The sequence below is a fragment of the Streptomyces sp. NPDC094032 genome, from assembly GCF_040303965.1.
GTDB lineage: Bacteria > Actinomycetota > Actinomycetes > Streptomycetales > Streptomycetaceae > Streptomyces.
In genome coordinates this window covers 169,136-224,561 of record NZ_JBEOUE010000013.1, presented here as the reverse complement: position 1 = coordinate 224,561, position 55,426 = coordinate 169,136, and the positions used below count along the sequence as shown (strand labels likewise).

Here is a 55,426-nt window from a genome sequence, read left to right as displayed (position 1 = left end):
GAGTTCTCAAGGTGCGGACGCTTCCTTTGTACTTACCCTCTCGGGCTTTCCTCCGGGCGCTTCCTTCGTTCTTGCGTTTCCGACTCTATCAGATCTTTCCGATCCGATTTCCTCGGTGCTTTCCGGTCCCGAATTTGTTTCTTTCGGGGCCTTCCGGCGTGTCCACTACGTTAGCCGATTTCCCTGGAGACTCATAATCGAGCCTTTCGAAACGAATTCCGGCATGCCGAAATAGGTCCCGTTGGGATTCGTCGTAAGGAGTGGGTGACCGCTCTGGGGAGGCTTGAGTAAGCACTGCCCGTCTCAAGCGGCTCGGGCCACATTACGCACCTGTTGCGCCCGAGTCAAGGCGACGCTTCCGCGGCGTGTGGGCCCGGTACGGGCTCACCGTCGGGTCGCCGTCGATCCAGAAGCGCCAGGGGTGCGGGGCGCCGTCGCCGCCCACCCCGGTGCGGGGACCGGTGCGTACCTGGTCGGGCGGGGCCGGGGTGCCGGTGAGCAGGGAGAGCGGGGCGTCCGGGCCCGCGCAGGTGTCGGTGCCGTTCAGGGAGAGGGCGACGTCGAGGGCGGTGGCGAGGCGGGCCGGGCCCTTGGCCAGCTCGCGGTCGTACCGGGCCGAGAGACGTCGCTTCCTGGCCTGTTCCGTACCGCTGAGAATTTCGCCCGCTCGGAGCAGGACTCCGCCGGCGTGTCCCTCCGGGCCGCACACCAGGTTCAGGCAGTGCCACATGCCGTAGGTGAAGTAGACGTACGCGTGTCCGGGCGGGCCGAACATGACGGCGTTGCGGGCGGTGCGGCCGCGGAAGGCGTGGGAGCCGGGGTCGATCGCGCCGGCGTACGCCTCCACCTCGGTGAGGCGGAGCTCGATACGCCCGTCCGGGGAGTTCCGTACCAAGGTGCGGCCCAGGAGATCGGGGGCGACCTCCAGTACCGGGCGGTCATAGAAGGCCCGCGGGAGCGGCGTACGGTCGGGGCTCTCGCTCATGGCGTCCGAGGGTAGTGGGGAACCGGCTACGGTCGTCACGCGTATGTAGGGGTCAGACAGCGCAGGACACATAAGGAGTCGTTGATGGGGTTCAAGAAGCTGCTCGCGAGCCTGGGTGCGGGCGGGGCGTCGGTGGAGACCGTGCTCACCGAGGAGAACGTCGTCCCCGGTGGTGTGGTCCAGGGCGAGGTGCGGATCCAGGGCGGTTCCGTGGCCCAGCAGATCGAGGGGCTGTCCGTCGGTCTGCAGGCGCGGGTCGAGGTCGAGGGCGGCGACCAGGAGCACAAGCAGGACATCGAGTTCGTGAAGGTGCGGCTCGGCGGGGCCTTCGAAGTGCAGGCGGGCGCGGTGCACGTGGTGCCGTTCGGTCTGGAGATCCCGTGGGAGACGCCGGTCACCGCCATCGCGGGGCAGCAGCTGCGTGGCATGAACATCGGGGTGACGACGGAGCTGGAGATCGCCCGCGCGGTGGACTCCGGGGATCTGGACCCGATCAACGTGCACCCGCTGCCGGCGCAGCAGGCGATCCTGGACGCGTTCCTCCAGCTGGGCTTCCGGTTCAAGAGCGCGGACATGGAGCGGGGGCACATCCGCGGGACGCGGCAGCGGCTGCCGTTCTACCAGGAGATCGAGTTCTTCGCGCCGCAGCAGTACCGGGGGCTGAACCAGGTCGAGGTCAGCTTCGTCGCGGACGACCGGGAGATGGACGTCGTCCTGGAGATGGACAAGAAGCCGGGTCTGTTCACCGAGGGCAGCGACTCGTTCCGGTCGTTCACGGTGGGGCTGCACGACTTCCACACCACCGACTGGGCGGCCTACCTGAACCAGTGGCTCGCCGAGGTCGGCGGTCGCCGCAACTGGCTCTAGGCTCGGCGCGCAGGACGTGTTCGGAGTGGCCAGCGATACGGAGGTTCCAGACGTGGCCGAGGGCAAGAGGGCACCGCTCCCCCATGACTTCCACCCGCCGGTGCCGGCGTTCACCGTGGTGAGCGACGACATCGTGCCGGGCGGGGTGCTGAAGGACGCTCAGGTGTACGCGGCGGGGAACACCTCGCCGCAGCTGAGCTGGGACGGCTTTCCGGCGGGGACGAAGAGCTTCGCGGTGACGTGCTTCGATCCGGACGCGCCGACGGGCAGCGGGTTCTGGCACTGGGTGCTGTTCGATCTGCCGGTGTCGGTGACGGAGCTGCCGGCGGGTGCCGGTTCGGGGTCGTTCGTGGGGCTGCCGGCGGGTGCCGTGCAGGTCCGTAACGACTACGGGTCGAGGGACTTCGGCGGGGCGGCGCCGCCGGCCGGGGAGAACCACCGTTATGTGTTCACCGTGTACGCGGTGGACACGGAGAAGCTGGGGCCCGACGCGGACGCCTCGCCGGCCGCGGTCGGCTTCCATCTGCGCTTCCACACGCTGGGGCGCGCGCAGTTGGTGGGCGAGTACACGGGTCCCGCGCACAGCTGAGCGTTCGTTGGTTGTTTGCCCGCTTCTGGTCTTGGAGAGATCAGAAGCGGGCATCTTTGTTTTCGCGGATATTGCGTTGTCCTACCCGGCGTGCCCGGCCAGAGTTGATCCAAGCCCGGAGCCCACATGGGGGTCTTGGCCGGCACACGGGAGGTGGGCACAATGCGGGACACGCTGGTACTGAACGCGAGCTTCGAGCCGCTTTCTACGGTCACACTCAACCGTGCGGTGGTGCTTGTCCTGCAGGACAAGGCCGTCGTGGAGCAGGAACACCCCGGTCTGCGCGTGCGCGCGGCGGCCGTGGACATGCCGGTGCCCCGGGTGATCAGGCTGTGCCGCTATGTCCGGGTGCCCTTCCGAAGACAGGCTCCGTGGTCGAGGCGGGGTGTGCTGGTGCGGGATCAGCACCGGTGCGCGTACTGCGGGCGGCGGGCGACGACGGTGGACCATGTCGTGCCCCGGGCGCAGGGGGGTGGCGACCACTGGCTGAACACGGTGGCCTCGTGCGCGGAGGACAACCACCGCAAGGCGGACCGTACGCCGGAGCAGGCGGGGATGCCGTTGCTGCGCCAGCCGTTCGTACCGACTCCGGCGGACGCGATGCTGCTGGCGATGCGGGCCGGTGAGCGGTCGGAGCTGCCGGACTGGCTGACTGATCAGGCCGCGTAGGCCGCGTAGGCGGCTGTCGACGTGTGTGTGGGCCCGCCCCGGTCGGGGGCGGGCCCTTTCGTCATCTCAAGGTGAGCTGGAGGATGGCGACGATGCCGACGGCGATGATCACTCCGCGCAGGACGGTGGGCGAGAGGCGTCTGCCGACCTTGGCGCCGATCTGGCCGCCGATGGTGGAGCCGACGGCGATGAGCAGGACGGCCGTCCAGTCGAAGTCGGCGACGAAGAGGAAGAAGACGGCGGCGACGCCGTTGACGACGGCGCCGAGGATGTTCTTGACGGCGTTGACACGCTGCAGGGTGTCGTGGATCAGCAGGCCCATGAGCGAGAGGTAGAGGACGCCCTGGGCGGCGCCGAAGTAGCCGCCGTAGACGCTGGCGAGGAAGAGGCCGACGAGGAGGACGGGGCCGCCGTCGGGGTGGGCCTCGGTGCCGTTGGCCTCGCGGCGGCGCTGGACGGCGGCGGCGATGCGGGGCTGGAGGAGGACAAGGAGCAGCGCGATGCCGATGAGGACGGGGACGATCGCGTCGAAGGCGTCGGAGGGCAGGGAGAGGAGGAGGATCGCGCCGACGAGTCCGCCGACGAGGGCGGTGCCGCCGAGTCGGAGGACGCGGTTCTTCTGTCCCTTGAGTTCGCCGCGGTAGCCGATGGCGCCGCTGACGGAGCCGGAGACGAGGCCGAGGGTGTTGGAGACGTTCGCGGTGATCGGCGGCAGGCCGGTGGCGAGGAGGACGGGGAACGTGATGAGGGTTCCCGATCCGACGACGGTGTTGATGGCGCCGGCGGCTGTGCCGGCGCCGAAGACTGCCAGTGCTTCCCAGATGGACAACGCCATCTCCTTACATGGTCAGTGAGTCGCCTCCCCGCCCTGGTGCCATCGGTCCCGGGTCGAGGGGCTCGCACAGATCATGCACGAGGATTACGTGTACGTGTCAGTCAACCGGGGGTTCTTCGCGGCGCTGCGAACCGTCCTTGGGCGGGGCGGCCTTGGTGTCGAAGCCGGGGACGCCGGGGGCGACGTTGCCGAAGGCGCCGGAGAGGCCCTTGAGGGCGTCGCCGATCTCGCTGGGCACGATCCAGAGCTTGTTGGCGTCGCCCTCGGCGATCTTCGGGAGCATCTGGAGGTACTGGTAGGAGAGCAGCTTCTGGTCGGGGTCGCCGGCGTGGATGGCCTCGAAGACCGTGCGGACGGCCTGGGCCTCGCCCTCGGCGCGGAGCGCGGCGGCCTTGGACTCGCCCTCGGCGCGCAGGATCGCCGACTGCTTCTCGCCCTCGGCGGTGAGGATCTGGGACTGGCGGATGCCCTCGGCGGTGAGGATCGCGGCGCGCTTGTCGCGGTCGGCGCGCATCTGCTTCTCCATCGAGTCCTGGATGGAGGTGGGCGGCTCGATGGCCTTGAGCTCGACGCGGTTGACGCGGATGCCCCACTTGCCGGTGGCCTCGTCGAGGACGCCGCGCAGGGCGGCGTTGATCTCCTCGCGGGAGGTGAGGGTGCGCTCCAGGTCCATGCCGCCGATGATGTTGCGGAGCGTGGTGACGGTGAGCTGCTCGATGGCCTGGATGTAGCTGGCGACTTCGTAGGTCGCGGCGCGGGCGTCGGTGACCTGGTAGTAGATGACGGTGTCGATGTTGACGACCAGGTTGTCCTGGGTGATCACCGGCTGCGGCGGGAAGGGCACGACCTGCTCGCGGAGGTCGATGCGGTTGCGGATGCGGTCGATGAACGGGACCACGATGTTGAGTCCGGCGTTGAGCGTGCGGGTGTAGCGGCCGAAGCGCTCCACGATCGCGGCGCTCGCCTGGGGGATGACCTGGATGGTCTTGATCAGGGCGATGAAGACAAGCACCACCAGAATGATCAGGACGATGATGACTGCTGACATCGTGTTCCCTGTGCCCTTCGCTGCGGGTTGCCGGTTGACTACGAGATGATGATCGAGTTTCCCAGACCGCGGGGCGTCATGGGCGAGGTTCGGTCACATGACGACGGCGGTGGCCCCGTCGATGTCGACGACGTCGACCTGTTCGCCCGGTTCGAAGCTCTGGCCCGTGTCGAGCGTGCGGGCGGACCAGACCTCGCCGTTGAGCTTGATACGGCCGCCGTCGGCGTCCACCCGTTCCAGGACCAGGGCCTGACGGCCCTTCAGGGCGTCGATGCCGGTGACCAGTCGGGGGCGGTCGTCGCGGTGGCGGGCCGCTATGGGGCGGACCACCGCGATGAGGGCCACGGAGACCACGGCGAAGGCGATCACCTGGGGGACGACGCCGAAGCCGAGGGCGGCGGTGACCGCTCCGGCGACCGCGCCGACGGACAGCATGCCGAACTCGGGCATCGCGGTGAGGACCAGGGGAATGCCGAGCCCCACCGCGCCGATCAGCCACCAGATCCATGCGTCGATGTCCACAAGGTCATGGTAGGGCGGGTGGGGCTTCCGGGACAGGGTGCGGTGGGGGCGTGGCTCTGTGCGGTGGCTACGCCCTTCCCTCCGCCTACTTGAGGGGCAGGCCCTGGGCGGTGTAGCGGTCGCCGACGTGCTCGACGACGAGCGGGAGGCCGAAGCAGCGGGAGAGGTTGCGGGAGGTCAGCTCGGTCTCCATGGGGCCCGCGGCGAGGACCTTGCCCTGGCGGATCATCAGGACGTGGGTGAAGCCGGGGGCGATCTCCTCGACGTGGTGGGTCACCATGATCATCGAGGGGGCGTACGGGTCGCGGGCGAGCCGGCCGAGGCGGCGGACCAGGTCCTCGCGGCCGCCGAGGTCGAGGCCGGCGGCGGGCTCGTCGAGGAGGAGGAGCTCGGGGTCGGTCATCATCGCGCGGGCGATGAGGGTGCGCTTGCGCTCGCCCTCGGAGAGGGTGCCGAACTTGCGGTCCAGGTAGTCGGTCATGCCGAGGCGGTCGAGGAAGGCCTTGGCGCGCTCCTCGTCGACCGGGTCGTAGTCCTCGTGCCAGGTCGCCGTCATGCCGTACGCGGCGGTGAGGACGGTCTGGAGGACGGTCTGGCGCTTGGGCAGCTTCTCCGCCATCGCGATGCCGGCCATGCCGATGCGGGGGCGCAGGTCGAACACGTCGACGGCGCCGAGGCGCTCGCCGAGGATGGTGGCGGTGCCCTTGGTGGGGTAGAGGTAGCTGGAGGCGAGGTTGAGCAGGGTGGTCTTGCCGGCGCCGTTGGGGCCGAGGATGACCCAGCGCTCGCCTTCCTTGACCGACCAGGAGACGTCGTCCACCAGAGCGCGTCCGTCGCGGACCACGGATACGTCCACCAGCTCCAGTACATCGCTCATGAGCGCGTTGTCTCCCCTTGCGGTCGAATCTTTGTCGTCGCCTTGCGCCTGTGGGCGCGGCGTCCAGAGGAAAACCTACGCCACCGACGGGGTGGGCCGGTCCTTAGGGCTTGCTTTCCGCCGTGGGGCCGCCCGGGAGTCCCTACGCTGGGGGGCATGCTTTCGGAACCACGCTCAGGACGTCTGGCCGCTTGGGGCAATGCCCTGCTGGCCGGGGCGGTGTCGCCGGACGACGCCGCGCTCGCGATTGTCGGGGAGGACGCGGTGCACCGCGTGGAGGGGCTGCCGGGCGAGGCGGGGCCGGTCGGCCTGACGCTGGCGCTGGGGCGGCTGCGGCGGCTCGGGGTGACCGGGTGGCGGGTGGCGCTGCCCGCGCCGGGGCATCCGCTGGGGCTGAGCGGCCCGCCGGAGTTCAACGCGCGGGCGCTGGAGGCGGAGGAGGCGGTGGTCGGCTTCGGCGCCCCGTACGGCCTGGTGCCGGAGGTCTCGGAGGCGGGGCCCGCGGGTGATCTGCACGTGGAGGTCGTCTGGCGCTGCCTCGCGGTACGGGAGGCTCCGCCGGCGGACGTGCCGTCCCTGGGCGAGGCGGAGCGGGAGCTCGCGGAGGCCCTGCGGGAGGCGACGACGGTCCTGACCCGCCTCGACGTGGCCGCCTCGGGCCCGACGGCGGACGCGGCCCGCGACGCGTACCGCGCCCGCGCGGAGGCCGGCCGCGAGGTCCTGGCCCCCGGCTACCCGCCCCGCGCGGTCCGCGTCCTGGAACTGGCCCAGCGCATCGGCCTGCTCGTGGACCTGGCGTACGACCACGGTCACGGGGGCGCGGTGAGCGCGGCGGAGATGGCGGCGCGGGGTGCGGCGCTGCGGCCGGTGGAGCGGGTGGCTCGGCGGGCGCAGGTGGCGGCGTACAACGCGTACGTGGAGGAGCGGGAGCGGGAGCGGGGGTTCTAGGGCCGGCGCTCCCGGGCATGGGTCCGGCCCCCGGGGGATCTGCCGGGGGCCGGGGTTTCGGGGTGGGCGTCAGTGGTTGATGGCGCCGTTGCCGAAGGCCGGGTTGAGCAGGCCGATCACGTTGACCGTGTTGCCGGAGACGTTCACCGGGACGTGGACCGGGACCTGCACCAGGTTGCCCGAGGCGACGCCCGGGGAGTGGACGGCCTGGCCGTGGGCGTCCGCGTTCGCGGAGGCGACGCCCGCACCGGCGGCGACGATGCCACCGGCGACCATGGTCAGGGCAGCGGCCTTCTTGAGGTTGTTCACTTCAGGATCCTCCTGGTCATCGCTGCGGCCGGTCCGCCGCAGCACGCCATGGAGAACGCCGCCGGCCCCGCTCGGTTGCGCCGAACGGGGGACATACACACGACGGTATGACTGGGGGAACGGGCGTGCCCCCGCCGCGCCGGACCGGCCCTAGGTCGTCAGGCCGTGCCGTACGGCCCAGAGGGCGGCCTGGGTGCGATCCGCCAGGTCCAGTTTCATGAGGATGTTCGAGACGTGGGTCTTGACCGTCTTCTCGGAGAGGACGAGCGCCCGGGCGATCTCCCGGTTGGAGCGCCCGTCGGCGATCAGGCCGAGCACCTCCCGCTCCCGCTCGGTCAGCGTGGAGCCGCGCCCCGTGCCGCCGCCCTGGCCGTGGTCCTCCTGACTGAGCAGGGCGCCGGCGACCTCGGGCTGGAGCAGGACGTGTCCGGCGTGGACCGAGCGGATGGCGCCGGCGAGCGCGTCGGGGTCGATGTCCTTGTAGACGTATCCGCTCGCGCCGGCGCGCAGCGCGGGGACGACCGTGCGCTGTTCGGTGAAGCTGGTGACGACCAGGACGCGCGCCGGGTTGGCCAGCTCGCGCAGGCGGCGCAGCGCCTCGATGCCGTCGGTGCCGGGCATCTTGACGTCCATGAGGACGACGTCGGGCCGCAGCTGCTCGGCGGCGGCCACGCCCTCCGCGCCGTCGGACGCCTCCCCCACCACCTCTATGTCGTCCTGCACCTCAAGGAAGGTGCGCAGGCCGCGGCGGACCACCTGGTGGTCGTCGACCAGCAGGACACGGATCGCCTTCCTCTTCTCCTCAGCCACCGGGGACCTCCATCTCGATCGTGGTGCCCCGCCCCGGGGCCGATGTCACGGTCAGTGTGCCGCCCACCCCGGCGGACCGGTCGCGCATGGAGACCAGGCCCAGGTGGCGGCCCGCGCTGCGGACGGTGCGCGGCTCGAAGCCCTGGCCGTCGTCGGTGACGGCGAGCCGCGCTCCCTGGCCGCTGCGGGTCAGGGAGACGGTGACCAGGGCCGCGCCCGAGTGGCGCAGCGCGTTGTGCAGGGCCTCCTGGGCGACCCGCAGCACGGCCTCCTCCTGGGCGGCGGGCAGCGCGCGGACGCCGGAGCTGTCGAAGGTGACGCGGGCGGTGTGGGCGCGGTCGAGGACCTGGATCTGGGTGCGCAGGGTGTGCACCAGGCCGTCCTCGTCCAGGGCGGCGGGCCGCAGCTCGACGACGGCGGCGCGCAGCTCGTCGGCGGCCTCGGCGGCCAGCAGGGCGACCTGGTGGAGCTCGTCCTTGGCGCGGCCCGGGTCGCGGTCGACGAGCGCGGCGGCGGCCTGGGCGGTGAGGCGCAGGGAGAACAGCTTCTGGCTGACGGCGTCGTGCAGCTCGTGGGCCAGCCGGGAGCGCTCCTCCGCGATGGTGAGCTCGCGGCTGCGCTCGTACAGCCGGGCGTTGGTCAGGGCGATGGCCGCGTGCTGGGCGAGGAGGGTGAGGAGCTCCTCGTCCTCGGCGGTGAAGCCGCAGCCTCCGTCCGGCTTGGGGCAGCGCTTGTTGGCGAGGAAGAGGGCCGCGAGGATCTCGTCGCCGTCGCGGACCGGGAGGCCGAGGAAGTCGGACATGTCCGGGTGGGCCTCGGGCCAGCCCTCGAAGCGGGGGTCCTCGCGGACGTCGGCGAGGCGCTCGGGCTCGGCCTTGTGGAGCATCGCGGCGAGGATGCCGTGCTGGCGGGGCAGGGGGCCGATGGCCCGCCACTGCTCGTCGCTGACGCCGTCGACGACGAACTGGGCGAAGCCGCCGTGGTCGTCGGGGACGCCGAGCGCCGCGTACTCGGCGTCGAGCAGCTCGCGCGCGGACGCGACGATCGTCTTGAGGACGTCGCGGACCTCCATCTGGCGGTTCATCGCCAGCAGGGCGCTGCTCACGGCGGCCAGGCCGGAGCTCGGTCGGTGACTCATGTGTTCACCGTACCGGCGGGGTGTGACAGTCCGTATCCGTCCGGGGACGGCGGTGGGGCGGGACCCGGGGCCTAGGTCGAAGTGCCCTGGGCGGTCGGGGCCGGGGGACGAGGCGGCGGGCGGGGCGGGTCACGAGGCTGGATCCCATCGGTTCGTACGCGGAAGTCTCGTACGTGGGAGAAGAGGGGTGCGGTCATGGGTGCCGCGATCGTCACGGGGGCGTCGAAGGGTCTTGGCCGGGCGCTGGCGGCGGGGCTCGCCGCGCGGGGCTGGGACCTGGTGCTCGACGCCCGTACGGCGCCGGTCCTGGAGGAGAGCGCGGCGGCGGCCCGGGCGCACGGCACGCGGGTGGTGGCGGTGCCCGGGGACGTCACGGACCCGGCGCACCGCGCGGAGCTGGTGACCGCGGCGCGGCGGCTCGGCGGGCTCGACCTGCTGGTGAGCAACGCGAGCGTGCTGGGCGCGGAGCCGCTGGTGCGGCTGGACGCGCTGCCGCTGGACGGGCTGCGGGCGGCGTTCGAGACGAACGCGGTGGCCGCGCTCGGGCTCGTACAGGAGGGGCTGCCGCTGCTGCGGGAGAGCGCGGCGGGAGCCGTGATCGCGGTGAGCTCGGACGCGGCGGCGGAGCCGTACGGCACCTGGGGCGGGTACGGGGCGTCGAAGGCGGCGCTCGACCAGCTGGCGGCGGTGCTGGCGGTGGAGGAGCCGGGGCTGCGGGTGTGGGCGGTGGACCCGGGCGACATGGCGACGGACCTGTACGCGGCGGCGGTCCCGGACGACACGGACCCGCATCCGGCGCCGGAGTCGGTGGTGCCGGGCTTCCTGTCCCTGGTCGAGCGCCGTCCGGCGAGCGGGCGGTACACGGCTGCGGAGCTGGTGGGGGTGGAGGGGTGAGTGTGGGCCTGGGGGGCGGGCGGAGCGGGTCGGCCTGCGGCTTGTGGGAGGTCCCGGAGGCGCGGGTGCGGGGCTGTGGAGCGGCCCTGCCCGTCCGTGACTTCCCTGAGGTCCCCGGAGAGCTGGCCGCGCGTCTGCCCGCCGAGCAGCGGGGGCCGGGGCTCGGGCGGGACGATGTGCGGCTGCTCGTGTCCCGGGGGACGGAGGTGGCGCATCGGGGGTTTCGGGAGTTGCCCTTGTTGCTGCGGGGTGGGGACGTGCTGGTGGTGAACACCTCCGTGACGCTGGCGGCCGCGGTGGACGGGCGGGTCGGGGCCGAGCCGGGTGGGGAGGTGGTGGTCGTCCACTTCTCCACGCGGGGTGACGACCGGCGGTGGGCGGTGGAGCTGCGTACCCCGGACCGGGCGGGTGCGACCCGGCCGCGGGCGGGCGGTCCGCCGGGGGTGGTCGTGCGGCTGCCGGGCGGGGCGCGGCTGGTCCTGGAGGAGCCGCTGGCGCGGGGGTCGGCGCGGCTGTGGTGGGCGCGGCCGAATGTCGAGGTGGCGGGGCTGCTCGCGCGGTACGGGCGGCCGATCCGTTACGGGTACACGGAGCGGGACCAGCCGGTGGCGGCGTACCGGACGGTGTTCGCCCGGCCCTCGCCCGACGGCGGGGGCTCGGCGGAGATGCCGAGCGCGGGGCGTCCGTTCACGGCGCGGCTGGTCGCGGAGCTGGAGGGCCGGGGCGTGCGGATCGCCCCGCTCGTCCTGCACACGGGCGTGGCGTCGTCGGAGGCGCACGAGCCGCCGTATCCGGAGCGCTTCGAGGTGCCGCCGGAGACGGCACGGCTGGTGAACGAGGCGCGGGCCGCCGGGGGCCGGGTGATCGCGGTGGGGACCACCGCCGTCAGGGCGCTGGAGTCGGCGGCGGTCGGGGGCGTCGTGCGGGCCGCGGCCGGGTGGACCGGGCTCGTCGTGACGCCCGAGCGGGGGGTGCGGGTGGTGGACGGGCTGCTGACGGTGCTGCACGAGCCTGCGGCCTCGCATCTGCTGATGCTGGAGGCGGTGGCGGGGCGGCCCGCGCTGCGCAGCGCGTACGCCGAGGCGGTGCGCGAGCGCTACCTCTGGCACGAGTTCGGGGACGTCCACCTCATCCTCCCGGAGGACAACCCTCACTGTGCGCATTGCTGACGCAACGCCTGGTGAGCCTGTTACGTCCCCGATGTGAGCCCGCGCATAGGACGCACATCACTTACGACTCCCCCTAGTGGATCCGTAGGGGGTGGATCGACGCTGCCTGGACTGGCCTCGGGGGTGTTCGGGGGCGCCCCCGGACACCCCCTGATCCACTATCCCGGATCGTACGTCACACCTTTGCCACGGGATTTTGCGGCCGCTAAGAATTGCGTCCGTCGCCGCCGAAGCAGGCGCAGTGCCGCCCGGCCTGAGCGACCCCCTGCGATTCGAAGAGGTACTGCCGCATGTCTGCGAAGACCCCTGGCCACAGTCGTGGTCTGAAGAAGACCCACAAGGCCACGATCGCCGGCGTCGCCGCGCTCAGCGCCGTAGCGGTCGGCATCTCCCTCGTCCCGGGCAACGGCGGCGCCACCGAGACCGAGCCCCAGGCCCTGGCGAACACGCAGCAGGTCGCCTGGTCGTACGACGCGAACAGCCCGCAGGCCAAGGCTCTGGCCGCCAGCCTCGACTCGCAGCAGTCCACGATCGAGCTGAAGGCCAAGCAGGACGCCGCCGCCAAGGCCGCCGCGAAGGCCAAGGCGGACGCCAAGGCGAAGGCCGACGCGAAGGCCAAGGCCGCGGCCAAGGCGAAGGCCGACGCCAAGAAGCGCGCCGAGGCGAAGGCGGCCGCGAGCCGCGCCGCCGTCCGCGCGCCGGTCTTCGCGAACAACCTCGACGGCTGGATCCGCGAGGCGCTCTACATCATGGACAAGCACGACATCCCGGGTACCTACAACGGCATCCACAAGAACGTGATGCGCGAGTCCAGCGGCAACCCGTTCGCCATCAACAACTGGGACATCAACGCCATCAACGGCGTCCCGTCCAAGGGTCTGCTCCAGGTCATCTACCCGACCTTCAAGGCGTACCACATCCCCGGCACCAAGTTCGACCAGTACGACCCGGTCGCCAACATCGTCGCCGCCTGCAACTACGCGGCCGACCGCTACGGCTCGATCGACAACGTCAACAGCGCGTACTGAGCCTCCCGCTCCGCGCCCCCGCACATGCCGAAGGGCGGCACCCCGCACGGGGTGCCGCCCTTCGGGCGTGGCCTCGCGGCCGTGGCCGTGGCCGTTACTTGCGCATGACCTCGGGCTCGTGGCGGCGCAGCAGCCGCGCGACGAGCACGCAGCAGATCGTGGCCATGAGCAGCTGGATGCCGAGGTCGATGCCCCACTGTCCGGCCGAGTGCTCCCACAGGGCGTCGAGGTTGTCCGGGTTCTTGTGGTCCCACGGCGGCATCAGGTGCGCCAGGTCGAGCGTGGTGCCGGCGCCGGCGATGCCCCAGCGGGACGGCATCAGCCAGGCGAACTGCTCCAGGCCGGGCGAGCCGTACACCTGGAAGAGGATGCCGGTGAACACGACCTGGATGATCGCGAACATGACGAGCAGCGGCATGGTCTTCTCGGCGGTCTTCACCAGGGCCGAGATGACGAGGCCGACCATCATCGAGGTCAGGCCGAGGGCGATGACCTGGATGCAGAGCTCGATCGCCGGCGGCATGAACAGGCCCTCCTCCGGCAGCTCGCGGGTGGAGAAGCCGATGCCGCAGATGATCACGCCCTGGAAGGCGGTGATCACGCCGAGGACGATGACCTTGGACATCAGGTACGCGGAGCGGGACAGGCCGGTGGCGCGCTCCCGCTCGTAGATGACCCGTTCCTTGATCAGTTCTCGTACGGAGTTGGCGGCGCCCGAGAAGCACATGCCGACCGCGAGGATCAGCATGATCGTGCCGGCGTCGCCGTTGAAGCGGGACGGCGCGACGGGCTTGCCGAGGCCGAAGTCGGCCGGGATGACCACGGAGACCGCGCCGAGCACGGCCGGCAGGATCACCATCAGGGCCAGGAAGCCCCGGTCGGAGGCGATCACCGACACATAGCGGCGGATCAGGGTCCACAGCTGGGAGCCCCAGCCCTGCGGCTTGGGCGGGCGGGCCAGCGCCTGCTGGGCCTGCTGCGGCAGCTGGACCGGCTGGGCGGCGACGGCGTCGATCTCGGCCGCGTACATCTGGTAGTGCTGCGAGCCCTTCCAGCGGCCCGCCCAGTCGTAGTCGCGGTAGTTCTCGAAGGCGGAGAAGACGTCGGCCCAGGTGGAGTAGCCGAAGAAGTTCAGCGCCTCCTCCGGCGGGCCGAAGTACGCCACCGAGCCGCCGGGCGCCATCACGAGCAGCTTGTCGCACAGGCCGAGCTCGGCCACCGAGTGCGTGACGACGAGGACGGTGCGGCCGTCGTCGGCGAGGCCGCGCAGCAGCTGCATGACATCGCGGTCCATGCCCGGGTCGAGGCCGGAGGTCGGCTCGTCCAGGAAGATCAGCGAGGGCTTGGTCAGCAGCTCCAGGGCGACGGAGACGCGCTTGCGCTGGCCGCCGGAGAGGGAGGTGACCTTCTTCTCCTTGTGGATGTCCAGCTTGAGCTCGCGCAGCACCTCGTCGATGCGGGCCTCGCGCTCGGCCTCGGCGGTGTCGCCGGGGAAGCGCAGCTTGGCCGCGTAGCGCAACGCCTTCTGGACGGTCAGCTCCTTGTGCAGGATGTCGTCCTGCGGGACCAGACCGATGCGCTGGCGCAGCTCGGCGAACTGCTTGTAGAGGCTGCGGTTGTCGTAGAGGACGTCGCCCTCGTTGGCCGGGCGGTAGCCGGTCAGCGCCTTGAGGAGGGTGGACTTTCCGGAGCCGGACGGGCCGATGACGCCGATCAGCGACTTCTCCGGGACGCCGAAGGTGACGTCCTTGAGGATCTGCTTGCCGCCGTCGACCGTCACCGTGAGGTGGCGGGCGGAGAAGGAGACGTCGCCGGTGTCGACGAACTCCTCCAGCTGGTTGCCGACGATCCGGAAGGTCGAGTGGCCGACGCCGACGATGTCGTTGGGGCCGATGAGGGCGGTGCCGCCCTTGGCGATCGGCTGACCGTTGACATACGTGCCGTTGTGCGAGCCGAGGTCGGTGATCTCGAACCGGCCGTCGGGCGTCGCCTGGAACTTGGCGTGCTGGCGCGAGACCTGGAGGTCGGAGACGACCAGCTCGTTCTCCAGGCCACGGCCGATGCGCATGACATGGCCGAGGTCGAGCTGGTGGAAGGTGGTGGGGCTGCGGTCGCCGTGCACCGGGTACGCGCCCTGCGGGCCGGCCTGCTGGTGCGGGACCTGCGGCTGCGGCGGCTGGGCGTGCGGAGCCTGCTGGTGCGGGACGCCCTGCGGGGCCTGCTGCGGGGCCTGCTGCTGCGGCTGCTGCCAGCCCTGCGGCGGGGCCTGGTGCTGGGCCTGCTGCTGTGCTTGCTGCGGCGGGGCCTGGTGCGTGGCCCACTCCGCCTGGGCGGCGGCCTGCGCCTGGTGCGCGGGCTGCGCGGGGGCCTGCTGGGCCGGTGCGGCGGCCTGCTGCGGGGCCGGTGCGCCGGTGGCGGCGAGATTCAGCCGCGGGCCGTCGGTGGCGTTGCCGAGGTGGACGGCCGAGCCCGGGCCGATCTCCACCTGGTGGACCCGCTGGCCCCGCACGAACGTGCCGTTGGTGGAGCCGTGGTCCTCGATGACCCAACTCCGGCCGCCCCAGCTGATGGTGGCGTGCCGCCACGAGACCCTGGCGTCGTCGATGACCAGGTCGCCCTGGGGATCGCGGCCGAGGGTGTACGACCTGGACGGATCGAGGGTCCAGGTCCTTCCATTCAATTCCAGTACGAGTTCTGGCACTCCACGCCCCACTACTTGTCCCCCGCGGTACCCCCGTCTTCGGGAGCCCAGGGATGATGAACATCCGGGGGAACTATTTCAGGCCCTGGGCCGTATCCGAAAGTCGGGCCGCGTGAAGAGCTTGCGCAACCCGCACGGGGCACACCCCGGTACCCGCACGGCGGACTCCCCCGTGACAAGCCTGCGGCCACGCGGGTGTCCGGCAGGCGGGACGGGGGGCCGGGTGGCACGGGGTGCCCGATACGGTGGACGCACCATGAGCGCATCGCAGACCTCAGACGTTCCCACCTCGGACGATCCCGCCGCGCACCTCGCCGCCGCGGACGTTCCCACGCTTCTCGTCAAGATCTTCGGGAAGGACCGTCCCGGGATCACCGCCGGACTCTTCGACACCCTCGCCGCCTACTCCGTCGACGTCGTGGACATCGAGCAGGTCGTCTCCCGCGGCCGGCTCGTCCTGTGCGCGCTCGTCACCGAGCCGACCGTCGCCTCGCAGGGCGAACTCCGCGCGACCGTGCACAGCTGGGCCGAGTCCATGAAGCTCCAGGCCGAGATCATCTCGGGCACGGGCGACAACCGGCCACGCGGTGAGGGGCGCTCGCACGTCACCGTGCTCGGGCACCCGCTGACCGCGGAGCAGACGGCCGCCATAGCGGCCAGGATCACGGAGGCCGGCGGCAACATCGACCGGATCTTCCGGCTCGCCAAGTATCCGGTGACGGCGGTGGAGTTCGCCGTCTCGGGCTGTGAGGCCGAGCCGCTGCGCACCGCGCTGGCCCCCGAGGCCCACTCGGTCGGCGTGGACGTGGCCGTGGTCTCGGCCGGACTGCACCGGCGGGCCCAGCGGCTCGTCGTCATGGACGTCGACTCGACCCTGATCCAGGACGAGGTCATCGAGCTCTTCGCGGCGCACGCGGGCTGCGAGGACAAGGTCGCCGAGGTGACGGAGGCGGCGATGCGCGGCGAGCTGGACTTCGAGCAGTCGCTGCACGCCCGGGTGGAGCTGCTCGCCGGTCTGGACGCCTCGGTGGTGGACAAGGTCCGCTCCGAGGTCCGGCTGACCCCGGGGGCGCGCACCCTGATCCGTACCCTCAAGCGGCTCGGCTACCAGGTGGGGGTCGTCTCCGGCGGCTTCACCCAGGTCACCGACGACCTCAAGGAGAAGCTGGGGCTCGACTTCGCCCAGGCCAACACCCTGGAGATCGTGGACGGGCGGCTGACCGGCCGGGTGACCGGAGAGATCGTGGACCGGGCGGGCAAGGCGCGGCTGCTGCGCCGGTTCGCCGAGGAGGCCGGGGTGCCGCTGGCGCAGACCGTCGCGATCGGCGACGGCGCCAACGACCTGGACATGCTGAACGCGGCCGGTCTCGGGGTGGCGTTCAACGCCAAGCCGGTGGTGCGCCGGGCGGCGGACACCGCGGTCAACGTGCCGTTCCTGGACACCGTGCTCTACCTCCTCGGGATCACCCGCGAGGAGGTCGAGGCCGCGGACGGCGGCACGGGGGACCTGCTCCACTGAGCGGTACGCGTACGGGAAGGGGCCCGGTCGTCGGTCGACGGCCGGGCCCCTTCGCGTACCGGCGCCGGGGGCTCAGTCGTGCGGGGTCCAGAAGTCGGTCAGGGTGCCCACGCCGTGCTCGACGGACTTCCAGGAGCCGTTGAAGGTCACGACGGCGAAGGCGGAGGTGGGGAAGCCGCTGCGGCTCATGCGGGCGAGGGCGTCCCCCTCGACCTCGCCGGACAGGGCGTCGGCGAGGGCGTGCATCCCGGGGTTGTGGCCGATGAGCAGGAGGCCGTTCACCGTGTCGGGGGTCTCGTTGACCACGGCGATGAGCTCGCCGAGGGAGGCCTCGTACAGCCGCTCCTCGTACACCGTCTTCGGGCGCTCGGGGAGCTCCTGGACGGCCAGCTTCCAGGTCTCGCGGGTCCTGGCCGCGGTCGAGCACAGGGCCAGGTCGAGGGAGACACCGGATGCGGCGAGGCGGCGGCCCGCGACGGGGGCGTCCGTGCGGCCGCGGTCGGCGAGCGGCCGCTCGTGGTCGGAGGTCTGCGGCCAGTCGGCCTTGGCGTGTCGGAACAGCACGATCCTGCGGGGTGTGTCGACGCTCATCTCCACAGCTTCGCACGAATCAGGCCGTGTTGACTCGGAGAGCGTCCCGGGGCACACCTCAGAGGGACAGCGTCTGCTGGAGCTGTTCCAGGACGCGTCCGACGACGGCTTCGCCGCTCGCCGCCTGCGCCTGCTCGGGACCGGCTATGAGGAGGAAGAGGGCGACGAACGCGAGCACGGGCAGGGCGAGGGCCCACCAGGGCAGCCGGGTGTCGACACCGGCCGACGCGCGAACGAGGTCCCTCCGGCTGCTGGTGTGGGTCTGCGCCGACATGGCCGCCTCCGTGGGTCAGAGTCACTGTGCGGAGCCGTTCTCCGCGATGTCTCCAACGTACGGAGCGCGCGGCCTTCGGCCCATCAGGTGAGCCACCCACTTCACCCTGACACCTACCCCCTAGGGGACAGGGGGGCTAGCACCACCCCACCCGGTGTCCCACCCCTGTCCGCCCGACGACGACGGCCCGGGTCAGGGGGAGGCGATGGAGGCGATCACGGCGATGACGGCGGTGATGCCCAGCATCGCGCCGAGCACGATGAGGAACTTCTTCTGGCCGTTCTGGGGGTTCGGTTCGAGTACAGGCATGGGATCAGTCTCGCATCTCAGCATTCGTCCTCGACCGTCCGGTCCCGGCCGGCGAGGCTGCCCACGATCATCTGCGGGATCATCAGGCCGGCCATCAGCGCGATGGGCAGCCCCCAGCCGCCGCTGTGCTGGTAGAGGATGCCGACGAGGAGCGGTCCGGGGATGGAGATGAGGTAGCCGACGCTCTGCGCGAAGGCGGACAGCTTCACGACGCCGGCGCCGGTCCGCGAGCGCATCCCGATCATGGTGAGGGCGAGCGGGAAGGCGCAGTTGGAGACGCCCAGGAGCAGGGCCCACAGCCAGGCGCCGGCGGCGGGGGCGAAGGCGAGTCCGGTGTAGCCGGTGAGGCCGCACAGGCCGAGGGCGACGACGATCGGGCCCTGGTTCTTCATCCGGGTCGCGAGCCGGGGTATGACGAAGGCGAGCGGAACGCCCATGACCATCGTGACGGCGAGCAGCACGCCCGCCGTCGAGGCGGGGACACCGGCGTCGCGGAAGATCTGCGGCATCCAGCCCATGGTGATGTACGCGCCGGTGGCCTGGAGTCCGAAGAAGACGCCGAGGGCCCAGGCGGTGCGGCTCCGGGTGACCCGGGGCGCGGCGGCGGGTTCGGCGGCGGCCGGTGCGAGGGCGGGCCCGCCGGGCGCGGTCATGGAGCGGTCGCGCAGCAGCGGGAGCCAGGGCAGCACGGCGAGGGCCGCGAGGCCCGCCCAGACGCCGAGCCCGAGGCGCCAATCGCCGCCCATCGCCTCGGTCATGGGCACGGTCGCGGCGGCGGCCAGGGAGGTGCCGAGGGCGAGGGCCATGGAGTAGAGGCCGGTCATGCTGCCGACGCGGTCGGGGAAGTACTTCTTGACGATGACCGGCATCAGGACGTTGCTGAGCGCGATGCCCATGAGGGCGAGGGCGCTGGCGGCGAGGAAGGCCGGGGTGGAGCCGGCGAAGGGGCGCAGCAGCAGGCCGGTGAAGATGGCGCCCATGCCGGCGCAGACCACGGCCGCGGGGCCGAAGCGGCGGGCGAGGCGTGGGGCGGCGATGCCGAAGACGGCGAAGCAGAGCGGCGGTACGGAGGTGAGGACGCCGGCGACGCTGCCGCTCATGTGGAGCCCGTCGCGGACCTCTTCGAGGAGGGCGCCGAGGCTGGTGATGGCGGGGCGCAGGTTGACCGCCGCGAGGACGAGTCCGACGGCGACGAGTCCGGTGAGCCAGCGGGCGGGGCCGGCGGGCGCGACGGTTTCGGCGGTGCCCGCGCGGGGGCGGGTCTCGGTGGGGGCGGCCTCTGGGGTGGGGGCGAGGGTCTGCGGCTCGTCAGGCATGGAAGCATCATAGAATCATGGGATGATTGGTTGTCCAATCTTTCAATCTCGAACGACCCGTCCCCCATGGAGCGGGATCCGATACGACGGAAGGTGCAACCCATGGCGCTCGGCCATCCCCGGCGTGCCGGGCTCTCCGATCAGGTGATCACCCAGCTGCGGAACCAGATCACCTCGGGCGAGTGGCCGGTGGGCACCCGGATCCCGACCGAACCGGAGCTCGTCGAGCAGTTGGGCGTGGCCCGCAACACCGTCCGCGAGGCGGTGCGCGCGCTCGCGCACAACGGGCTGCTCGACATCCGGCAGGGCTCGGGCACCTATGTGGTGGCGACCAGCGAGCTGGCCGGGGTCATGCACCGCAGGTTCGCCGGCTCCGACCCCCGGGACGTCGCCGAGCTGCGCTCGACCCTGGAGTCCTCGGCCGCCCGGCTGGCCGCGCAGCGGCGCACGGACCGGGACCTGAAGCAGCTGGACGCGCTGCTCGCGCGGCGCGAGGAGGCGTGGGAGTCGGGCGACGCGGAGGAGTTCGTGACGGTCGACGCCGCCTTCCACCACGCGATGGTCGTCGCCTCGCACAACGAGGTGCTGACCGAGCTCTACGCGGACCTCGGGCACGTGCTGCGGGAGTGGCTGCGCGGCGACGTCGGCCGGGAGCTGCGGCCGGAGAACCACATGGACCACGCGCGCCTGGTCGAGGCGGTCCGCGCGGGCGACGCCGAGCGGGCGGCGGCCGAGGCGGCGAGCTATCCGTTCCTGTGCCTCAGGAGCCCGGAGCCGCCGGTTCGTGGGTGATCCACGCCGAGCGGACCTCCTTCCAGCAGCGGCCGGACACCTGGGCGTAGTCGGCGGGGCCGACCTCGACCGGGGCGCTGTCGCTGTCCACGTCCCACCAGCGGTCGCACTCGACGTGGAGGCGGACGCGGTCGGTGCGGGGGAAGGGGTTCTGGCAGTGGGCGGTGACCGAGGAGCCCTCGACGACCGTGCGGCAGGAGGCGCCGACGGTCTCGTCCGGATCGGCCGCGGGGGCCGAGCGGGGCGCGTCCTCGGCGGGTGCGGGGGCGGCCCGTACCTCTGCGGCTATGGCGAGACCGGCCAGGCTCGCGAGGAGCGCGGCGGCCGAGAGGAGGGCCGGGGCCCGGGAGTACAGCGCGCGCATGTGCGTACCTCCTCCCCGTCCGTGGCCCGTCCGTGGCTCGCCGTCGGTCTGTCGGCACGCCTGTCGGTAGCCGGAATGTCACACTCCGAACGTCACGCTTCGACCAGTCTGCGGTGATTCGCCAGACTTTTCGACTCGGGCCCGGGTTGCGGAACGGCGAAGGGGCCGGACACCCGCCGCGCGGCGGGTGTCCGGCCCCTTCGGAGCACTGCGGGGAGGCGTCAGGCGCCGATCGCGTGCAGACCGCCGTCCACGTGGACGATCTCGCCGGTGGTCTTCGGGAACCAGTCGGAGAGCAGCGCGACGATGGCGCGGCCGGCCGGCTCCGGGTCGGACAGGTCCCACTCCAGCGGGGAGCGGGAGTCCCACACGCTCGCCAGCTCGCCGAAGCCCGGGATGGACTTCGCGGCCATCGAGCCGAGCGGACCGGCCGAGACCAGGTTGCAGCGGATGTTCTGCTTGCCCAGGTCACGGGCCATGTAACGGCTGGTGGCCTCCAGGGCGGCCTTGGCCGGGCCCATCCAGTCGTACTGCGGCCAGGCGAACTTGGCGTCGAAGGTGAGGCCGACGACCGAGCCGCCCTCGCTCATCAGCGGCAGCAGCGCCATCGTCAGGGACTTCAGCGAGAAGGCCGAGACGTGCATGGCGGTCGAGACCGACTCGAACGGCGTGTTGAGGAAGTTGCCGCCGAGCGCGTCCTGCGGGGCGAAGCCGATGGAGTGCACGACACCGTCGATGCGGTCGCCCAGGTGCTCGCGGACCTGGCCCTCCAGGCGCGCGAGGTGCTCGTCGTTGGAGACGTCGAGCTCCAGGACCTTCACGTTCTCGGGCTTCGGCAGCTTCTTGGCGATGCGCTCGGTCAGCGTCGGCCGGGGCCAGGCGGTGAGGATGATCTCCGCACCCTGCTCCTGGGCCAGCTTCGCGGCGTGGAAGGCGATGGAGGACTCCATCAGCACACCCGTGATCAGGATGCGCTTGCCCTCGAGAATTCCGCTCATGTCAGTGACCCATGCCCAATCCGCCGTCAACCGGGATGACGGCTCCAGTGATGTACGAGGCGTCGTCCGAGGCGAGGAACTTCACCGCGGCGGCGATCTCCTCGGGCTGCGCGTAACGGCCCAGCGGTACCTGGGACACGATGCCGGCGCGCTGCTCGTCGGTGAGGACGGCGGTCATGTCGGTGTCGACGAAACCGGGCGCGACGACGTTGAAGGTGATGTTGCGCGAGCCCAGCTCCCGGGCGAGCGAACGCGCGAAACCGACCAGGCCGGCCTTGGAGGCGGCGTAGTTCGCCTGCCCCGCCGAGCCGAGCAGACCGACGACCGAGGAGATCAGCACGACGCGGCCCTTCTTGGCGCGCAGCATGCCGCGGTTGGCACGCTTCACGACCCGGAAGGTGCCGGTGAGGTTGGTGTCGAGGACGGACGTGAAGTCCTCCTCGGACATGCGCATGAGGAGCTGGTCCTTCGTCACGCCGGCGTTGGCCACGAGGACCTCGACCGGACCGTGCTTCTCCTCGATCTCCTTGTACGCCTGGTCGACCTGCTCGGAGTCGGTGATGTCGCAGCGAACGGCCAGGAAGCCGGCCTTCTCCAGCTCCGCCGGGTCGCCCGAGCGGTACGTGATCGCGACCTTGTCGCCGGCCTCGGCGAACGCGTGGGCGATGGCGAGGCCGATGCCCCGGTTTCCTCCGGTGACGAGAACCGAGCGGCTCAACGGATCACCCTTTCGATAGCGGTCTGGTATGCCGAAAACCTATCGGTCCCACCGCCCGCATGAGGAATCGACCTCCGACAGTGGGTGCACGGGTGTCCTGTCGGATCCCTACAGCCGACGTCGGCCCTCAGTCACGTCCCCGAGTCTACGGAGTGCGCAGATCAGCCTGGGACAAAGCAGCACACAGCTCATCCAGGGTGCGGTCGTAGAGAACGGAGCGGTGGGCCAGCACGTTGCGGGATGTGACCAGCAGTCGCAGCAGCCGAGCGTCGTCCGTCGGCAGTGCGAGCGCGCCGCCGCGGTACGCCTTGAGCAGTTCGCCCACCTGCAGCTCGAGGAAGGCGCGCTCAGGCATCGTGTCCAGGATCGCGGGCGGTCGGTCGGCGTACTGGGAGACGACGGTCCAGGGCGGACGGGTGAGGTGGCCGAGTGCCCGGACAGCGACGCGCTGCCTGGCCTCTTCGATCCACGGCACAAGGACACGCTGCTGCGCTTGCGAGATCAGGGCCGTCAGCCGCGTCCGGGATTCCTCTCGGGGCAGGGCCGCCGGACCTCCGTCCCCGGCGGGGTGCCAGCTCGCCACATGAAGGCGCAGACGGCCTTCCCAGGAGACGATGGCGTCGCCTGCCCAGGCCAGGCGGAGATCGGGGCCCGGTCGGGGCAGAGCACCCACCCGATCGAGCCGAGGGCAGTCGGGGCGGGATCCCGGACCGGCGGCGAGGCAGCGCTCCAGCACGACCTCCAGCGTGTCCTGGGTGCCGTCCCACTCCTGGACCAGGCGCCGGGCGAGGTCGAGGTCGGGCCCGCACACCTCGACGATGGTCTCGGCTCGGACCGCACGGCGGATCCGCTCGGCCGACGGATCTCGCCCCTTGCTCGCACCGGCGGGCCGGTGGTCGAGGAGGGGCGCTATGAAGGTGGCGGTGTCGAGCCGGCCGAGCGTGCCCCACCACCAGTGCACGGCGGTGTCGCCGTACGCCTTGCCGAGTTCGTCCGGCAAGGACTCCGGCAGGTCTCGGAGGCGGGCCACAACCAGGAGACGTGGGCGTTCACCGGGGGCGAGGCCGGCTTCCTTGATCTCTGCGGCGAGGGACTGGAAGAGATGTGCGACGGAGGTGCCCCGAGGTCCCTGGCCCGGCGGCTGGGTCTGTTCCGGCGCGGGCGTGTCCGTCTCCGTCCAGGCCCGTACACCGACGAGCGGGCGCCGTTCCCTTTCCAGTGCGACGAGGCGGGTGACTGCCTGGTCCGCCCCGACGGACAGTTCCTTGCCGAGCCTCCCCAGCAGGCTCTGAGGGTTGTGCCGGGAATGCGCGCGCTCCCGGCGCGGGCCGGGAACCCGGGCCGGGAGCAGGTCGGCAGACCAGCCGAGGTCGAGATCGAAGCCGCTGTCCGGGAGTTCCAGATAGGGCAGCGAGTCGGTGTCCGTCCACCAGTCCGCCTGTGCCGACGCCGTCCCGGTGCCCGGATCGGCCACCGGGGCCACGGCCGCCGTGGTGTCCGGAGCTGGTACGTCGATGCGCAACGGCGTTCCTGCCAGCGCCGCCTCGTACAGCTCGTCGGCAAGCCCCGAATCGACTGCGGCGTCCGTCACCAGCCAGAGACAGCTGAGCCCGGAGGCCAGGTCGGCGGCGATGCGGCGAAGCTGCCCTCGAACACCGGGCAGCTCCACCACAGGCGGGTCGGCTGCGGGCGATGCGCCTCCGGACTCGGCGGGCACCGGCGTCGGCGCATCGCGTCGTGCGCGGCCCACGTCAGCCTTCCTCTGCGGCCACCCGCGCACGGATCGCGCGGTAGGTGACCGGCTCCACCGCGAAACCCTCAGTCGTGTCGTCGAGGACGCCGAGCTGATCCAGGTGATTGATCCATGTGTGAGTATCCGCTTCAGGCAGTTCGACGGCAGCCTGGACGTCGTCGAGGGGAACGCCCTGCCCCTCCTCCACGTACCCCGTCCAGGCGGCGAGAAGAGTCAGGTCCCGCGCATCGAGCCCGGAACGGCGAAGGTGCTCGTCGATGTTGCGCGGGTTGGCGATGAGGTCCCTTATCCGCTCGACGGCGTTCTCCAGCGTCGCGCCGTGTACGGACACGTCCGTCACCGCGATCTCCATCCATTGCGGCCATCCGCCGGTCACCGCGATGAGCCGGTCGCGGTCCTCCCGGGAGACGAAGGGGCACTCCGACCACGCGCGCAGGGCGTCAGCCGTCCAGCGGCGGGGACGCAGCCACCGGACGGCGAGCTCGTCTTGGCCTTCGTCGGCGGTCAGCGCGCCGAGACCGGCCGCGTCGGCGACCACGACTACGGCCCGGTTCTCATTGCCACTGGTGCGCGGCTCGGTCTGTGTGACCAGCCGGTCCGCTGCCGGGCCGGCATGAACGAGCATGGAGCGAACAGCCTCGCGCAACTCGTCCAGGCTCGCGCCGCGCATGTCCGCGGTGATCACATGGGCCTTGCGGCCCCGGCTCTTGAGCAGCCCCGTGAGGTCTTCGCCATGGCGGTACGCGACGACCTCGACACCCCGGTTCTCGGCGAAGGCGGTGACGGCCCGCCCGACCAGTTCGGGTCGGTGCAGGGCAGTGGTGCCGATGAGACTGACGCCAGGCTGGGCGGTCTCGTGGAGCTGCTCCTCGGTGAGCGGGCTGTACATCTGCACGTGCCGTGCGTCGCGGCCGAGAATGCGCCGGGCAACCCGTGGGTTGTAGTCGTACGGCAGGCCGAAATCGGTCTCGCTCAGTTCGAGTTCGAGTTCCTCTCGGGTACCGAGCATATTGACGACGTTGGGGCTGCGGACGGCGAATCGGGAGCGGTCGCCGAGCTGGACGAGGAGGCCGAGACCGACCATCTCCGTGAGGAAGATCTGCGCCTGCTGGGCACTCAGCATCTCGAAACCCTCCGGCCATGCCTCCCTGGCCTCCTGAAGGAGTTCGCTGGCCGAGTAGTCACCCCGGTATCCGTGCTTGATGCTGCGCAGCGCGATGACGAGGGCGAGGACCCTGTACCGGTCCTCCAGGTTGATGGTGAAGCGGAGCCGCTCGGCGATCTGCCGTCGCACGGTCTCGGACGCGGCGACCTGCTGAACGTCCTCCTCCGTGATCCTCACCGAACCGTCCGGGCCACCGGAGAAGGCGTACGGGCGATCGTGCAGGACCCGCACCAGCTCGCGGCAGAAGATCTGTACCAGGTTGGCCTGATAGTTGGTGATGGCCAGGATCCGCCACACCAGTTCGGGCCGCTCGAAGAAGTGTCCCAGGGCGGCCATGGGCTCGGTGACAAGCCGTACGGCCGCCTGCGTGCCGAGCGGACCGACGAGCACGTCGGGGCCGCCGTGTACGGTCGACACGTTCGAGAGGTGGCCGAAACGCTGGACCTGATGCAGACCCGCAAAGACGATCTTGAAGCGTCGTCCGGTCTGCTCCATCAGCCGTTGCATGCGTCCGACGTTGGGGAACGTCGATTCGCTCCCGACCCGGAAGGCACGCCGCGAATCGGTGTTGAGGAACGCGTCGGCCTCGTCCGCGAGCACGAGGATCCTCCTGGTGTCGTCCTCGTCGAGCCAGCTCTGGATGTTGCGGACGACGACATCGGGGCTGGCCTGCTCGGACATCTTCCGGTTGAACACCCCCTTGCGCTTGAGATCCTCGACCAGCCGGCTCCAGATCCGTTCCGGTGCCTCCGCATGGCCGATCTCGGCCTTGAGCAGGTCCAGGTACACCGCCACATGGGCATCGGACCGGCTGGGGAAGATCTCGGCGACCCTGCGCAGCAGCGCCGACTTGCCGAGCTGACGCCCCCCGTAGAGGAACATGCCGCCGTCGCGGCTCATCACCTCACGCAACTCCACGTCACGCCCGTAGAACACCTCGGGAGGAACGAGTCCGGCGACGAACGGGGTGTACGGGTTGTACGCGGCCCAGGGAAGGGTCACCCGCTGAAGAGAGCGGAACGCACCGGGAGCACGGGCGGCCATCCAGCCCATGACCGCCGCGTCCACGACCAGCGCCTGCTGCGCGGAGGAGCGGGCGGACTCGGCGAGCCCCCTCCGGCCTTCGAGACCGAGCGGGTGCAGATACAGGACGATGTTGGCACCGACGTCGGCGTCCTCCAGATGGGCCAGAGGTCCGTCGGCCGGCTGCTCCTCCCAGACGAGCAGGACCGTGTACGAGGATGCGCGCGAGCCGAGGGCCGCGACATAGCCCGCCCGCTCGGCGACCTTGGCACGCACCTTGAAGCGGCGCATGCCCTGGCCCAGCGCCATCTTCTCGGCGACGACCTGCTCCTGCGCGGGGTCGAGACCGAGCAGGCGCAGCACCCGGGCGAGGTGCTGCTTCCACTCGTAGCTTCGGCCCTGCGGCGCGCACAGGGCCGCCCACGATTCCAGGGCCGTGTCGGCGAGGCGGGTGAGGGTGTTGTCCGGGCCGCCGTAGTGCCGGGCCCACCAGTCGGCGCCGACGCCCTCCCCGCCCGCCTTGGGCGCGTCGGGCGCCGTCACGCCGGTCAGGAACGCCGCGAGTTCCGAACCGTCGTCCGCCGGGCGTTCGGGCAGGGGGCTGTTGCCGATGGCCAGGGCGAGGAACTCCTGCGCGGTGACCGTGTCCCCTTCGTCGATCAGGCGCTCGATCCGATCGTGGTCGGCCGCGGACAGCGGTTGCCCGGGGCGGGCGCGCAGCTGGGTGAGCTTCTCACGCAGCTGATGCGTGTAGTCCTCCACGAGCCGGACGAGTTCGGTCTCCAGGTCCCGGAGGGACTCGACGGCGAGGCGGTACCTCCCCTGTTCCTCTCCGTCGGCGTATTGCTCGAGACGGCCGACGAATTCGCGTTCCTGGTCGGCGGTGAGTTGGTTCAAGGTGCGCATCTGGGCGAGGAGACCCGCTGCCGCGCGGTGCCGTTGGACCACCGCCCTCCGCCAGTCCTCGTGCGCCTGCGTGAGCCGGCGAGCCGCGGCGTCGGCCCATTCCGGGTCGGTGCATCCGTACGCCTCCGGGTCCTTCTCGACAAGGGCTGCCAGGGCCCTGGCGAGGTGGAGCTCACCGTCGTCGAGATAGCGGGCGAAGGCGAACTCGCCATTCACCGGTGCCATCAGCGCGGCGATTCGCCGCGCAACCCTCGGGTGGGAGAGGTCCGGTTCTCCCTCGCGGTCACGGGGCAGGTCCGGCAAGGGGAGCAGACAGTCGGACGACGGGACGAGTCCACCGTCCTCGCGGAGCCGGTCGGCAGCGGTCTCCGTGTGCGGGAACCGCACATGGTCGCCGGTCAGCCAGGCCCGCAGCAGTGCCAGGGCGCCGCCGCCCGCGCCGGCCGGCGCGGGCTCGTCGACGAGGTCGCGCAGTGCGGACGCCAGCTCGGGGACGCCACGTTCGCTCACGCCCTGATAGGGGCGGGAAGCCGTGTGTGCCGCCTCGGCCCGCATCAGGAGTTCACCGACGGACCGGCACGCGGCGTGCAGCTGACGCAGCGCACCCGCGGTGATCGGCTCCTTCGCCTGCTTGGACGTCCGGAAGAGTGCGTCCGTGTCCTCGATGATGCGGCCGATCTCTTCGGCACGCCACAGTCGCTCGCCCAGCTCACGGAAGCGTGGCGTACCGGCGTACTGCTCCGGGCTCCGCTCGGACCACTCGGCGACTTCCTGGAGCGCCTGTCGCACCATGCCCGAAGGGCCCAAGAGGTGTTGGAGCACCTGTGACGCCCGCTGGTACTTCATCTTGCGGCGGGGGAGATCATCGAGGAGCTGGCGCGCCGTCTGCCCGATCTCCTCCCTCGTCGCCACCGCCTGGTCCTCGCCGCTGTCCTCGAGCATGCCGGGTTCGAAGACCCGGCCGCCGAGGACAGCGGCGACGAGCACGTCCAACAGGTGCTGCCAGGGGGTGGTGAGCCCCGGCGGCATGGTGGAACCGCCTATCAGAGCATGCGGCCAGCGCGCCGTCAGCCCGGTGCGAAGGGCGGCCACCAAGGCCACCAGATGCGCCTCGCGGTCCTGGGCGACGAGGGCGGGGTCGAGTTCGTGCGCCATCTGGACGGGGGTGGCCTCGCTGTCCGAGACACAGTCGAAGGCCGCGGCGGCAAAGGCGAGCGCGCGTGCCCTGACGTCGTTCTCGCGAGCGGCGACGGTCATCCAGTACGCCTCCGCGATCCGGCCCTCGCACAGCAGCCGACGCACGGGCGGTTCGGCTCCGGTGTCCCAGGGCGCGGACGGGTCCCAGTCGGGCGCCCGGAAGCCGTCGGGCCACGACTCGTCCGAATCGCTCGCCTCGGCCGCCGGCTCGGCCTGTGCGGGGGTGGCCGAATCCGTGCCCGCAACAGGTACAGCCACCACGACGGGCGGCTCGACCGCCCTGCGAACGGCCTCGATCGCCGATGCGTCGACATGTACGCGCGCCGGGGAACGGTGCGGGGCCCAGGCCGTGCCGGGCGGCGTGGCGTCGCCAGTGCCGTGCCCCGTCGTCCCCGTGGGCTGCTGCGGTACGGAGGCCTTCCCCGGCTGGTCGGATGCGAGGGTCCGCCCCGAGGGCTCGGCCGTCTGCTCACTCACGGGTGCGGATGACAGCTCTTGAGCGGGCACCGGAATCGGCATCGGCAGGGCGTTGCCGGGGTCCAGGGCTTCGGCGGGCTCGGCGGGGAGGTCCACTCCCTCCGCTTCGCCGGCCCCCTCGGATGCCCCGGGCTCCGTGGCCTCCACCGCCGCACCGAGTCCGCGCAGCTGCGTCCGGATACGGTCCAGCTGGCGGCGGACATCGGACGCCTCCTCGCCGTCGTCGGCCAGTTCCAGCAGCTCCGCGTACTTGCCGGCTTTGCGGCGCAGAGCTTCGATCTGCTCTCCGCGTTCCCTCCGTACACGGTCCAGCTCGGCCCCTGCCGCAGCATGCCCGTCGCCAGGCCCCCAGGTAATCCCCGCCACGGCCAGAAGCTCCGTGAGCCGCTCGCGGTCGGCGGTCCAGTCCGCGATTCCCTCGGCGAGGTCTCCCAGGGGAAGTCGGCCCACCGCCACGTGGTCCGCGGCCGATCGCAGGCCTTCGGCCAGTCGCTCTCCGGCGCTCTTCAGCCCGTCGAGCGCATCGGCCAGGTCGCTGACGTGGTCTGATGCGGGTTCACGTACGGGCATGCGAGCAGGTTCCTCACTCTCGGAGCATGGAGAGTTCACGGACGGCCGGGAGGCGCGGGGGCCGGACGACGGCCCATCATGAGGTGTGTCCACAACCTCGGGTTCGCTGTCGGCGGCAGCCCGAAGCACGGCATGGTGCGCCTTGGCGAGCGGAGCCGCAGGAAGTTCGCCCGCTTCCGGGAGGAGCATCCCGTAGAGCGCGCAACGCGCGAGGGGCGGATCCAGAACCTTGAGCATGGCGCGGAGGTCGTCGAGCGTCGGGGTGGAGAGGGTGCTCTCGGCGAAGCCGTACTCGTCTCGCAGCGCCCCGGCCGCCCAGCTGAGGCCACAGGTGACGATTGCCGTCACCTGGGACGGCTGCGACCTTGCGATCCGCACACGTGCCGCGTTCAGTTCACGACGTGAGGGCGGGGTCCGTCGGACCGGTTTGCCCGACCTGTGGTTGTGCTTGTCGCCCCGTAAGCACTGATGCCAGGCCAACAGCGACCGTAAGCCGTCCTCGTCCAGCGAGGAAAGCCAGATCTTGGCTTCGTTCACCCACCCCTGCATGCGCTGGATCATCTCATCCTATGAAGACGGCGGCTATGCCAACGCACTATTCCGGACCCTCCAACACCCGGCACCCGAAATCCTGTTGGTGACGGACACGACACGGATGGCGACGCGTGGAAGATGCCCCCGCTCGACCCGTGATTGACTTTCCACACCGGTCACCCACCCTCACCACATCATCGATCGCCGAGAGCGAGGCCGCCCGTGGCCCACGACATCGACCCCTCCTTCACAGCGCTGCCCCTGCGGGCACTCGCCGACGCGGCGCTCGCGCGGGCTCGCGCGCTCGGTGCCGATCATGCCGACTTCCGCCTGGAGCGGGTGCGCAGCGCCTCGTGGCGGTTGCGGGACGCGAAGCCGTCCGGGTCCTCGGACACCACGGACCTCGGGTACGCGGTGCGGGTGGTGCACGGCGGGGCCTGGGGCTTCGCCTCCGGTGTCGACCTCACCATGGACGGGGCGGCGAAGGTCGCCTCGCAGGCGGTCGCCATGGCCAAGCTGTCGGCGAAGGTGATCGCGGCGGCCGGGTCCAGCGAGCGCGTGGAGCTGGCCGAGGAGCCCGTGCACGCGGAGAAGGTGTGGGTCTCCTCGTACGAGATCGATCCCTTCACCGTCTCCGCCGAGGAGAAGAGCGGGCTGCTCGCCGACTGGAGCGCGCGGCTGCTGCGGGCCGACGGCGTGGCGCACGTGGACGCCTCGCTGCTCACCGTGCACGAGAACAAGTTCTACGCGGACACGGCGGGCACCGTCACCACCCAGCAGCGCGTCCGGCTGCACCCGTCGCTCACCGCGGTCGCCGTCGACGAGACCACCGGCGAGTTCGACTCGATGCGGACCATCGCGCCGCCGGTCGGGCGCGGCTGGGAGTATCTGACGGGCACCGGCTGGGACTGGGACAAGGAGCTCGACGAGATCCCCGGGCTGCTCGCCGAGAAGATGCGGGCGCCGAGCGTCGAGGCCGGCCGTTACGACCTGGTCGTCGACCCGTCGAACCTGTGGCTCACCATCCACGAGTCCATCGGCCACGCCACCGAGCTGGACCGCGCCCTCGGCTACGAGGCGGCGTACGCGGGCACCTCCTTCGCCACCTTCGACCAGCTGGGCAAGCTGGCGTACGGCTCCTCGATCATGAACGTGACGGGCGACCGCACCGCCGAGCACGGGCTCGCCACCATCGGGTACGACGACGAGGGCGTCGCGGGGCAGAGCTGGGACCTGGTGAAGGACGGCACGCTCGTCGGCTACCAGCTGGACCGGCGGATCGCGAAGCTGACCGGGCTCGGGCGCTCCAACGGCTGCGCCTTCGCCGACTCCCCCGGCCATGTGCCGGTGCAGCGGATGGCCAACGTGTCGCTCCAGCCGGATCCGGGCGGGCTCTCCACGGAGGACCTGATCGGGGGCGTGGAGCGGGGCATCTACGTGGTCGGCGACCGCTCCTGGTCGATCGACATGCAGCGCTACAACTTCCAGTTCACCGGCCAGCGCTTCTTCCGCATCGAGAACGGGCGGCTCGCGGGGCAGCTGCGGGACGTCGCGTACCAGGCGACGACGACCGACTTCTGGGGCTCCATGGAGCAGGTCGGCGGCCCGCAGACGTACGTCCTCGGCGGCGCGTTCAACTGCGGCAAGGCCCAGCCCGGCCAGGTCGCCGCCGTGTCGCACGGCTGCCCGTCCGCCCTCTTCCGGGGCGTCAACATTCTGAACACGACGCAGGAGGCCGGTCGATGAGCCGCGTCAGCAAGCCGTACGAGATCGTCGAGAAGGCCCTGGAGCTGTCCCGCGCGGACGGCTGTGTCGTCATCGCCGACGAGGAGTCCTCGGCCAATCTGCGCTGGGCCGGGAACACGCTCACCACCAACGGCGTCACCCGGGGCCGCACCCTCACCGTGATCGCCACCGTGGACGGCGCCCAGGGCACCGCCTCCGGTGTGGTCTCGCGCTCGGCGGTGACCGCCGCCGACCTGGAGCCGCTGGTCCGCGAGGCCGAGGCGGCCGCGCGCGCCGCCGGGCCCGCCGAGGACGCGCAGCCGCTGGTGACCGGCGTGGCCGCGTCGCCCGACTTCACGGACGCGCCGGCCGAGACCACCTCCGCCGTCTTCGACGCCTTCGCGCCCGCGCTCGGCGAGGCCTTCGCCCGGGCCCGCGCCGGCGGCCGGGAACTGTACGGATTCGCCAACCACGAGCTCACCTCCAGCTACCTCGGCACCTCCACCGGACTCCGGCTGCGGCACGACCAGCCGAAGGGCACCCTGGAGCTCAACGCCAAGTCGCCGGACCGCTCGCGCTCCGCGTGGGCCGGGCGCTCGACCCGCGACTTCAAGGACGTCGACCCGGCCGCGCTCGACGCCGAGCTCGCCGTCCGGCTGGGCTGGGCCGAGCGCCGGATCGAGCTGCCCGCCGGGCGGTACGAGACGCTGCTGCCGCCGACCGCCGTCGCCGACCTGCTGATCTACCAGCTGTGGTCCTCCACGGCCCGGGACGCGGTGGAGGGCCGTACGGTCTTCTCCAAGCCCGGCGGCGGCACCCGGCTCGGCGAGACCCTCTCGCCGCTGCCGCTGACCCTGCGCAGCGACCCCAACGAGCCGGGCCTGGAGTCCGCGCCGTTCGTGATCGCCCACTCCTCCGGCGACGACTCGTCCGTCTTCGACAACGGCCTGCCGATCTCCCCGGTGGACTGGGTACGGGACGGGAAGCTGGCCCATCTGATCACCACCCGGCACACCGCGGGCCTTACTCACTTGCCCGTGGCGCCCGGAGCCGGGAACCTGATCCTGGACGGCGGCGGCGAGCGCTCCCTGGAGGAGATGGTCGCGGCCACCGAGCGGGGTCTGCTGCTGACCTGCCTCTGGTACATCCGCGAGGTCGATCCGGCGACGCTGCTGCTCACCGGCCTGACCCGGGACGGCGTCTACCTCGTCGAGAACGGCGAGGTGGTCGGCGAGGTGAACAACTTCCGGTTCAACGAGTCCCCGGTGGACCTGCTGTCGCGGGCCACCGAGGCGGGCCGGACGGAGAAGACGCTGCCGCGCGAGTGGAGCGACTGGTTCACCCGGGCCGCGATGCCCGCCCTGCGGGTGCCCGACTTCAACATGAGCTCGGTCAGCAAGGGCGTCTGACCCGCCTAGACTGGGCGGGACAACCATTCCAGCCATTCATCACCGAGGAGACGGACGACGTGACCGACATCGTCGACGAGCTGAAGTGGCGTGGGCTCTTCGCCCAGTCCACCGACGAAGAGGCCCTGCGCAAGGCCCTCGCGGACGGTCCCGTCACGTTCTATTGCGGTTTCGACCCGACCGCGGCCAGTCTCCACGTCGGCCACCTGGTCCAGGTGCTCACCGTCCGCCGGCTCCAGCAGGCCGGGCACCGGCCGCTGGCGCTGGTCGGCGGGGCCACCGGCCAGATCGGTGACCCGCGGCCGACCGCCGAGCGCACCCTGAACGACCCCGAGACGGTCGCGAACTGGGTGAACCGGCTGCGTTCGCAGATCGAGCCGTTCCTCTCCTTCGAGGGCGAGAACGCCGCGGTCATGGTGAACAACCTGGACTGGACCGCCGGCCTGTCGGCGATCGAGTTCCTGCGGGACATCGGCAAGCACTTCCGGGTCAACAAGATGCTGACCAAGGACTCCGTCGCCCGCCGCCTGGAGTCCGAGCAGGGCATCAGCTACACGGAGTTCAGCTACCAGCTGCTCCAGGGCATGGACTTCCTGGAGCTGTACCGGCGCTACGGCTGCACGCTCCAGCAGGGCGGCTCCGACCAGTGGGGCAACCTGGTGGCGGGCCTGGACCTGATCCACCGGCTTGAGCCGGAGGCGCAGGCCCACGCGCTGGCGACCCCGCTAATGGTCAAGGCCGACGGCACCAAGTTCGGCAAGACCGAGAGCGGCGCCGTCTGGCTGGACCCGGAGATGACCACGCCGTACGCGTTCTACCAGTTCTGGCTGAACGTGGACGACCGTGACATCTCGACGTACATGCGGATCCTGTCCTTCAAGTCCCGCGAGGAGCTGGAGGAGCTGGAGAAGCTGACGGCGGAGCGGCCGCAGGCCCGTACCGCCCAGCGGGCGCTGGCCGAGGAGCTCACCACCCTGGTGCACGGCGCCGACCAGTGCCAGGCCGTCATCGACGCCTCCAAGGCGCTGTTCGGCCAGGGCGAGCTGTCCGAGCTGGACGCGTCGACCCTCGCCGCGGCCCTCTCCGAGCTGCCGCACGCGCGGGTCTCGGAGCTCGGCCTCGTGGTGGACCTGTTCACCGAGGTCGGTCTCGCGCCGAGCAAGTCGGGCGCCCGCCGCACGGTGAAGGAGGGCGGCGCCTACGTGAACAACGTCAAGGTGACCGCCGAGGACGCCGAGGTGTCGGCGGACGAGCTGCTCCACGGCCGCTGGCTGGTGCTGCGCCGGGGCAAGAAGAACCTGGCGGCGATCGAGTTCACCGGCTGACCCCGTACGTCATGACGGAGGCCCGGTCCGCGTGGACCGGGCCTCCGTCATGTCATGGCCGGGTGGGTGCTCAGGTGCGCTGCTTGTTGCCTCTCATCGAGGCCCACAGCATGTCGCCCACGCCCACCACGGCGACGGCGCCGATGAGCTGGAGCAGATGACGGGTCCAGTCGATGCCCTTGGTGTCGTTGACCCCGATCCAGGTCGCGACCGCGTTGCCGAGCACGCTTCCGACAATGCCGAACACGGTCGTCAGCCACAGCGGGATCTGCTGCTTCCCCGGGAGGATCGCCTTCGCGATCAGGCCCAGGACGAAGCCCACAATGATCGCCCACAACCAACCCATCGTCGCCTCCTCGTGCGCGTGTGTGCCCAGTCTCCGGCGGTCGGCCATACGGCGCATGTCGGACGACGCCATTCGTGCCCCGGTCTCCTCCGCCGGGAACGACGGGCGTACCGTGGAAGCAGGTACGGACCGGGGAGAGTCCGGCACGGCTCGTGGGTGGTGGAATGTGATGCGGAAGCATGGCGGAACCGAGGTCTTCCGGATCACCGGCGCCCGGCAGGGCCTCGCCGAGGACGTCCGCGGCCGGCAGCGGCGGTACGTCATCTCGATGTCGATCCGCACGCTCTCGGTGATCGCCGCGGCCTCACTGTGGAACGTGGAGCGGTACGTGGCCGTCGTGGCGCTGGTGATCGGGGCCCTGCTCCCCTATATCGCCGTGGTGATCGCCAACGCCGGACGCGAGACCCCGCCGTCCCTTCCCTCCACCTTCATCCCGCATCCGGTGCGGCCCTCACTGGAAGCCGATGCGGAACGCCGGGACGCCGGAGACGATCACACAGCGTGATTCCGGGGCGCGAGAAGTGCTCAGATCAATCATGAAGTTCCGGTGCACCTCACCCCATGGGCCGTGACATACTGCCTACGCGCTCCGCATCCCCCGTCGGAGCGACGGACCGATGCCGGGCAGCTCCCCCCGTGGCTGCTCGGCATCGCCCTTGCTGGACAATGGTTCTGTGATCAATGGTCCAGTGAGCGAAGAGAAGCCGATCTGTTCCGCCAAGGGCTGCCGGGCCGATGCCGTCTGGGTGCTGGCCTGGAACAACCCCAAGCTGCACACGCCGGAGCGGCGCAAGACGTGGCTCGCGTGCGAGGAGCACCGCGAGCACCTCTCCCAGTTCCTGGGCGTACGGGGTTTCCTGAAGGACGTCGTCGCCTTCGCCGACTGGGACGGGGAGTCAGCCGCCGATCGCTGACATCGGGCGGTCCGGCTGGAGGAAGCTGGGGTCGTCGAGGCCCGAGCCGGCCTTCTTGCCCCACATCGCCTTCCGCCATATCTCGGCGACCACGGCGTCCGGCACGTCCGAGCGGAGCGCCGCGCGCAGGTCGGTCTCCTCGGTGGCGAACAGACAGGTCCGCACCTGGCCGTCGGCGGTGAGCCGGGTGCGGTCGCAGGCCCGGCAGAACGGGCGGGTGACGGAGGCGATCACGCCGACCGTGTGCGGGCCGCCGTCGACGGTCCAGCGCTCGGCAGGCGCCGAACCGCGCTCGCCCTCGCCCTCGGCGGTGAGCTCGAAGCGGGTGCGCAGCGACTCCAGGATGTCCCCGGCGGTGATCATGCCGTCGCGCTTCCAGCCGTGCTGGGCGTCGAGGGGCATCTGCTCGATGAAGCGGAGCTCGTAGCCCTCGGCCATCGCCCAGGCGAGCAGGTCGGGGGCCTCGTCGTCGTTGAGTCCCGGCATCAGGACCGCGTTGACCTTGACCGGGGTGAGGCCCGCGTCGCGGGCGGCGGCCATGCCGTCGAGGACGTCGTGGTGCCGGTCGCGGCGGGTGAGGGTCTTGAAGACCTCGGGGCGCAGGGTGTCGAGGGAGACGTTGACCCGGTCGAGGCCGGCCGTCTTCAGGGCGGCGGCCGTGCGCTTGAGGCCGATGCCGTTGGTGGTGAGCGACATCCGGGGGCGGGGCTCCAGGGCGGCGCAGCGCTCGACGATGCCGACGAGGCCGGGGCGGAGCAGCGGCTCGCCGCCGGTGAAGCGGACCTCGGTGACGCCCAGGTCGGTGACGGCGATCCGGATCAGCCGGACGATCTCGTCGTCGGTGAGCAGATCGGGCTTGGCCAGCCACTGCAGGCCCTCTTCCGGCATGCAGTAGGTGCAGCGCAGGTTGCACCGGTCGGTCAGGGAGACACGCAGATCGGTGGCGACCCGCCCGTAGGTGTCGATGAGCACTGGGCCCCCCTCCCCTTTTTTCTTCCGCCGGAGCTTCCGGTGGCTTCTCGTTCGAGCCTACGTGACCGCTCCGACACCGGGCACGGCCCGATTGTCACGAGGACCGGACCGGCCGCGTCGTAGAACTCTACGACGCGGCCGGCGGATGGTGGCGGACGGTATCCGGATCAGTGCGCTCCGATGCCGGTGAGGGACTTGACCTCCAGTTCCGCGTACTTGCCCTTGTCCGGCTCCTCCTTGGAGAGGATCGAGCCGAGCCAGCCGAGCAGGAAGCCGAGCGGGATGGAGACGAGGCCGGGGTTCTCCAGCGGGAACCAGTAGAAGTCCACGGTCTTGAACATCGAGGTGGGCTTGCCGGAGACGACCGGCGAGAACAGCACCAGGACGACCGCGGAGACCAGTCCGCCGTAGATCGACCAGAGCGCTCCCTTGGTGGTGAAGCGCTTCCAGAAGAGGCTGTAGAGGATCGTCGGCAGGTTGGCGGAGGCGGCGACGGCGAAGGCGAGGGCGACGAGTCCCGCGACGTTGAGGTCGCGGGCGAGGGCGCCGAGGGCGATCGAGACGACGCCGATGAGGACGGTGGCCCAGCGGGCGGCCCGTACCTCCTCCTTCTCGGTGGCCTGGCCGCGGCGGATGACGTTGGCGTAGATGTCGTGCGCGAACGACGAGGACGAGGCGAGGGTGAGGCCCGCGACGACGGCGAGGATGGTCGCGAAGGCGACGGCGGAGATGACGGCGAGCAGGATCGCGCCGCCCGTCGATCCGGCGCCGCCGCCGATCTCCAGGGCGGCGAGCGGGGCGGCGGTGTTGCCCGCCTTGTTGGAGGCGATGATGTCGCTGTTCTTGAGCAGGGCGGCGGCGCCGAAGCCGAGCACGATCGTCATCAGGTAGAAGGCGCCGATGATGCCGATGGCCCAGTTGACCGACTTACGGGCGGCCTTGGCGGTGGGCACCGTGTAGAAGCGGATGAGGATGTGCGGCAGGCCGGCCGTGCCGAGGACGAGGGCGATGCCGAGCGAGAGGAAGTCCAGCTTCGAGGTGCCGGTGGCGCCGTACTTGAGGCCGGGCTTGAGGAAGGCCTCGCCCTTGCCGCTGTTGGTGGCGGCGGCGCCGAGCAGCTCGGAGATGTTGAAGTGGAACTTCAGCAGGATGAGGAAGGTGATCAGGAGCGTGCCCGCGATGAGCAGGACGGCCTTGACCATCTGCACCCAGGTGGTGCCCTTCATGCCGCCGATCGTCACGTACACGATCATCAGGACGCCGACGAGGGCGACGATCGCGACCTTGCCGCCGTCGCTGGTGATGCCGAGCAGCAGCGAGACGAGGACGCCCGCGCCGGCCATCTGGGCGAGCAGGTAGAAGATCGAGACGACGATGGTGGAGGTGCCCGCCGCGGTACGGACGGGGCGCTGGCGCATCCGGTAGGCGAGGACGTCGCCCATGGTGAAGCGGCCGGAGTTGCGCAGCGGTTCGGCGACCAGGAGCAGGGCGACGAGCCAGGCGACGAGGAAGCCGATCGAGTAGAGGAAGCCGTCGTAGCCGAAGAGGGCGATGGCTCCGGCGATGCCGAGGAAGGACGCGGCGGACATGTAGTCGCCGGAGATCGCGAGGCCGTTCTGGAAGCCGGTGAACTGGCGTCCGCCGGCGTAGAAGTCGGCGGCGCTGCGGGTCTGGCGGCCGGCCCAGATCGTGATGACGAGGGTGGCGACCACGAAGGCGGCGAAGAGCCCGATGATCAGCGGGCGGTGCTCGCTCGCGCCGCTGCCCGCGGCGAGCAGGAGGGTGGTGTCGGGGGTGCTCATGCGTCGGCCTCCATGCGCGCCTTGATGGCCTCGGCCTTCGGGTCGAGGCGGTTCGCCGCGTGCCGCGAGTAGAGCCAGGCGATGAGGAAGGTGGTGGCGAACTGGCCGAGGCCGAGGACGAGGGCCACGTTGACGTTGCCGAACAGCTTGGTGCCCATGAAGTCGCCCGCGTAGTTGCACAGCACGACGTACAGCAGGTACCAGGCGATGAAGGCGACCGTCAGGGGGAAGGCGAACGACCGGTAGGTGCGGCGCAGTTCACCGAACTCCTCGCCCTCCTGGACCTCGATGAACTGCTCCGTGGTGGGCTGGGCGGGACCGGTGTCGGTCTCCGTTCCGCTCGGTGGCGGCGGTGCTTCGGTAGCCACGGAATCTCCTCGTGACGCGGGGGCGGACGGCATGGACAAGGGAGGGCCTCACTGCGGTGCGGAGCGGGGGCTTCCGGACGGGGCCCCTCCCCTGCTCAACGGCACGGAGGGCACGGCGAAGCGGTTCACCGGGGTGGATTTTTTTGCCCGATCTTCATGAAGTCTTCTCAACTCATTGAATCGTGGGGAAGATCGGCGATAGCTTCACTCGTCATGCACCTGTTCGCATGCAATCGGCGTGCGGGCAGTACAGACGGATGATGTGGAGAACCCATGGCTCATCTGGGATCGAGGCGCGGCCGAGTACTCGCTCTGCCGGTTGGTCTCGCGCTCACGGCCTCGCTCGGCTTCCTGCCCTCCGGCGCCGCCTCCGCCGCGGAGCTGAGCGACGTCACGGCCGCCGTGTCCACCGACGGCCCGCAGCTCTCGTACGTCGTCAACGTCGAGGGGGGCCGCTGGACGGCCGCCTCGGTGAAGAAGGCGATCGCCGCCGCCGGCGGTGAAGTGGTCGTGTCCTACGACCAGATAGGCGTGATAGTCGTCCACTCCAAGAACCCGGAGTTCGCCCAGTCGATCCGCCAGGTGCGTGGCGTGGTGTCGGCCGGCGCGACCCGTACGGCGCCGCTGAAGGCCGCCGCCGACGACTCCGTCGGCGAGGGCGACCAGGCGCTCACCCCGGCCGAGGTCAAGGCCGCCACGGCCGCGGCCACGGACGAGCAGGACCCGCTGGAGCCCCTGCAGTGGGACCTGCCCGCGATCAAGGCGGACAAGGCCCACCAGAAGACGCTCGGCAGCAAGCGCGTCACCGTCGGCATCATCGACACCGGTGTGGACGACACCCACCCGGACCTGGCGCCGAACTTCGACGCGGCCGCCTCCGCCAACTGCGTGAGCGGCAAGGCCGACACGACCCCCGGCTCGTGGCGTCCCAACCCGGGCGAGTCCGACCACGGCACGCACGTCGCGGGCACGATCGGCGCCGCCAAGAACGGCATCGGCGTCACCGGTGTCGCGCCCGGCGTGAAGCTGGCCGGCATCAAGGTGTCGACGCCCGACGGCTTCTTCTACACCGAGGCCGTGGTCTGCGGCTTCGTGTGGGCGGCCGAGAACGGCATCGACATCACGAACAACAGCTACTACACCGACCCGTGGATGTTCGCCTGCAAGAACGACGAGGACCAGAAGGCCCTCATCGAGGCGGTCACCCGCGCGACCCGCTACGCGGAGCGCAAGGGCACGGTCAACGTGGCGGCGGCCGGCAACTCGAAGTTCGACCTCGCGGCCGACTCGATCGTCGACAACAGCAGCCCGAACGACACCACTCCGGGCGACCGGGTCATCGACCCGAAGGAGTGCTTCGACTACCCGGCGCAGCTGCCGGGCGTGGTGACGGTCTCCGCGACCGGCGCCAAGGGCCTGAAGTCCTCGTACTCCAACTACGGTCTCGGCGTCATCGACGTGGCGGCGCCCGGCGGCGACCGCACCGAGTACCAGACCCCGGACGCCCCGGCGGTCAACGGCCGCATCCTGTCGACCACGGTCAACGGCGGCTACAACTACAAGGCCGGCACCTCGATGGCCTCGCCGCACGTGGCGGGCGTCCTCGCGCTGCTGAAGTCGACCCACCCGCACGCCTCGCCGGCGGCCCTGAAGGCGCTGCTGTACAAGCAGGCCAACGAGCAGGCGTGCACCAACCCGTACGACATCGACGCCGACGGCAAGGTCGACGCGGTGTGCGAGGGCGGCAAGAACAAGAACGGCTTCTACGGCGCGGGCATCGTCGACGCGCTGGCGGCGGTCCGTCGCTAAGCACATGTGCTGATCGGTGATCAGGCCCTGGTGTGGTGCGCCACACCAGGGCCTCTTCATGTGGCACCGAGTGCCATCATGCGGGCATGGACGACACGGTGCGCGGCGGTACGGAGTTGTTGTGGGCGGCCCTGGGCGGCGATCCCGCCCTGCTCGGCCGGGTGACGTACGGCGGACCCTCGGGGCTGCTGCCGGCCCGGCTGCCGGTGATGGACCTGGCGCGGGCGACGGTCGCGGTCTGCTCGCTGGCCGCCGTCGAGCGCGCCGGGGCACCGGGCGCGGTCCGGGTGGACGACGGGGCGGTGGCCACCGCGTTCACGAGCGAGCGGCAGCTGCGGGTGGACGGGCGGGCGCCGGTCAGCTTCGCGCCCCTGTCGCGCTTCTGGCGGGCGGCCGACGGCTGGGTGCGTACCCACGCCAACTACCCGCACCACAAGGCCGCGTTGCTCGCCGCGCTCGGTGTCGCCGACTCGGTGGAGGCGGTCGCGGCGGCGATCGGCGGGCGGACGGCGGTGGAGACCGAGACGCTCGTGTACGGGGCCGGGGGCCTCGCCGTCGCCCTGCGCACGCCCGAGGAGTGGGCGGCGAGCGAGCAGGGCCGTGAGGTGGCGGCCCGGCCGCCGCTGACCCGGGAGCGGCTCGACGAGGCGGCGCCCAGGGCGCGTTCGGGCCCGCTGCGGGTGCTGGACCTGACCCGGGTCCTGGCGGGCCCGGTCGCCACCCGGACGCTCGCCCTGCTCGGCGCGGACGTGCTGCGGATCGACCCGCCGGGCAATCCGGAGCTGCCGGACCAGCACGCGGACACCGACATCGGGAAGCGGACGGCCGCGCTCGACCTGGAGCGCCCGTCGGACCGGCGCACCTTCGGCGAGCTGCTCGACGCGGCGGACGTGCTGGTGACCGGGTACCGGCCGGGCGCCCTGGACCGCTTCGACCTGCACCGCCCCGGCCTTGTGGTGGCCCGCCTCTCCGCGTGGGGCGACTACGGGCCGTGGGCCGGGCGGCGCGGCTTCGACAGCCTGGTGCAGGTGGCGACGGGCATCGCGGCCGTGGAGGGCTCGGCGGCGGAGCCGGGCGCGCTGCCCGCGCAGGCCCTGGACCACGGCACGGGCTATCTGCTCGCGGCGGCGGTGCTGCGCTCGCTGACCGAGCAGGACCGCGAGGGCGGCACCCGCCTCGTACGCCTCTCGCTGGCCCAGACCGGGCACTGGCTGACGGGCACCCTGCCCCGGTACGACCAGGAGCGGTACGTCACGGAGACGGCGGGGCCGCTGGGGCTGCTGCGGCACGCGCTGTCGCCGGTGGCGTACGAGGGCGGCCCGGCGGGCTGGTCGCGGCCGCCGGGCCTCCAGGGCGGGGACGAGCCCGCCTGGCTCACGGCCTGACGAGGACCTTGAGCGCGGTGCGCTCGTCCATGGCCTTGTAGCCGTCGGGGACGCCGTCCAGGCCGACGGTCAGGTCGAAGACCGGGGACGGGTCGATGGTGCCGTCCAGGATGTCCGGGAGCAGCTCGGGGATGTAGGCGCGGACGGGGGCGACGCCGCCGCGCAGGGCGATGTTGCGGTCGAACATGACGGACAGGTCGAGGCCGGTGCCGCTGCCGTGCGGGACGCCGACGTAGCCGATGGAGCCGCCGTCGCGGGTGATGGCGACGGCGGTGCGCATGGACTGCTCGGTGCCGACGGCCTCGATGACGGCGTGGGCGCCCTGGCCGCCGGTGAGCTCGCGGACGGCGGCCTCGGCGGCCTCGCCGCGCTCGGCGACGACGTCGGTGGCGCCGAAGGCGCGGGCGATGTCGGTGCGGGCGGTGTGGCGGCCGAGCGCGATGATCCGCTCGGCGCCGAGCCGCTTGGCGGCGAGGACGCCGCACAGGCCGACGGCGCCGTCACCGACGACGGCGACGGTGGAGCCCTTGGTCACGCCCGCGCCGAGGGCGGCGTGGTGGCCGGTGCCCATGACGTCGGAGAGGGCGAGCAGGGCGGTGAGCAGGTGGTCGTCGGAGGCGGCCTCGGCGGGCAGCTTGACGAGGGTGCCGTCGGCGAAGGGGACCCGGACGGCCTCGCCCTGGCCGCCGTCGGAGCCGACGGAGCCCCAGAAGCCGCCGTTGGGGCAGGAGGTCTGGAGGCCCTCGGCGCAGTAGGCGCAGCTGCCGTCGGACCAGACGAAGGGGGCGACGACGAGGTCGCCCTTGCGGAAGCCCTGGACGCCGGCGCCGGCCTCCTCGACGATCCCGAGGAACTCGTGGCCGATGCGCTGGCCGGGCTGGCGGGCGGACTCGCCGCGGTAGGCCCACAGGTCGCTGCCGCAGATGCAGGCGCGGACCACGCGGACGACGACGTCGCCGGCGTCCTGGATCACGGGGTCGGGCACGTCCTGCACGCGCATGTCGAAGGGGGCGTGGATGGTGGTGGCGCGCATGGCGGACGTTCCTCGCTGTGCTCAGGCTTTTGTACGACGTTCACCGTACATTGCCCGCGGCGCTTTTGTACGACGGTCACCGTACGTTGCCCGCAGGGTCCCCTCGGTCAGCAGGAACTGCGCCGCGATGTAGGTCAGCATGACCCAGAAATCGGGGGCCGGCAGTTGGGGCCAGCCCGCGATGTCGGTGGCGATGAGGGTGTCGGAGAGCAGGAAGAGCGCGCCTCCGGCGCCCGCGAGCAGCCCGAGGGAGCTGGAGCGGTAGGCCATGGCGGTGAGCAGCATCGAGTAGCCGACGAGGGGGATCCGCAGGTCGGCGGGGAGGTCGGGCCACAGGGCCAGGACCGTCCCGAGGAGGGCGACCCCGTAGGCCGCCCCCAGCGCGAGGCTCGTCCGGCGCCGCCCGAAGAGCACCAGGTAGCAGACGTGCCCGACGGCGAAGGACCCCATGCCGACGAGGAACGCCCCGTCCGCGTCGGAGAGCAGGAAGACGTCCCCGCCCCACCCGAGGAGGAGCGCGGCGACCAGCAGCCGGGGGGCGCCCCGGGTGGCCGCGTACCCGGCGAGCAGCGGCATGAGGAGCGGCTTGGCGATCAGATGCCCGAGCTCCGCGCCCGCGAGGAGGGAGCCGAGGTCGACGGCGGCGGCGAGCAGGAAGGCGAGGAGGAGGGCGCGCCGGAGGTGCTGGTGGGACATGCCGACGACGGTACGGGCGGGGGCGCGGGGACGGCTAGATGACGTTACCGACAAGTATGCGAGACGACTTGTCAGCAGGGGTTGGCCGGTTCTCACAAGGCGGCAGGTTCGCCCGGGACGCGCGCCGTCACACCCCGGTCGCCCCCAGCAGCGACCCCGCCGCGTACGTGACCGCCATCGCCAGCGCTCCCCCGCCCACGTTGCGCAGGATCGCGCGGCCCGGCGGAGCGGCGCCGAGGCGGGCGCTCCACCAGCCGGTGAAGGTGAGGGCGGCGAGGACGGACAGGACCGTGATCCACAGGCGGGTGGATTCCGGGGGCAGGACGATGGCGAGGAGCGGGAGCAGGGCGCCGACGGTGAAGGCGAGGAAGCTGGCGACCGCGGCGTGCCACGGGCTGGTGAGGGCGTCGGGGTCGATGCCCAGCTCCACGCGGGCGTGGGCGCGCAGGGCGTCACGGGCGGTGAGCTGCTCGGCGGCCTCGCGGGCGACGTCCCCGGAGAGGCCGCGGGCGGTCAGGAGCCCGGTGAGTTCGTCGAGTTCGGCCTCCGGGTCCTCGTGCAGTTCCCGGCGCTCCTGCGCGAGGGCGGCCACCTCGGAGTCGCGCTGGGTGGAGACGGAGACGTACTCCCCCGCCGCCATCGACATCGAGCCGGCGAGCAGCCCGGAGAGGCCTGCCGTCAGCAGGGCGGACTGGGAGTCGGAGGCGCCCGCCACGCCGACGACGAGGCCCGCGGTGGAGACGACTCCGTCGTTGGCTCCGAGCACGGCGGCCCGGAGCCAGTTGAGACGGGAGCCGAGGCCGCCGCCGTGGGCCTCGTCGTGTGCGGGGGTTTCGGTCACGTCAGGAGGGTCGCACCCGGCGGCTCACCAGACGCGGACCGACCCGCCCAGCGCGAACGCCGGGCTGGTGGCGCCCGCCGGGACCTCCTTCAGCGGCTCGGCGATCTCCTCGACGGTCGGGCCGTGGACGGCGGCCAGGGAGTCGAGGAGGCCGAGGTCGAAGCCGTAGACACGGGCCGCGTTGCCGCCGGCCATCGCGGCGACCTCCTCCCTCGGCAGCCCCGCGTACGCGATGCGCAGGCCTTCGCGGGAGTACGGGGTGGTGCCCTCGTCGTGCGGGTAGTCGCTGCCCCACATGATCTTGTCGAGGCCGATCCGGTCGCGCAGCGGCACCTCGTGCGGGCGCATGAAACTGGCGCCGACGAAGCAGTTGTCCCGCCACACCTCGCTCGGGCCCCTGCCCATGGACTCGGCCAGGCCCGCGCCGAACTTCGACTCGGCCGTCGAGGCCTTCGTCGACGCCGCGACCAGGCGGTCGTGGTAGTAGTCCAGCATCCGCAGCACGCCGGGGATCCAGCCCGAACCCTGTTCCGTGAGGACCAGTTTCAGGTCCGGGTGGCGGCGGAAGGCCCCGCCGAAGATCAGGTGCCACAGGGCCCGGTGCGAGAACCAGGTCGTCTCCACCATGAACACCGCCCGGGCGGCCGGCTCGTCGCCCAGCGGCGGGGAGGCGGAGCCGCCGTGGTGGTTGACCGGGACGTCCAGCTCGGCGCAGACCGCCCAGATCGGGTCGTACGCCTCCGCGTACAGCTCCGGTACGGGCGAGCCGGGCGGGACGCCGGGCAGCAGGATGCCCCCGGTCAGCCCCGCCTCGCGGGTGCGGCGGATCTCCGCGACCGCCGCGTCCACGTCGTTGAGCAGGATCTGCGCCACCCCCGCGCGCCGCCCCGGCGCGTCCGCGCAGAAGTCGGCGAGCCAGCGGTTGTGCGCCTGGAGGCCGGCCCAGCGCCGCTCGTACTCGCTGCGCGTGGGCGGCTGGGCCATCAGGGAGGCCTTGGGGAAGAACGGCGGGATGGTGTTGGGGAAGACGACCTCGGCGACGATGCCGTCCGCCTCCAGTTCGCGCAGCCTGCGCCGCGAGTTCCAGTTGCGGTCGGCGGTGTCGGCGAGCAGGTCCTCGTACGGGTTGACGTAGGTCGCCGCCCAGGCGTCGAAGTCGTCGTGGTGCTTCTTCTCCAGGTACGGCCTGTAGTCCAGGAGGTCGGCGCCCGCGTGGCAGTCGGCGGAGATCACCGTGTAGCGGTCGGGCCCGGCGGTCACGGGGGTGTCGGGGGTCACGGCGTCACCCCGAGCACCGGGAAGTCGTGCTCCGTCAGCCAGTGCCGGCCGACCTCCCGGGAGCGCGCCCAGGACGCCTCCACGGGCCCCTGGTCGGCGGGCTGGCCGAGGTCGGCGGGGGTGGGGCCGATGCGGCGGGCGATCGGATCCAGCTTCTGGAGGTCGAATCCGAAGACCTCCGCCGCGGCGAGCCCGAGCATCCGCCGGGTCTCCGTGACCGGGATGTCGTGGAAGGTGCTCCGCAGCCACGACCGCGTGGCGGGCCAGGTGCCCTCCGGGTGCGGGAAGTCGGAGCCCCACAGGATGTTGTCGACGCCGATCTCGTACCGCTGGGCGAGCTCGCGCCGCTTGGTGTTGGTGGCGCAGATGAACATCTGGCGGTCCAGGTACTCGCTGGGCGGCCTCTTCAATTCGGCGAAGGGGGAGAGTTTCTTTCCGCCGTGCGCGCCCAGATAGAGCCGGTCCATGAACCACAGCAGGTTCGGCAGCCACCAGCAGCCGGACTCGGCGACGCCGAACTTCAGCCCCGGGTGCCGCTCGAAGACTCCGGACCAGAGCAGGAACCACAGCGGCCGGGCCGGCCAGAACGTGACCTCGGAGACGAAGATCCCGAGGTGGTCCCCGTACTCCTCGCGCGGCGCCGCGCCCGAGTGGGTCACCACGGGCATCCCGGTCTCCGCGGCGGCGGCCCACACCGGGTCGTAACGCCGGTCGTGGTAGGGCGCCTTGTCCACCCACATGGAGGGGATCATCAGCGCGCCGAGCCCGGACTCCTTGGCGCGGTGGATCTCGGCGACGACCTCGGCCGGGTCGGCGGTGACGGGCAGCAGGGCGACCCCGCAGTGCCGCTCGGGGTTACGGGAGACGAAGTCGGCGAGCCAGCGGTTGTGCGCCTTGGCGCCCGCCATGCCGAGCTCCGGGTCCTGGTCGCCGGAGAGCCCGAGGCCGACGCCGAAGGGCGCGGCGGTCTGGCTGTCGACGGCGTCCGCGTCGGGGAAGACGACCTCGGCGGCCACCCCGTCGCCGTCGAGCTCCTTGAGCCGCTGGGCGGTGTCCCAGCCGCCCTTCAGCCCTTCCTCGTTGTCGCGGAACCACTTGTCGGCGAAGGCCTCGTTGCGCACCCCGAGCCGGGTCATGGCCTCGCGCCGGGCCTGGCGCCCGTCGAGGAAGTCGTCGAAGGCGCGGTGGAAGCGGGAGTCGAGATAGGGCCGGTACTCCTCGGTCGGGAGCCCGGCGTGACAGTCGGACGAGATGATCAGATACGGGTCCTCGTGGCTCATGGCCAGGCCCTCTCAGTCGAGGATGAAGCTCTCCAGGTACGACGGGTTGGCGCGGTCGAGCATCGACTGCGAGCGCGCCCTGATCTGCCGGTCGCTGTGCTCGCTCGCCGGCAGCATCCAGAAGCGGTCGGCCCTGATGCCGTCCACGACGTGCTCGGCGACCTCCTCGACCGGGGTGAAGGCGATCTCGTGCCCGGCCTCCTTCATGGCCGACTCCCACTGGTCGAGACTGCGGTACGGAGTCCGGCGGGGGCGCTGCTTCGCGTACCGGTCGGGCCGGTTGCGGTGCGACTCCCACAGACCGGTGCGGAGCATGTGCGGGCCGGGGAAGAGGACCGAGGCGCCGACGGAGGCGCCCTCCGCCTTCAGGTGCGCGTAGAGCGACTCGGTCATGGTGACGACGGCGGACTTGGTGACGGCGTAGACGGAGGCGGTCGGCAGCGGGGCGATGCCGCCGTCACCCGAGGAGGTGTTCACGACGTGGCCGGGCTCGCCGGAGGCGAGCATGCGCGGGAGGAAGGCCTGGATGCCGTGGAAGACGCCCCACACGTTGACGGCGAAGGCCCACTTCCAGTCGTTGGGCTCGTGCTCCCACATGCGGCCCTCGGCGCCGGAGCCGACGCCCGCGTTGTTGCACAGCACATGGACGGCGCCGAAGGTGTCGTACGCGGCGTCGGCGAAGGCCCGTACGGAGTCGGGTTCGCTGACGTCGACGGTACGGGCGAGGATCTGCGCCCCGTCCGCGATCAGCTCCTCGGCGGCCTTGGCCAGCGGGGCCTCCTCGACGTCGCCGAGGACGACGGTGAGGCCCTCGGCGGCGAAGCGGCGGGCCATGGCGAGGCCGATGCCGCTGGCCGCGCCGGTGACGACGGCGACCTGTCCCTGTCGCAGTTCCATCAGGCACGTCCTTCCAGGGAGCCCTCGGGCGGCGCGTCGAGGGCCTGCTGCGGGTCGTCGTACCGCTGGTGGAGGTAGGGCAGCAGGGCCTGGGCGCTGACCCGTTCGACGACCCGCCCCTTCTGGTCGGTGGTCTTCTCGCCGATGGTGATCTCGACGAGCCGGCGCACCGGGAGGTCGGCGACCGGGTCGTACATCGACTCGCGCAGCACGATGTCGCCGGTGATCCGCTCCAGGCGGCGCACCTTCTCGTTGCGTACGCAGTGGACGAGGACGGGGTCGGCGTCGAAACCGGTGCCCGCGCCGTCCACGGCCGGCAGGAACTTGAAGTAGAAGTCGGTCTTCTGGGCCGGCTCGGGCAGCGGGAGCTCGCCGGAGACGGCGCCGCGCACCTCGACGAAGGCGATGCCGTGGCGGGCGAGCGAGGCCCGGACGGTGAGTCCGTCGCGGTCGACGAGGACCTCGCCCAGCTTCTTCGGCTCGCCGAAGACCTCGCGGCCGCCGGTCAGGGCGCGCTCGTGGGTCATCGGCATGACCAGGGGGTACCAGCCCTCCTGGTCGCCGTGGGCGGCGGCGACGGCGACCGATCCGGCGCCGAGGGGGTAGCCGGGGAGGTCGACCTTGCTGATGTTGACGCGCACCAGGGGGCGCGCGGTGGGCTTGAGCGGGGGCGGCAGGACGGCCGCCACGACGTCGGGGTCGGTCTCCCAGACGGCGACCACTCCGGTGGACCAGATGTCGGGGAGCCCCGCGCTCTTCTCGCGGGTCGCGGCGATCTCCGCCTCGGTGCGCGCCCCGTACCGTACTCGTGCCATGACGTACCGCCTTTCGGGAACGTATCGGCCTGTAACACAGTTACACCGATGGCCCGGAAGGGTAAAGAGCCGTGCACGCACTGGAGTTGGGGGATCCGATGGCACGCACCGCGTTGAGCCGCGATCAGGTACTGGACACCGCCGCCGCCCTGGTGAAGGAGCACGGCCCGGCCGCCCTCACCATGCGCAGGCTCGCCGCGGAGCTCGGCACCGCGGTGACCTCGATCTACTGGCACGTCGGCAACCGGGAGTCGCTGCTCGACGCGCTCGTCGAGCGCACGGTCGCCGACCTCGGCACCCTGCGCCCGCACGGCGCGGACCCCGCCGAGCGCATCGTCTCGGTGGCCCGGCTGCTGCGCCGCGCCCTCCGCGACCGCCCCCACCTGGTGGCGATGGTCCACGAACGCGGCCTGACGGAGCAGATGTTCCTGCCCGCCCAGCGCGCCCTGATCCACGAGGCCCACGCGGCCGGACTGCGCGGCGCCCGCGCGGCCGAGCTGGTGCACGCGGTCCAGTTCCAGGTCGTCGGCCACGTCCTGGTCGAACGCAACCGCGAACGCTCCCCGGCCCAGACCCCGGCGGACCCCGAACCGTGGCCCCCGACACCCGACACCCCCACCACCGAGGACCCGGCACTGACCCACGCCCTGGCCGCCCCCGTCGACACCGAACGGCTCTTCACGACGGCGGTACGGGCGCTGGTGGCGGGGTTGCTGGGCGGGGCCACCGGCGCGCGCACGGGCACGCACACCGGGCCGGAGCCGTCAACGCGATGACCGGTTCCGGTCACTGAGGGGGCACCGGGAGCGGCGATGTCACTGGCGGCCCGTATTCTCAGTGACCATGCTCGACGACCGTACGACAGCAGCGACGTGGCCGGCCGCCTACCCACAGGGGTACGCGGTCGTCGACGTGGAGACCACCGGCCTCGCCCGCGACGACCGGATAGTCTCCGCTGCCGTCTACCGGCTCGACGCGCAGGGGGACGTCGAGGACCACTGGTACACGCTCGTCAATCCGGAGCGGGACCCCGGGCCGGTGTGGATCCACGGGCTGACCAGTGACGTGCTCGCGGACGCGCCGCTCTTCCCGGAGATCGCCGAGGAGTTCTCGGCGCGGCTCGACGGGCGGGTGCTCGTCGCGCACAACGCGATGTTCGACTGGCAGATGATCGCCCGCGAGTACGCGCGGGCCGAGCGCACCGCACCGGTGCGGCAGCGGCTGTGCACCATCGCGCTCTCCAAGGAGCTGGCGCTGCCGCTGCCCAACCACAAGCTGGAGTCGCTCGCCGCGCACTTCGGCGTGGTCCAGCAGCGGGCGCACAACGCGCTGGACGACGCCCGGGTGCTCGCGGAGGCGTTCCGGCCGAGCCTGCACGCCGCCGCCGGGCGGAACGTGCGGCTGCCGCTCCTGGAGTGCCGCCCGCTGACCGAGTGGGCCTCGGCCCCGGCCCAGCCGCGGGTCGGCTACCAGTCCTCCTACCGGGCGAACAGCTGGCGGCCCTCGCGGAAGCGGCCGGCGTGCCCGTATCCGAACCCGGGACGGTACGAGACGGACAAACCGCTCAAGCAGGGCATGCGGGTGGCGTTCTCCGGCGACACCTCCGTCGACCGCGAGCTCCTGGAGGACCGCACGGTCGAGGCCGGACTGCACGTGGCGACCAGCGTCTCCCGGGTCACCAGCCTCCTGGTGACCAACGACCCGGACTCGGCGACCTCCAAGACCGTCAAGGCGAAGTCCTTCGGCACGCCGGTCGTCGACGAGGCCGCGTACACCCAGCTGCTGCGGGACGTGACCCCGGCAGACGAGTGACGGCCCGGGCGGGCCGGGCGCGCCGCCCGGCCCTCGCCCGCCGTCGGCCCCACCCTGTGGCGCATGGCACGTTGTGAGGTCTGCGGAAACGATTACGGCATGTCCTTCGAGGTGCACGCGCAGGGCGCGGTGCACGTCTTCGACTGCTTCTCCTGCGCCATCCACCGCATGGCGCCCATCTGCGAACACTGCCGGGTCCAGATCATCGGCCAAGGGGTCGAGGTCGAGGGCAACTGGTACTGCGGCGCGCACTGCGCCCGCGCGGAGGGGAAGGCGGGGATCGTCGACCGGGTGTGATCGGGCGAGCCGTCTCGCAGGCCGGTGAGGAAACGATCTGGCAACCCCCGTGCGGGCACCCCGTGAGCCGAGTTGTACCGTCATGGGGTGTACCGCTTCCTGTTGTCCCGGCAGTGGGTGATCCTCACCCTCGTCGCCCTCGTCCTCATCCCCGTGATGATCGAGCTGGGCTTCTGGCAGTTCCACCGGCATGAGCGCCGGGTCGCCCAGAACGCGCTGATCGAGGACAACCTGCGGGCGAGGTCCGTCCCGGTCGAGGAGCTGACCTCGCCGGGGCACACCGTCCCGCGCGCCGACTACTGGCGGCAGGTGACCGCCACCGGGACCTTCGACACCGCCCATGAGGTCGTCGTGCGCCGGCGCACCTCGGCCGACGACCGGGTCGGCGTGCATGTGCTGACCCCGCTGGTCCTGAGGGACGGCGAGGTGGTCATGGTCAACCGTGGCTGGATCCCCGCCGCCGACGACCAGCACTCCTTCCCCAAGGTGCCGCCCGCCCCGCGCGGCGAGATCACGGTCACCGGACGGCTCAAGGCCGACGAGACGACCGGCGCCAGCGGCATCAAGGACCTCAAGGGTCTGCCCGACCGCCAGGTCATGCTGATCAACAGCGCGCAGCAGGCCGCGCTGCTCGGCCGGACGGTGGTCGGCGGCTACATCGAGCAGACCGCGCCCGAGCCGGCCGGGGACACCCCCGAGCTGATCCCCGAGCCCGACCACGACTCGATCGGCGCACACATGGCGTACGCCGTCCAGTGGTGGCTCTTCACGGCCGGTGTACCCGTCGGCTGGGTGATCCTGGTGCGGCGCGAGAAGCGCGACCGGCAGGCCGCGGCCGCAGGGGCCGAGGCGACGGACGGGGCGCCCGAGCCCGCCGGGGCGACCGCCTGAACTGATTGACCGTCGCCGCTTCCGGGAACAGCCCAAAGCGTGACGCAACGTATCGACGCCTACGCCCTCATCGGCGATCTCCAGACCGCCGCGCTCGTCGGCCGCGACGGATCGGTCGACTGGCTGTGTCTGCCGCGCTTCGACTCGGCCGCGTGCTTCGCCGCGCTCCTCGGCGACGAGGACAACGGCCACTGGCGGATCGCCCCCAAGGGCGCCGGCACCTGCACCAGCCGCCGCTACGCCGAGGACACCCTGGTCCTGGAGACCCGCTGGGAGACCCGTACGGGCACCGTCGAGGTCGTCGACTTCATGCCGCAGCGGGACAAGGCCCCCGACCTGATGCGGATCGTGCGGGGCGTCAGCGGAAGCGTCGAGATGAGCGGGGTGCTGCGGCTGCGCTTCGACTACGGCTCGATCGTGCCGTGGATGCGCCGGGCCGACGGGCACCGGGTCGCCGTCGCCGGGCCCGACTCGGCGTGGCTGCGCAGCGAGCCGCCGGTGAAGACCTGGGGGCAGCAGTTCGCGACCTGCTCGTCGTTCACGGTCGAGGAGGGCGACGAGGTGGCCTTCGTGCTCACCTGGCACCCCTCCCACGAGCCGCGCCCCGACCTCGTCGACCCCTTCGAGGCGCTGGAGCAGACGCTCGCCGACTGGAGGGAGTGGGCGGCCCGCTGCACGTACGAAGGCCCCTACCGGGACACCGTGGTGCGCTCGCTGATCACCCTGAAGGCGCTCACCTACGGCCCGACCGGCGGCATCGTCGCCGCCCCGACCACCTCGCTGCCCGAGGAGCTCGGCGGGGTGCGCAACTGGGACTACCGGGCCTGCTGGCTGCGCGACTCCTCCCTCACGCTCGGCGCGCTGCTCTCCGCCGGATACGTCGAGGAGGCGGCGGCCTGGCGCGACTGGCTGCTGCGCGCGGTCGCCGGCGACCCGGCCGACCTCCAGATCATGTACGGCCCGGCCGGCGAGCGGCGGCTGCCCGAGACGACCCTGCCGTGGCTGCGCGGCTACGCCGACTCGGCGCCGGTGCGGACCGGGAACGCGGCCGTGGAGCAGTTCCAGCTCGACGTGTACGGCGAGGTGATGGACTCGCTCAGCCGCGCCCGCGAGGCCGGGATCCCCGCCGAGCGGCACGCCTGGAACCTCCAGCTGAGCCTGCTCGGCTTCCTGGAGTCGAACTGGCGGAAGCCCGACGAGGGGCTGTGGGAGGTGCGCGGCCCGCGCCGTCACTTCACGCACTCCAAGGTGATGGCCTGGGTGGCGGCCGACCGGGCGGTGCGCACCCTGGAGGCCGTGCCGTCGCTGCCGGGCGACCCGGCGCGCTGGCGGGCGCTGCGGGACGAGATCCACGCGGAGGTGTGCGACAAGGCGTACGACCCGGTGCGCAACACCTTCACGCAGGCGTACGGCTCGCGCGAGCTGGACGCGGCGACGCTGCTGATCCCCCAGGTCGGCTTCCTGCCCCCGGACGATCCGCGGGTCGTCGGGACGGTCGACGCGGTACGTGCGGAGCTGACCCAGGACGGCTTCGTGCGCCGCTACTCGGCGGAGGGCGACTCGGTGGACGGGCTGCCGGGGCAGGAGGGCACCTTCCTGGTCTGCTCCTTCTGGCTCGCGGACGCGCTGCGGCTCACCGGGCGGACCGAGGAGGCGCGCGAGCTCTTCGAGCGGCTGATCGGGCTGTGCAGCGACGTGGGGCTGCTCGCGGAGGAGTACGACCCGGTGGCGGGCCGGCAGCTGGGCAACTTCCCGCAGGCCTTCAGCCACATCGGTCTGGTGGGGACGGCCCTCGCGCTGGCCGCGGAGGAGACGGCAGGATAGGGCCATGGATCTTGGACTGAAGGACCGTGTGTACGTGGTGACCGGCGCGACCCGGGGGCTCGGCCGGGCCTCGGCGGAGGCGCTGCTCGCCGAGGGCGCGAAGGTGCTGGTCACCGGGCGCGAGGAGGCCTCCGTCGCGGCGGCGGTGGACGAGCTGGGGCCGGGCGCGGCGGGCGTCGTCGCCGACAACGCCGACCCGGCGACCCCGGAGCGGCTGATCGCGGAGGCGCGGGCGCGCTTCGGCGGCGTCGACGGGGTGCTGATCAGCGTCGGCGGCCCGGCGCCCGGCTTCGCCGCGGACAACACGGACGAGCAGTGGGCGGCCGCCTTCGACACGGTCTTCCTGGGCGCGGTGCGGCTCGCCCGCGCGGCGGCGGACGCGCTGCCCGAGGGCGGGGTCATCGGCTTCGTGCTGTCCGCCTCGGTGCACGAGCCGATCCCGGGCCTGACCATCTCCAACGGGCTGCGCCCGGGTCTGGCCGGGTTCGCCAAGTCGCTCGCCAACGACCTGGGGCCGCGCGGCATCCGGGTGGTCGGGCTGCTGCCGAGCCGGATCGACACCGACCGGGTCCGCTCGCTCGACGCGCTGTCCGGCGACGCGGACGCGGCCCGCGCGGCGAACGAGGCGGGGATCCCGTTGCGCCGCTACGGCACCCCGGAGGAGTTCGGCCGGGCGGCCGCGTTCCTGCTCTCGCCCGCCGCCTCGTATCTGACGGGCGTGATGCTGCCGGTGGACGGCGGGGCGCGCAGCGGGTTCTGAGCCCGGTTCAGTTGACCCGGCGGGCGCGGTGCTTGACCGCGCGCAGCCGGGCCTCGGTCGGCAGCGCGGGCAGTCCCGCCGAGGTGCGGGCGTTGCCCAGGGCCTCGGCGGAGAGGGTGGTCAGCGCGGCGGCCGGGGCGGCGTACGGCTCCAGGAGGAGCGCGACGCGGGTACGGGGGGCGGTGCGGCGGCCGGTGAGCGAGACGCGGGCCCTCGCGACGCCCTCCTGGGCCGCCGCGTCGGCCTCCAGGACCGCCTCCAGGGCCCGGCCGCGCAGGACGGCCTCCTCGCCGTCGCCGCTGTCGACGAGCACCTCGGCGAGCCGGGCCCGGCGGAACTGGGCGATCAGCCACCACAGGGCGAGCAGCACGACGAGCCCGAGCAGGGCGATGACCGTCGGCCACCACCAGCTCTCGGCGCGCCAGTGCTGCCGCTCGGACCTGCTGAGCAGCACGTCGTCGGGGCCCGACCAGGGCCACCAGGACGGCAGGGACAGGCCGAAGGAGGCCGCGAGCACCGCGCCGCCGCCCGCCAGGAGCAGCAGTCCCGCGAGGGCGAGCACGATCCGGTTGACGCGCCGGAGCACGACGGTCACGCCGTCACCCCTTCCTGGGCGGCCTGGCCACCCGTACCGTCAGGGCCGGCGGACGGGCGAGCCCGAGCTCGTCGATGCCGGTGGTGAGGACGCGCTCCAGGTCGGAGCGGACCTCGTCGAGTTCGCGGAAGTGCGAGACCGCCCGTACGGCCGCCTTGGCGCGGCCCATCCTGACCCGTACGGACTGCACGCCGGACACCTCCATGGCCCGGTCGCGCAGGGCGAGCGCGGCGGCCTCGCGGTCGAGTCCGGCGCGCAGGTCGGCGTGCTCGCGGCGCATCGGCAGGATGCCGCGCAGGCCCGGGGTGAGCGCGAGCAGCAGCATCCAGAGCCCGAGCAGCACGGCGACGCCCGCGCCGACCCGGACCCAGGTGTCGTCGAGCGGCCGGCTCGCGAGCCCGTCGGCGAGGGACCGCCGCCAGGCCATCGCGGTGCGCTCCGCCCGTACGGCCGCCAC

Annotated in this window: 53 protein-coding genes (1 of these 53 only partly in view); 22 read left to right on the top strand and 31 right to left on the bottom strand. The window is 71.7% G+C overall.

Going from position 1 to position 55,426, the window contains the following annotated elements; translation table 11 throughout:
* Window positions 1-322: 322 nt before the first annotated feature.
* Entirely contained in the window at window positions 323-985 is a 663-nt protein-coding gene (locus tag ABTZ54_RS20440; protein ID WP_351665078.1) for a DNA-3-methyladenine glycosylase, read from the bottom strand.
* A gap of 84 nt (window positions 986-1,069) precedes the next feature.
* Between ABTZ54_RS20440 and ABTZ54_RS20435 the strand changes: the two genes are divergently transcribed.
* The 3 genes from ABTZ54_RS20435 to ABTZ54_RS20425 all read left to right on the top strand — a co-directional run bounded on the left by ABTZ54_RS20435 (window position 1,070) and on the right by ABTZ54_RS20425 (window position 3,110).
* Entirely contained in the window at window positions 1,070-1,852 is a 783-nt protein-coding gene (locus tag ABTZ54_RS20435; protein ID WP_351665076.1) for a sporulation protein, read from the top strand.
* A gap of 52 nt (window positions 1,853-1,904) precedes the next feature.
* A complete protein-coding gene (locus ABTZ54_RS20430; RefSeq protein ID WP_351665074.1) occupies window positions 1,905-2,441 on the top strand; it encodes a YbhB/YbcL family Raf kinase inhibitor-like protein in 537 nt (178 codons plus the stop codon).
* A 162-nt stretch (window positions 2,442-2,603) separates the two neighbouring features.
* Entirely contained in the window at window positions 2,604-3,110 is a 507-nt protein-coding gene (locus ABTZ54_RS20425) for an HNH endonuclease (protein ID WP_351665072.1), read from the top strand.
* Between the two features lie 61 nt (window positions 3,111-3,171).
* Here the strand turns inward: ABTZ54_RS20425 and ABTZ54_RS20420 are convergent, their stop codons facing one another.
* The 4 genes from ABTZ54_RS20420 to ABTZ54_RS20405 form a co-directional block, all read right to left on the bottom strand.
* Window positions 3,172-3,945, bottom strand: coding sequence for a sulfite exporter TauE/SafE family protein (locus ABTZ54_RS20420; protein WP_351665070.1), 774 nt, complete (start codon window positions 3,943-3,945; stop codon window positions 3,172-3,174).
* A 97-nt stretch (window positions 3,946-4,042) separates the two neighbouring features.
* Window positions 4,043-4,993 (bottom strand): SPFH domain-containing protein, encoded by a 951-nt coding sequence (locus ABTZ54_RS20415; protein ID WP_351665069.1) that lies wholly within the window; start codon window positions 4,991-4,993, stop codon window positions 4,043-4,045.
* Window positions 4,994-5,086: 93 nt separating this feature from the next.
* The gene (locus tag ABTZ54_RS20410) at window positions 5,087-5,515 is read right to left on the bottom strand and encodes an NfeD family protein (protein ID WP_351665068.1); all 429 of its coding nucleotides are present in this window, start codon (window positions 5,513-5,515) and stop codon (window positions 5,087-5,089) included.
* A gap of 85 nt (window positions 5,516-5,600) precedes the next feature.
* On the bottom strand, window positions 5,601-6,392 hold the full coding sequence (locus tag ABTZ54_RS20405; RefSeq protein ID WP_351665067.1) for an ABC transporter ATP-binding protein: 792 nt from the start codon (window positions 6,390-6,392) through the stop codon (window positions 5,601-5,603).
* Between the two features lie 156 nt (window positions 6,393-6,548).
* Here ABTZ54_RS20405 and ABTZ54_RS20400 point away from each other — a divergent pair, with 156 nt between their 5' ends.
* A complete protein-coding gene (locus tag ABTZ54_RS20400; RefSeq protein ID WP_351665066.1) occupies window positions 6,549-7,340 on the top strand; it encodes an Rv1486c family protein in 792 nt (263 codons plus the stop codon).
* A gap of 69 nt (window positions 7,341-7,409) precedes the next feature.
* Here the strand turns inward: ABTZ54_RS20400 and ABTZ54_RS20395 are convergent, their stop codons facing one another.
* The 3 genes from ABTZ54_RS20395 to ABTZ54_RS20385 form a co-directional block, all read right to left on the bottom strand.
* Window positions 7,410-7,649: a chaplin gene (locus tag ABTZ54_RS20395; protein ID WP_351665065.1), complete on the bottom strand. Its 240-nt coding sequence runs from the start codon at window positions 7,647-7,649 to the stop codon at window positions 7,410-7,412.
* A 150-nt stretch (window positions 7,650-7,799) separates the two neighbouring features.
* Complete coding sequence (locus tag ABTZ54_RS20390; protein WP_351665064.1) at window positions 7,800-8,459, bottom strand: response regulator; 660 nt, start codon at window positions 8,457-8,459, stop codon at window positions 7,800-7,802.
* Window positions 8,452-9,597 carry a GAF domain-containing sensor histidine kinase gene (locus tag ABTZ54_RS20385; protein WP_351665062.1) on the bottom strand — a complete coding sequence of 382 codons (1,146 nt, stop codon included), beginning with the start codon at window positions 9,595-9,597 and terminating at the stop codon, window positions 8,452-8,454. The genes ABTZ54_RS20390 and ABTZ54_RS20385 overlap by 8 nt, the downstream gene beginning before the upstream one ends.
* Window positions 9,598-9,792: 195 nt before the next feature.
* Here ABTZ54_RS20385 and ABTZ54_RS20380 point away from each other — a divergent pair, with 195 nt between their 5' ends.
* The 3 genes from ABTZ54_RS20380 to ABTZ54_RS20370 all read left to right on the top strand — a co-directional run bounded on the left by ABTZ54_RS20380 (window position 9,793) and on the right by ABTZ54_RS20370 (window position 12,688).
* Complete coding sequence (locus ABTZ54_RS20380; protein WP_351665060.1) at window positions 9,793-10,491, top strand: SDR family NAD(P)-dependent oxidoreductase; 699 nt, start codon at window positions 9,793-9,795, stop codon at window positions 10,489-10,491.
* A gap of 65 nt (window positions 10,492-10,556) precedes the next feature.
* Window positions 10,557-11,660, top strand: coding sequence for an S-adenosylmethionine:tRNA ribosyltransferase-isomerase (locus ABTZ54_RS20375; protein WP_351665058.1), 1,104 nt, complete (start codon window positions 10,557-10,559; stop codon window positions 11,658-11,660).
* Window positions 11,661-11,950: 290 nt separating this feature from the next.
* The gene (locus tag ABTZ54_RS20370) at window positions 11,951-12,688 is read left to right on the top strand and encodes a transglycosylase SLT domain-containing protein (RefSeq protein WP_351665056.1); all 738 of its coding nucleotides are present in this window, start codon (window positions 11,951-11,953) and stop codon (window positions 12,686-12,688) included.
* Between the two features lie 94 nt (window positions 12,689-12,782).
* On the opposite strand, the gene ABTZ54_RS20365 is transcribed toward ABTZ54_RS20370, so the two are convergent.
* On the bottom strand, window positions 12,783-15,401 hold the full coding sequence (locus ABTZ54_RS20365; RefSeq protein WP_351665054.1) for an ABC transporter ATP-binding protein/permease: 2,619 nt from the start codon (window positions 15,399-15,401) through the stop codon (window positions 12,783-12,785).
* A 244-nt stretch (window positions 15,402-15,645) separates the two neighbouring features.
* On the opposite strand from ABTZ54_RS20365, the gene serB reads away from it, so the two are divergent.
* Complete coding sequence (gene serB, locus ABTZ54_RS20360) at window positions 15,646-16,908, top strand: phosphoserine phosphatase SerB (protein WP_351665052.1); 1,263 nt, start codon at window positions 15,646-15,648, stop codon at window positions 16,906-16,908.
* A gap of 72 nt (window positions 16,909-16,980) precedes the next feature.
* On the opposite strand, the gene ABTZ54_RS20355 is transcribed toward serB, so the two are convergent.
* The 4 genes from ABTZ54_RS20355 to ABTZ54_RS20340 all read right to left on the bottom strand — a co-directional run bounded on the left by ABTZ54_RS20355 (window position 16,981) and on the right by ABTZ54_RS20340 (window position 19,398).
* Window positions 16,981-17,499, bottom strand: coding sequence for a SixA phosphatase family protein (locus tag ABTZ54_RS20355; protein WP_351665050.1), 519 nt, complete (start codon window positions 17,497-17,499; stop codon window positions 16,981-16,983).
* Window positions 17,500-17,557: 58 nt separating this feature from the next.
* Window positions 17,558-17,773: a hypothetical protein gene (locus tag ABTZ54_RS20350; protein ID WP_351665048.1), complete on the bottom strand. Its 216-nt coding sequence runs from the start codon at window positions 17,771-17,773 to the stop codon at window positions 17,558-17,560.
* Between the two features lie 192 nt (window positions 17,774-17,965).
* Window positions 17,966-18,082: an SGM_5486 family transporter-associated protein gene (locus tag ABTZ54_RS20345; RefSeq protein ID WP_351665046.1), complete on the bottom strand. Its 117-nt coding sequence runs from the start codon at window positions 18,080-18,082 to the stop codon at window positions 17,966-17,968.
* A 17-nt stretch (window positions 18,083-18,099) separates the two neighbouring features.
* The gene (locus ABTZ54_RS20340; RefSeq protein WP_351665044.1) at window positions 18,100-19,398 is read right to left on the bottom strand and encodes a CynX/NimT family MFS transporter; all 1,299 of its coding nucleotides are present in this window, start codon (window positions 19,396-19,398) and stop codon (window positions 18,100-18,102) included.
* Window positions 19,399-19,500: 102 nt separating this feature from the next.
* Here ABTZ54_RS20340 and ABTZ54_RS20335 point away from each other — a divergent pair, with 102 nt between their 5' ends.
* Window positions 19,501-20,190: a FadR/GntR family transcriptional regulator gene (locus ABTZ54_RS20335; RefSeq protein WP_351665042.1), complete on the top strand. Its 690-nt coding sequence runs from the start codon at window positions 19,501-19,503 to the stop codon at window positions 20,188-20,190.
* On the opposite strand, the gene ABTZ54_RS20330 is transcribed toward ABTZ54_RS20335, so the two are convergent.
* From ABTZ54_RS20330 to ABTZ54_RS20310, 5 genes are all read right to left on the bottom strand, one after another.
* Complete coding sequence (locus ABTZ54_RS20330) at window positions 20,159-20,554, bottom strand: hypothetical protein (RefSeq protein ID WP_351665040.1); 396 nt, start codon at window positions 20,552-20,554, stop codon at window positions 20,159-20,161. The genes ABTZ54_RS20335 and ABTZ54_RS20330 overlap by 32 nt on opposite strands.
* Before the next feature lie 221 nt (window positions 20,555-20,775).
* Window positions 20,776-21,552 (bottom strand): enoyl-ACP reductase FabI, encoded by a 777-nt coding sequence (fabI, locus tag ABTZ54_RS20325; protein ID WP_046907964.1) that lies wholly within the window; start codon window positions 21,550-21,552, stop codon window positions 20,776-20,778.
* A 1-nt stretch (window position 21,553) separates the two neighbouring features.
* Complete coding sequence (gene fabG / locus ABTZ54_RS20320) at window positions 21,554-22,270, bottom strand: 3-oxoacyl-[acyl-carrier-protein] reductase (protein WP_351665038.1); 717 nt, start codon at window positions 22,268-22,270, stop codon at window positions 21,554-21,556.
* A 145-nt stretch (window positions 22,271-22,415) separates the two neighbouring features.
* Entirely contained in the window at window positions 22,416-24,020 is a 1,605-nt protein-coding gene (locus ABTZ54_RS20315) for a hypothetical protein (RefSeq protein WP_351665036.1), read from the bottom strand.
* Between the two features lies 1 nt (window position 24,021).
* Window positions 24,022-29,922, bottom strand: coding sequence for a hypothetical protein (locus ABTZ54_RS20310; protein ID WP_351665034.1), 5,901 nt, complete (start codon window positions 29,920-29,922; stop codon window positions 24,022-24,024).
* Window positions 29,923-30,117: 195 nt separating this feature from the next.
* Between ABTZ54_RS20310 and ABTZ54_RS20305 the strand changes: the two genes are divergently transcribed.
* The 3 genes from ABTZ54_RS20305 to tyrS are packed head-to-tail and all read left to right on the top strand — an operon-like array spanning window position 30,118 to window position 34,354.
* A complete protein-coding gene (locus ABTZ54_RS20305) occupies window positions 30,118-31,641 on the top strand; it encodes a TldD/PmbA family protein (RefSeq protein ID WP_351665032.1) in 1,524 nt (507 codons plus the stop codon).
* Window positions 31,638-33,029, top strand: a complete 1,392-nt coding sequence (locus ABTZ54_RS20300) for a metallopeptidase TldD-related protein (RefSeq protein WP_351665030.1) — start codon at window positions 31,638-31,640, stop codon at window positions 33,027-33,029. Before ABTZ54_RS20305 ends, ABTZ54_RS20300 begins: the two co-directional genes overlap by 4 nt.
* A 59-nt stretch (window positions 33,030-33,088) precedes the next feature.
* On the top strand, window positions 33,089-34,354 hold the full coding sequence (tyrS, locus tag ABTZ54_RS20295; RefSeq protein WP_351665028.1) for a tyrosine--tRNA ligase: 1,266 nt from the start codon (window positions 33,089-33,091) through the stop codon (window positions 34,352-34,354).
* 70 nt (window positions 34,355-34,424) lie between these two features.
* Here the strand turns inward: tyrS and ABTZ54_RS20290 are convergent, their stop codons facing one another.
* A complete protein-coding gene (locus ABTZ54_RS20290; protein ID WP_351665026.1) occupies window positions 34,425-34,700 on the bottom strand; it encodes a GlsB/YeaQ/YmgE family stress response membrane protein in 276 nt (91 codons plus the stop codon).
* A 169-nt stretch (window positions 34,701-34,869) separates the two neighbouring features.
* On the opposite strand from ABTZ54_RS20290, the gene ABTZ54_RS20285 reads away from it, so the two are divergent.
* Both ABTZ54_RS20285 and ABTZ54_RS20280 read left to right on the top strand, forming a co-directional pair.
* Window positions 34,870-35,205, top strand: a complete 336-nt coding sequence (locus tag ABTZ54_RS20285; protein ID WP_351665024.1) for a DUF3099 domain-containing protein — start codon at window positions 34,870-34,872, stop codon at window positions 35,203-35,205.
* A gap of 184 nt (window positions 35,206-35,389) precedes the next feature.
* Window positions 35,390-35,614 (top strand): hypothetical protein, encoded by a 225-nt coding sequence (locus tag ABTZ54_RS20280; protein WP_351665022.1) that lies wholly within the window; start codon window positions 35,390-35,392, stop codon window positions 35,612-35,614.
* On the opposite strand, the gene moaA is transcribed toward ABTZ54_RS20280, so the two are convergent.
* The 3 genes from moaA to ABTZ54_RS20265 all read right to left on the bottom strand — a co-directional run bounded on the left by moaA (window position 35,597) and on the right by ABTZ54_RS20265 (window position 38,756).
* Window positions 35,597-36,586, bottom strand: coding sequence for a GTP 3',8-cyclase MoaA (gene moaA / locus ABTZ54_RS20275; RefSeq protein WP_351665021.1), 990 nt, complete (start codon window positions 36,584-36,586; stop codon window positions 35,597-35,599). The genes ABTZ54_RS20280 and moaA overlap by 18 nt on opposite strands.
* A 167-nt stretch (window positions 36,587-36,753) precedes the next feature.
* Window positions 36,754-38,388 carry a monocarboxylic acid transporter gene (locus tag ABTZ54_RS20270; protein WP_351665019.1) on the bottom strand — a complete coding sequence of 545 codons (1,635 nt, stop codon included), beginning with the start codon at window positions 38,386-38,388 and terminating at the stop codon, window positions 36,754-36,756.
* The gene (locus ABTZ54_RS20265; protein ID WP_351665017.1) at window positions 38,385-38,756 is read right to left on the bottom strand and encodes a DUF485 domain-containing protein; all 372 of its coding nucleotides are present in this window, start codon (window positions 38,754-38,756) and stop codon (window positions 38,385-38,387) included. Before ABTZ54_RS20265 ends, ABTZ54_RS20270 begins: the two co-directional genes overlap by 4 nt.
* A 273-nt stretch (window positions 38,757-39,029) precedes the next feature.
* Between ABTZ54_RS20265 and ABTZ54_RS20260 the strand changes: the two genes are divergently transcribed.
* Entirely contained in the window at window positions 39,030-40,565 is a 1,536-nt protein-coding gene (locus ABTZ54_RS20260) for a S8 family peptidase (protein ID WP_351665015.1), read from the top strand.
* An 86-nt stretch (window positions 40,566-40,651) separates the two neighbouring features.
* Complete coding sequence (locus ABTZ54_RS20255; protein ID WP_351665013.1) at window positions 40,652-41,950, top strand: CoA transferase; 1,299 nt, start codon at window positions 40,652-40,654, stop codon at window positions 41,948-41,950.
* Here the strand turns inward: ABTZ54_RS20255 and ABTZ54_RS20250 are convergent.
* The 7 genes from ABTZ54_RS20250 to ABTZ54_RS20220 form a co-directional block, all read right to left on the bottom strand.
* On the bottom strand, window positions 41,940-42,983 hold the full coding sequence (locus ABTZ54_RS20250; protein ID WP_351665011.1) for a zinc-dependent alcohol dehydrogenase family protein: 1,044 nt from the start codon (window positions 42,981-42,983) through the stop codon (window positions 41,940-41,942). The two genes, ABTZ54_RS20255 and ABTZ54_RS20250, sit on opposite strands and share 11 nt — an antisense overlap.
* Before the next feature lie 21 nt (window positions 42,984-43,004).
* Entirely contained in the window at window positions 43,005-43,679 is a 675-nt protein-coding gene (locus ABTZ54_RS20245; RefSeq protein ID WP_351665009.1) for a lysoplasmalogenase, read from the bottom strand.
* 127 nt (window positions 43,680-43,806) lie between these two features.
* Window positions 43,807-44,520 (bottom strand): VIT1/CCC1 transporter family protein, encoded by a 714-nt coding sequence (locus ABTZ54_RS20240; RefSeq protein ID WP_351665007.1) that lies wholly within the window; start codon window positions 44,518-44,520, stop codon window positions 43,807-43,809.
* Window positions 44,521-44,544: 24 nt separating this feature from the next.
* On the bottom strand, window positions 44,545-45,798 hold the full coding sequence (locus tag ABTZ54_RS20235) for an amidohydrolase family protein (RefSeq protein ID WP_351665005.1): 1,254 nt from the start codon (window positions 45,796-45,798) through the stop codon (window positions 44,545-44,547).
* A complete protein-coding gene (locus ABTZ54_RS20230) occupies window positions 45,795-47,078 on the bottom strand; it encodes an amidohydrolase family protein (RefSeq protein WP_351665003.1) in 1,284 nt (427 codons plus the stop codon). The genes ABTZ54_RS20235 and ABTZ54_RS20230 overlap by 4 nt, the downstream gene beginning before the upstream one ends.
* 12 nt (window positions 47,079-47,090) lie before the next feature.
* Window positions 47,091-47,975 carry an SDR family NAD(P)-dependent oxidoreductase gene (locus tag ABTZ54_RS20225; protein ID WP_351665001.1) on the bottom strand — a complete coding sequence of 295 codons (885 nt, stop codon included), beginning with the start codon at window positions 47,973-47,975 and terminating at the stop codon, window positions 47,091-47,093.
* The gene (locus tag ABTZ54_RS20220; protein WP_351664999.1) at window positions 47,975-48,790 is read right to left on the bottom strand and encodes an acetoacetate decarboxylase family protein; all 816 of its coding nucleotides are present in this window, start codon (window positions 48,788-48,790) and stop codon (window positions 47,975-47,977) included. The genes ABTZ54_RS20225 and ABTZ54_RS20220 overlap by 1 nt, the downstream gene beginning before the upstream one ends.
* A 98-nt stretch (window positions 48,791-48,888) precedes the next feature.
* Between ABTZ54_RS20220 and ABTZ54_RS20215 the strand changes: the two genes are divergently transcribed.
* From ABTZ54_RS20215 to ABTZ54_RS20190, 6 genes are all read left to right on the top strand, one after another.
* On the top strand, window positions 48,889-49,566 hold the full coding sequence (locus ABTZ54_RS20215; protein ID WP_351664997.1) for a TetR/AcrR family transcriptional regulator: 678 nt from the start codon (window positions 48,889-48,891) through the stop codon (window positions 49,564-49,566).
* A 61-nt stretch (window positions 49,567-49,627) separates the two neighbouring features.
* Window positions 49,628-50,602 (top strand): DEDDh family exonuclease, encoded by a 975-nt coding sequence (locus ABTZ54_RS20210; protein WP_351664995.1) that lies wholly within the window; start codon window positions 49,628-49,630, stop codon window positions 50,600-50,602.
* Window positions 50,603-50,665: 63 nt separating this feature from the next.
* The gene (locus ABTZ54_RS20205; RefSeq protein WP_351664993.1) at window positions 50,666-50,899 is read left to right on the top strand and encodes a metallothionein; all 234 of its coding nucleotides are present in this window, start codon (window positions 50,666-50,668) and stop codon (window positions 50,897-50,899) included.
* Window positions 50,900-50,986: 87 nt separating this feature from the next.
* Window positions 50,987-51,790 carry an SURF1 family cytochrome oxidase biogenesis protein gene (locus tag ABTZ54_RS20200; protein ID WP_351664991.1) on the top strand — a complete coding sequence of 268 codons (804 nt, stop codon included), beginning with the start codon at window positions 50,987-50,989 and terminating at the stop codon, window positions 51,788-51,790.
* 39 nt (window positions 51,791-51,829) lie between these two features.
* On the top strand, window positions 51,830-53,614 hold the full coding sequence (locus ABTZ54_RS20195; protein ID WP_351664989.1) for a glycoside hydrolase family 15 protein: 1,785 nt from the start codon (window positions 51,830-51,832) through the stop codon (window positions 53,612-53,614).
* 4 nt (window positions 53,615-53,618) lie between these two features.
* On the top strand, window positions 53,619-54,374 hold the full coding sequence (locus ABTZ54_RS20190) for an SDR family oxidoreductase (RefSeq protein WP_351664987.1): 756 nt from the start codon (window positions 53,619-53,621) through the stop codon (window positions 54,372-54,374).
* 7 nt (window positions 54,375-54,381) lie between these two features.
* On the opposite strand, the gene amaP is transcribed toward ABTZ54_RS20190, so the two are convergent.
* Window positions 54,382-54,969 carry an alkaline shock response membrane anchor protein AmaP gene (amaP, locus tag ABTZ54_RS20185; RefSeq protein ID WP_351664985.1) on the bottom strand — a complete coding sequence of 196 codons (588 nt, stop codon included), beginning with the start codon at window positions 54,967-54,969 and terminating at the stop codon, window positions 54,382-54,384.
* Between the two features lie 4 nt (window positions 54,970-54,973).
* Window positions 54,974-55,426 carry the 3' portion of a DUF6286 domain-containing protein gene (locus tag ABTZ54_RS20180; RefSeq protein ID WP_351664983.1) on the bottom strand. It continues 261 nt past the right edge of the window, so the window shows 453 of its 714 coding nt (coding positions 262-714); its start codon lies off the right edge, out of view; the stop codon is at window positions 54,974-54,976.

Coding starts and splice junctions, on each gene's coding strand:
- ABTZ54_RS20440 (WP_351665078.1), bottom strand. CDS start 985: ATGAGCGAGAGCCCCGACCGTACGCCGCTCCCGCGGGCCTTCTATGAC.
- ABTZ54_RS20435 (WP_351665076.1), top strand. CDS start 1,070: ATGGGGTTCAAGAAGCTGCTCGCGAGCCTGGGTGCGGGCGGGGCGTCG.
- ABTZ54_RS20425 (WP_351665072.1), top strand. CDS start 2,604: ATGCGGGACACGCTGGTACTGAACGCGAGCTTCGAGCCGCTTTCTACG.
- ABTZ54_RS20420 (WP_351665070.1), bottom strand. CDS start 3,945: ATGGCGTTGTCCATCTGGGAAGCACTGGCAGTCTTCGGCGCCGGCACA.
- ABTZ54_RS20415 (WP_351665069.1), bottom strand. CDS start 4,993: ATGTCAGCAGTCATCATCGTCCTGATCATTCTGGTGGTGCTTGTCTTC.
- ABTZ54_RS20405 (WP_351665067.1), bottom strand. CDS start 6,392: ATGAGCGATGTACTGGAGCTGGTGGACGTATCCGTGGTCCGCGACGGA.
- ABTZ54_RS20400 (WP_351665066.1), top strand. CDS start 6,549: ATGCTTTCGGAACCACGCTCAGGACGTCTGGCCGCTTGGGGCAATGCC.
- ABTZ54_RS20385 (WP_351665062.1), bottom strand. CDS start 9,597: ATGAGTCACCGACCGAGCTCCGGCCTGGCCGCCGTGAGCAGCGCCCTG.
- ABTZ54_RS20380 (WP_351665060.1), top strand. CDS start 9,793: ATGGGTGCCGCGATCGTCACGGGGGCGTCGAAGGGTCTTGGCCGGGCG.
- ABTZ54_RS20370 (WP_351665056.1), top strand. CDS start 11,951: ATGTCTGCGAAGACCCCTGGCCACAGTCGTGGTCTGAAGAAGACCCAC.
- serB (WP_351665052.1), top strand. CDS start 15,646: ATGAGCGCATCGCAGACCTCAGACGTTCCCACCTCGGACGATCCCGCC.
- ABTZ54_RS20355 (WP_351665050.1), bottom strand. CDS start 17,499: ATGAGCGTCGACACACCCCGCAGGATCGTGCTGTTCCGACACGCCAAG.
- ABTZ54_RS20350 (WP_351665048.1), bottom strand. CDS start 17,773: ATGTCGGCGCAGACCCACACCAGCAGCCGGAGGGACCTCGTTCGCGCG.
- ABTZ54_RS20345 (WP_351665046.1), bottom strand. CDS start 18,082: ATGCCTGTACTCGAACCGAACCCCCAGAACGGCCAGAAGAAGTTCCTC.
- ABTZ54_RS20340 (WP_351665044.1), bottom strand. CDS start 19,398: ATGCCTGACGAGCCGCAGACCCTCGCCCCCACCCCAGAGGCCGCCCCC.
- ABTZ54_RS20335 (WP_351665042.1), top strand. CDS start 19,501: ATGGCGCTCGGCCATCCCCGGCGTGCCGGGCTCTCCGATCAGGTGATC.
- ABTZ54_RS20330 (WP_351665040.1), bottom strand. CDS start 20,554: ATGCGCGCGCTGTACTCCCGGGCCCCGGCCCTCCTCTCGGCCGCCGCG.
- fabI (WP_046907964.1), bottom strand. CDS start 21,552: ATGAGCGGAATTCTCGAGGGCAAGCGCATCCTGATCACGGGTGTGCTG.
- ABTZ54_RS20310 (WP_351665034.1), bottom strand. CDS start 29,922: ATGATCCAGCGCATGCAGGGGTGGGTGAACGAAGCCAAGATCTGGCTT.
- ABTZ54_RS20300 (WP_351665030.1), top strand. CDS start 31,638: ATGAGCCGCGTCAGCAAGCCGTACGAGATCGTCGAGAAGGCCCTGGAG.
- ABTZ54_RS20290 (WP_351665026.1), bottom strand. CDS start 34,700: ATGGGTTGGTTGTGGGCGATCATTGTGGGCTTCGTCCTGGGCCTGATC.
- ABTZ54_RS20285 (WP_351665024.1), top strand. CDS start 34,870: ATGCGGAAGCATGGCGGAACCGAGGTCTTCCGGATCACCGGCGCCCGG.
- ABTZ54_RS20270 (WP_351665019.1), bottom strand. CDS start 38,388: ATGAGCACCCCCGACACCACCCTCCTGCTCGCCGCGGGCAGCGGCGCG.
- ABTZ54_RS20260 (WP_351665015.1), top strand. CDS start 39,030: ATGGCTCATCTGGGATCGAGGCGCGGCCGAGTACTCGCTCTGCCGGTT.
- ABTZ54_RS20255 (WP_351665013.1), top strand. CDS start 40,652: ATGGACGACACGGTGCGCGGCGGTACGGAGTTGTTGTGGGCGGCCCTG.
- ABTZ54_RS20250 (WP_351665011.1), bottom strand. CDS start 42,983: ATGCGCGCCACCACCATCCACGCCCCCTTCGACATGCGCGTGCAGGAC.
- ABTZ54_RS20245 (WP_351665009.1), bottom strand. CDS start 43,679: ATGTCCCACCAGCACCTCCGGCGCGCCCTCCTCCTCGCCTTCCTGCTC.
- ABTZ54_RS20230 (WP_351665003.1), bottom strand. CDS start 47,078: ATGAGCCACGAGGACCCGTATCTGATCATCTCGTCCGACTGTCACGCC.
- ABTZ54_RS20225 (WP_351665001.1), bottom strand. CDS start 47,975: ATGGAACTGCGACAGGGACAGGTCGCCGTCGTCACCGGCGCGGCCAGC.
- ABTZ54_RS20220 (WP_351664999.1), bottom strand. CDS start 48,790: ATGGCACGAGTACGGTACGGGGCGCGCACCGAGGCGGAGATCGCCGCG.
- ABTZ54_RS20215 (WP_351664997.1), top strand. CDS start 48,889: ATGGCACGCACCGCGTTGAGCCGCGATCAGGTACTGGACACCGCCGCC.
- ABTZ54_RS20205 (WP_351664993.1), top strand. CDS start 50,666: ATGGCACGTTGTGAGGTCTGCGGAAACGATTACGGCATGTCCTTCGAG.
- ABTZ54_RS20190 (WP_351664987.1), top strand. CDS start 53,619: ATGGATCTTGGACTGAAGGACCGTGTGTACGTGGTGACCGGCGCGACC.